We start from the raw sequence: 41,199 nt of genomic DNA on the forward strand, positions 1-41,199 counted from the left end.
ATTCAATAGCCATTTTTTTCTCCCAAAGAGAAGAGTCGTATTTTATTTGTTATCCGCCAGGCGCAAACCTTCACTCAGGCATAATATTGCCAACGCTTGCCCATAGCCGGTTGGTTGTAATGGAATGTCTTTATAAAATTGCAGGGTTCGCCCCATTCGCGTGCCATAAGAAACATTATGAACAGTTCCTTCAGCATCAATATTATCCTGAACAATCGCCAGCGCTTTCATTCCTGCCTCTAACCAGCGTTCGTCGCCAATTCCCAGGCGTGCGCCTTTTAATAAGCCGTAGCCAAAACCGGCGGTTGCGGAAATTTCGATGTAAGAATCGGGATGATCCAGCAGGGTATGCCAGGCGCCGTTATCCGCCTGCAGGTCAATCAACGTATTCACCTGTTTTTTCAGGCACTCGATCAGGTATTCGCGCACGCCTGCGCCCACGTCTGCCAGTTCCAGCAGCTCAAGGATACCAACGGTAATCCACGCGTTACCGCGCGCCCAGCGGGCTTTGGCAAAGTTGCTGTTCTCAACAAAGCTCCAGCCGTGGTACCACAAACCGGTTTGCGGATCGTTAAGATAGCGCGCATGCAGCAGGAACTGACGCACCGCCTCATCAACCAACTCCTGACGCCCGGAAACCGTACCGTAGTGCGCGAGGAATAGCACCACCATAAACAGCGTGTCGTCCCAGATCTCCATTTCGTTAATACCGTCGGAAACCACATGCTGGAAGCCTTGCTCCGGGGTGCGCGGAAGCTCAGTCATCACGCGGTTTGCCCAGTTATCCAGCACCTGCTGGTAGTGCGGCTGACGGTGATGGGACCAGAACAGCGAGAGGGGCAGCATCGGCGCGGTGGTATTTACGTTGAGGCTCGGCAGACCTTTTTCGATATTTCCCTGAAACCACTGGTCGATAATTTGATATAGATCATCAGACTTTGTGTTTTCCCATAAACGTACCAGTCCAAATAGCCCAACGCCCTGCGGCCATTCCCAACTGGAGAATGAAATATAATCTCCGGCGCTCCCGTCAAGATTGGGTTCATTAAAACGCCCATTATCTTTTAATTCAGTAAAGCCGCGCAGGAGTAAATCAATATTTTTATTCAGTGAACGCTTTTCCATTTTTATTCTCAGTCTACGTGTAAAGAAGATTTGGCAATAAGGATTAAATCACTACGCATTTCATATGCGCAATACGAAAAATTTTTGCGTTCATATTCTGTGAGCATTGCCGATATTTTATTGGTCTACGCAGAGGTTTTTTTGCGCGAAATAGAGGAGGGAATTGTTGATAAAACAAAGAGTTGTTGGAACAGTGTTTCATTCCTGCTAAGGAGACTGCACAAATTTTTTGCGCAGTCTTCAAAAAAGGCCTTATTGCGCGTCAATGAGCGGCACGCGGATCTGTTTACCGCTGGCGACAAAGGTGCCTGCGCCAAGATGATGTAGCGTATTGCGCTTATCATCGTCGAACTGCCAACGTCCGGCGACGAACGCCCGTTCATCAGCAGCAGCGGACACCACCTCGCCAAACAGAGTGTCATAGTGTGATGCCGCTGCGGTGGCGGGCAGCAGTCGGCACTCCATCCATGCCAGGCATTTTTCTTCTATCACCGGCAATCCAAGCACCGGTCCGTTGATTGTCGGAATACCGTAGGCATTGAATTTATCCTCTTCGCGCCCGCTGATGCTGCCAACCGCATAGGTCCAGTTGGCGGCGGCAACGCTCGGCACCACAATGCCAAAGGTGCCATTACGTTCAATAATTTCCCGTGACCAGGCATTTTTATCCACCACAATGGCGATACGCGGCGGTTCGAATTCAACCGGCATAGACCAGGCCGCGGCCATCACGTTGCGGCGCTTCGTTTCATCGTCATAGCTGGTTATCAGAATGGTGGGGCCATGGTTAAGCAAACGGCTGGCGTGGTGAAGCTCGACAGAACGAAAACGGCTCATCATTGTTCCTCTGAGAATGAAGGGATGCAGCTTTCACACTAATTGGTGTGAAAAGCGTAAGCAATATACAGAATAAAGCGGGGCGCTTGACGTTGTACACGCCGCCTCAACCGATCGCACAAAACAATCATTCTTAAGCGCAAAATAAGCTATAAAAGACGGAAACCTCATGCTGGAGCCATTGATGACCCCTTTTTTAAACGCCTATTTTGCTCGTCTGGGTTGGACGGGCACTCCTGAAGTCTCGGTGGAAACGTTGCGTAGTTTGCATATCCATCACAACAGCGCAATTCCCTTTGAGAATCTCGACGTACTCCTGCCACGCGAGATGCATCTTGACGACCAGGCGCTGGAAGACAAGCTGGTTAACGCCCGTCGTGGCGGCTACTGCTTTGAACAGAATGGCCTGTTTGAACGCGTGCTGCGGGAGATTGGCTTTCACGTGCGTAGCCTGCTGGGGCGGGTTGTGCTGGCGCATCCGCCGCAGATGCCGCCGCGTACCCATCGCCTGCTGCTGGTCGAGGTCGACGGCGAGCGCTGGATTGCCGACGTTGGTTTTGGCGGCCAGACGCTGACCGCGCCGATCAAGCTGCTGGCGGATATTGTGCAATCGACCCCGCACGGTGATTACCGTTTGCTGTATGAAAATCAGGAGTGGATCCTGCAATACAGCCATCACGATCACTGGCAGTCGATGTATCACTTTGATTTGGGCCGTCAGTACGCTTCTGACTATGTGATGGGCAACTTCTGGTCGGCGCACTGGCCGCAGTCGCATTTCCGTCATCACCTGCTGATGTGCCGCCATCTGCCGGACGGCGGCAAGATGACGTTGACCAACTTTCACTTTACCCATTGGGATAAAAACCACGTGGTCGAGAAGGTGGATTTTCCGGACGTGCCCACGCTGTATGAAGCGCTACAAACCCGCTTTGGACTTGGCGTCACCGATCCGAAATATGGTTTTAGCGTCAGCGAACTGGCGGCGGTGATGGCGGCATTCGACACCCATCCGGAAGCCGGTAAATAACAGGTAGCCCGGCCGAGGGATAGCCGACGCCGGGGTAAACCCTCAGGGATGAATGATCATGGCATTAACGCTTCGTGTTTTACTGGAAAATCATCTCGCCAGCGATGCCGACAGTCGGTTACGGAACCGAGCCGGATTAAGCCTGTTGCTGCAGGATGAAACCACCTCTGTTTTGTTCGACACTGGCCCGGATGACAGTTTCCTTCACAATGCTGCTCTGATGGGCGTTTCTCTTGATAACCTCACGGCGACGGTGCTTTCGCACGGTCACTACGATCATTGCGGCGGCGCTCCCTGCCTGCCGGACAATAGTCGCATCATCTGCCACCCGACAATTGGGCAGGAGCGCTTTGCCGCGGTGAACGTTGCGGGGCGCAGCCATAAAATCAAAAAACTCTCGCTGGATATTGATTACAACCGTCATCGCATGGAGTACACCCGCACACCGTTGCCGATAAGCGAACGTTTTATCTGGTCGGGTGAGATTGCTGTCGATCATCCCCGAGCCTATGGCGTGGCCGCGGGTAAAACGGATTATGTGATTGATGAAGGGGTACTGATCTATTTGTCGGAACGCGGGCTGGTGATTATTACCGGCTGCGGACATCGTGGAATCATTAACATTGTCCAGCACTGTCAGAAGATTACCGGGATAAACCGCGTTCATGCGCTGATTGGCGGCTTTCATTTGCGCTGCGCCTCTCCGCGTACGCTTTGGCAGAGCAGGCAGTTTCTCCAGCAGTTAAAGCCCGATAAAATCATGGGTTGCCACTGCACTGGCGCGTGGGGAAAACTGTGGTTACCGGAGGTTATCTCCCCGGCGACCGGAGATACGTTTGTGTTTGAATAGCTATGTTGGCGACATTGTTCTGGTCGAGTGATGGAGGGGAGCGTGCATCTTTTTATGATTGGCCCTGGCGGGGTGGGGAAAAGCACCGTCGGGGAAAGACTGGCCGAACGGCTGGGCTACGCGTTTGTCGATCTTGATACGCAATTTTGCGAACGTCTGGCAAACATTCGTGATTACCTCAAGACTGACGGCTATGAAGCTTATCTTGAACAAAACTCCGCGCTGTTTGAAGCGCTATCGGTTGAGCTGCGCCATCATAATGTGGTTTTTGCGCTGTCTTCCGGTTTTCTTGCAACCGATATTCGCCCGGATATCGTTCAACGCAACCGTCAGCGCGTGCGGGAGTCCGGGCGTTCTATTTTGCTTATGCCGTCAAAGGATGTCGATGTCGCGTGTTACAGCGTCGTTGAACGTCAGCTCAAACGCGGGTTTGGGTTGTTTCGGGAAAAAGAAGCGGTGAAATTTCGCCAGCGATTTGCCGACTACATGGCGCTGGGAGATATTCAGGTTTTTGCGATGGACTCGCCGGAAATCATCGTTAACAAAATCATCGCCGCCCTGTAGCCCGGCGTTGGCTATGCCTCGGCCGGGCGTTCGCTTAGTTTAAGCCTAAGAAGTGCTGGGCGATTTTGAAGTAGATAATCAGCCCGGTGCCGTCAATCAGCGTCGCGATAAACGGCGCGGAGACCACCGCCGGGTCAATGCCGACGCGTTTGATGACCAGCGGGATCACAGAGGAAACCACGGCGCTCCAGAGGGTGACGCACACCAGCGTCAGGCTGACGATAAAGGTAATTTCCGGGCCAATTCCCATTATCCACGCCCGCAGGCAGCCTGCCGCGCCGAGGGTGATGGCGACCAGCATTGCCGTCGACATCTCTTTACGCAGGATCCGTCCCAGATCCCGAAGGCCCACTTCGCCAAGCGCCATCGCGCGCACCAGGGTGGACGTTATCTGTGTGCCGCTGTTGCCTCCGGTGCCAATCAGCAGTGGGATAAAGAACGCCAGTGCGATGGCGGATTCCAGCGCCTCTTCAAAGTGTTGGATAACGGTGCTGGTGTAAGCCTCAGCGATAAACAGCAGCAGCAGCCAGACGGCGCGTTTTTTCCACAGCGTAACCGGGCTTATCTCCAGATACGGTTTTTCCAGCGGCAGCGTCGCCCCCTGAAGCTGCGCGTCTTCGGTGATTTCATCCGCTAGCAGCTGGTCGATCTCTTTTTCATTCAGGCAGCCTATAAGCTTGCCGTTTTTAATCACCGGCAGCAGGGTCAGACGGTGCTTTTCGATCAGTTCCGCTGCCACGTCGCGGGTATCGTCCGGGCCGACGTGGTATAGGGTGGTGGTCATCAACTGCGCGACCGGCTGATTATCATCGGACGCCTGGAGCAGCGTGCGTGTCGATAATATTCCGCGCAGGTTGTCGCCGGAAACCACGAATACGGAGCAGGGGAAATGGTCGTCATTTAATTGTCGCAGGAACATCTCGCGCGCTTCTTTTACGCTCAGTGGTTCCGGCAGCGAAATAAACGTTTTCGACATATAGCTTGCAATAATATCGCCCGTTACAGGGACGGTTGGGTAGTGCGGCGCAGTGGCATGAATGTAAAACATTAAAATGTTCCCTATAGAAATTCTATATAGGGCGAACAAAACAGGAAAAGCTGAGAAAAATCCCTACGTCCCGGTTTTAGCACTGAACAACGTATCTGTACGGCCTTGAGCCGTCAGAAGTTATCTTGGCAACACCTTGATTCGATGGATGCCTGTATTTCCCTGTGATGGTCTCTCTCGATACCACCAGGGCGATAACTTATGTTTATTCAGGAGCCTCGCCATAACAAGATTATTAATTACGATGCTGGGTGAATTTATATTTCCCGCGTGCTGTCAGACACTACGATAAATTCAACGAGCGTAATATAGCGCGTTATTACGCATTGTGGCGGTGAAAGATAAAGTGGTTGAGAATAGGTTTAATATTTTATTTGTGGCATAAAAAACCCGGCGTCGCGATGCTCGGCCGGGTTACAGGGTTCGAAAAGGCTATCGGCGTGAACGCACCACCTGATAACGACGGGTCAGATATTCCACCGGCGCGCTCCAGACGTGCACCAGGCGGGTGAACGGGAACAGCAGGAAGATGGTCATGCCGAGTACCAGATGCACGCGGTAGACCCAGGCTACGCCGTCCAGGTGCGCGGAGGCGCCGCCGTGGAAGGTGACCACCGCCTGCGCCCAGTCGACTAGTTTCAGCATTTCGCTGCCGTCCGGATGCTGCGCGGAGAACGGAATGGTGGTCAGGCCGAGGCAGCACTGGATTAGCAGAATGCTGAGGATCAGAATATCCGCGGTCGACGAGGTGGCGCGAATACGTGGGTTAAACAGACGGCGAATCAGCAAGCCAGCGCCGCCGACCAACGTCATCACCCCACAGGCACCGCCGAGAATCATCGCCATCAGCTGTTTTTGCGACAGCGGCAGCCAGGATTCATACACCCAGTGCGGGGTCAGCATGCCGAAGAAGTGGCCGAAGAAGATGCCGAGGATGCCGACATGGAACAGGTTTGACCAAATCACCATTCCGCGTTTGTCGAGCATCTGGCTGGAGGAGGCGCGCCAGGTGTACTGACCATAGTCGTAGCGCAGCCAACTGCCCAGCAGGAACACCGTGCCGCAGAGGTAAGGGTAGATGTCGTAAAAAAAGACGTTAAGGTACTGTATCATTTCGGGCCTCCCATACGGACGTCCACATACTGTGGCGCCACGTCCTGGCTAAAGCGTCGTTGATAGCTCTGCAGCGGAGAACTGTCGCAGGCGGTGGCGTTATCTTCGATAAACTTCACCTGTTCCTCTTCCCAGACCGCATCCAGCGCCTGGCGGGTATCGTCTCGCGCTTCGCCCGCCACCTGTTTTGTGACACTGTCACTTGATAGTGAGGTATTGGCCAGCGTCAGCAGGGTATCGAACAGCTGATACCACGGCGCCTGACGCTGTTTCAGCCGACCGCCAATCAGCGCCAGAATCGGCGCCACGTTTTGCAAGCCTTCCTGTGCCTGAGCCTGCGGCAGAATGCTGAGGTACTCCAGATAGAGCGGCAAATAGTCAGGCAGTTCGCGGCAGTTGAGCTGTAGACCCACCTGTTCATACTGCGCCATCAGCTCAACCATCGCCTGGCCGCGGTCGCGCGATTCGGCATGAACATGCTCGAACAGCAGTAACGACGTTGCTCGCCCACGCTCAAAAATCTCACACCACTCGGCCTGCTTATCGAGCAGCGAGACCGCCAGATGCTGCTCCAGGAACGGCCGCAGCGCCGGGGCATCGCTGTCAATCAGGGCAAAAAGCTCGTCCTTGTTGTCCCAACTGAGTTCATCGGGGTACTCCAGCAGCAGCCCGCTGATTTTCAGGATCCGCATTAGTCTTTCTCCCCGATGTTAATGGCGTCGATACGGTGGCTGTTAAACAGGTTGAACTTGGTGTCTGACCCGTGGCAGCCGTCGCCGAAGGTGAAGCCACAGCCGTTGCGTTCCGGGAAGGCGTCTTCCGCCATTTCACGGTGGCTGGTGGGGATCACGAAGCGATCTTCGTAGTTGGCGATCGCCAGGTAGCGATACATCTCTTCGACCTGTTCCACGCTGAGGCCCACTTCCTCAATGGCGCGGGTGTCGGTCACGCCTTCTACGGTCTGCGAACGCTTATAGTGGCGCATCGCCATCATACGTTTCAGGGCGCGCAGTACCGGGCCGGTATCGCCGGCGCTGAGCATATTCGCCAGGTATTGCACCGGAATGCGCAGGCTTTCCACCGCGGGCAGGATGCTATCGGTTTTCGGCAGGCCGCCCGCGTCGGCGACCGACTGAATCGGTGACAACGGCGGGACGTACCAGACCATCGGCAGCGTGCGATACTCCGGATGCAGCGGCAGCGCCAGCTTCCAGTCCATCGCCATTTTGTAGACCGGCGAACGCTGGGCGGCATCAATCGTGTTCTGAGTGATTCCCTGTTTCAGGGCTTCCTCAATGACGGCCGGGTCATTTGGGTCGAGGAACACGTCGCACTGGCGCTCGTAAAGATCGGTCTCTTTCTCGGTGCTGGCCGCTTCTTCAATGCGGTCTGCGTCGTACAACAGCACGCCGAGGTAGCGGATACGGCCGACACAGGTTTCCGAGCACACGGTCGGCTGGCCGGACTCAATACGCGGATAGCAGAAGATGCATTTTTCTGATTTACCGCTTTTCCAGTTGAAGTAGATTTTTTTGTACGGGCAACCGCTGATGCACATGCGCCAGCCGCGGCACTTGTCCTGGTCAATCAGGACAATGCCGTCTTCTTCACGCTTGTAGATAGCGCCGCTCGGGCAGGTGGCGACACAGCTTGGGTTGAGGCAGTGTTCGCACAGGCGCGGCAGGTACATCATGAAGGTATTTTCGAACTGGCCGTACATCTCCTTTTGCATTTCCTGGAAGTTGTGGTCGTGGGCGCGTTTTTCGAATTCGCCGCCGAGCAGTTCCTCCCAGTTCGGCCCCCATTCAATCTTGTTCATCCGCTGGCCGCTGATCAGCGATCGTGGGCGGGCGGTCGGCAGGTTTTTGCCTTCCGGCGCGTTATGCAGATGCTGATAATCGTAGGTGAACGGCTCATAGTAGTCGTCGATGCCCGGGATCAGCGGGTTAGCGAAGATTTTTGCCAGCACGCCGACGCGTCCGCCCATGCGCGGCGTCAGTTTACCGCTGATGCCGCGTACCCAGCCGCCTTGCCATTTTTCCTGGTTTTCCCAGTCCTTAGGGAAACCGATGCCAGGCTTAGTTTCGACGTTGTTGAACCACGCGTATTCCATGCCTTCGCGACTGCTCCAGACGTTTTTACAGGTTACCGAGCAGGTGTGGCAGCCAATGCATTTATCGAGGTTTAATACCATCCCAACCTGTGAGCGAATCTTCATTTTGCCGCCTCCTGTACCTGATCATTGCCTTCATCATCCAGCCAATTAATGTTTTTCATTTTGCGAATCATAATGAACTCATCACGGTTCGAACCGACCGTTCCGTAGTAGTTAAAGCCCCAGGCCAGTTGTGCATAGCCGCCGATCATATGGGTGGGTTTCGGGCAAATACGGGTTACCGAGTTGTGGATCCCGCCGCGCCGCCCGGTCACTTCCGAGCCAGGAATATTCATCAGGCGCTCCTGGGCGTGGTACATCATGGTCATGCCCGGCGGCACGCGCTGGCTGACCACCGCACGGGCGGTGAGCGCACCGTTGGCATTAAACGCCTCAATCCAGTCGTTATCGGCAATGCCCAGCTCTTTGGCGTCGGTTTCACTCAGCCAGACGATTGGCCCGCCGCGCGAGAGCGTCAGCATCAGCAGGTTTTCGCTGTAGGTGGAGTGGATGCCCCATTTCTGGTGTGGCGTCAGGAAGTTGAGTGCTTTTTCCGGGAACCCATTCGGCGGAATAGCGTTCATCTGGCTCACGCTGCGGGTGTCAATCGGCGGTCGATAGGCCACCAGACTTTCACCGAAGTCGCGCATCCACGGGTGATCCTGATACAGCGACTGACGCCCGGAGACGGTGCGCCACGGGATCAGTTCGTGAACGTTGGTATAGCCCGCATTGTAAGAGACGTGCTCGTCTTCCAGACCAGACCAGGTGGGGCTGGAGATAATCTTGCGCGGTTGCGCCTGAATATCGCGGAAGCGGATTTTTTCGTCCTCTTTGTTGGTTGCCAGGTGGGTGTGGTCGCGGCCGGTAAATTCACTCAGCGCCTGCCAGGCCTTCACCGCAACCTGCCCGTTGGTTTCCGGGGCGAGGGCGAGGATCACTTCTGAAGCGTCAATTGCCGTCTCGATACAGGGGCGACCTTTCGCCGGGCCCTGCTGCTTGACGTAGTTGAGCTTGCCGAGGAAATCGACCTCGGTTTGCGTTTTCCAGCCGATGCCTTTGCCGCCGTTACCTAGCTTGTCCATCAACGGGCCGAGCGAGGTAAAGCGTTCGTAGGTGGCCGGATAATCGCGCTCCACGGCGATAATATTTGGCGCGGTCTTACCCGGAATGAGATCGCATTCGCCTTTGCGCCAGTCCTGAATCGCGAACGGCTGCGCCAGTTCGGCGGGGGAGTCGTGTTGTAGGGGTTGCAGTACGACGTCGGTTTCCGTACCCAGATGTCCCTGGCAGATTTCGGAGAACGATTTGGCGATGCCTTTGTAGATTTCCCAGTCGCTTTTCGATTCCCATGCCGGATCGACGGCGGCAGACAGCGGGTGGATAAACGGGTGCATATCCGAGGTGTTCATATCGTCTTTTTCGTACCAGGTGGCGGTTGGCAGGACGATATCGGAGAACAAACAGGTGCTGGACATGCGGAAATCGAGGGTCACCAGCAGATCGAGCTTGCCTTCAATCGCGGCGGTCTGCCATTCCACTTCTTCCGGTTTCACGTCTTCTGCGGAGCCAAATTCCTCACTCTGAATACCGCTATCTGCCCCCAGCAGGTACTTCAGCATATATTCATGACCTTTACCGGAGGAGCCCAGCAGGTTTGAGCGCCAGATAAACATATTGCGCGGGTGGTTCTTCCCGCTGTCCGGCTGCTCGCAGGCCATGCGGATCTCTCCGGACTTCAGTCCTTGTACGGTATAGTCCTGCGGCGTCATCCCGGCCGCGTCGGCTTTCGCTTTCAGTGACAGCGGATTGAGATTGAGCTGCGGGGCGGAGGGCAGCCAGCCCATGCGCTCGGCGCGCACGTTAAAGTCGATCAGGTGACCGCTATATTTCGTCGGGTCGGCCAGCGGTGAGAGCAGCTCCTTCGCGGTCAGCTTCTCGTAGCGCCACTGGCTGGCGTGATTGTAGAAATAAGAGGTGCTGTTCATCTGGCGCGGTGGACGGTTCCAGTCCAGCGCGAAGGCCAGCGGCAGCCAGCCGGTTTGCGGCCGCAGTTTCTCCTGGCCGACGTAGTGCGCCCAGCCGCCGCCGCTTTTGCCAATACAGCCACAGAACACCAGCATGTTGATCATGCCGCGGTAGTTCATGTCCATGTGGTACCAATGGTTCACCCCGGCACCGAGAATAATCATCGAACGGCCATGCGTTTTATGCGCCGTATCGGCGAATTCGAGGGCGATTTTTTCGATGTTCTGCCGCGACACGCCGGTGATCTGTTCGGCCCAGGCAGGGGTATAGGCTTTCAGTTCGTCAAAGCTTTTGGCCGCCAGATTGTCGTCCAGGCCGCGATCGAGCCCGTAGTTGGCCAGCGTCAGGTCATAAACACTGACCACCAGGCGACGGCTGCCGTCGGCGAGGGTGAGCTCTTTTGCTGGCAGTTTGCGCACCAGGATGGGATCCTGTTTCACGCTGCGGAAGTGCGGGTTTTCGTTGCCGCCAAAGTAGGGGAAGGCCACGCCCGCCACCGTGTCGCGACTATCGAGCAGAGAAAGCGTCAGCTCGGTCTCTTTACCTGATGCCTGTGATTCGAGGTTCCATTTCCCTTTTTCACCCCAGCGGAAGCCGATGGACCCGTTTGGTACCACCAGTTCGCCATCGCTGTTGTAGGCAACGGTTTTCCACTCCGGGTTATTGCTTTCGCCAAGGCCATCGACCAGGTCGGCGGCGCGCAGCATTCGGCCCGCGACGTATGAACCATCTTCCCGGCTATCGAGCATCACCAGCATCGGCATGTCGGTATAGCGACGGCAGTAGTTGATAAAATAATCGCTCGGATTATCCAGGTGGAATGCTTTGAGGATCACGTGCCCCATCGCCATCGCCAGCGCGCTGTCGGTACCCTGTTTCGGCGCCAGCCACTGATCGCTGAGTTTGGCCACTTCCGAGAAGTCGGGGGTAATGGCGATGGTTTTGGTTCCCTTGTAGCGTACTTCGGTGAAGAAGTGGGCGTCCGGGGTGCGAGTTTGTGGGACGTTAGAGCCCCAGGCGATGATATAGCTGGAGTTGTACCAGTCGGCGGATTCCGGTACGTCGGTTTGCTCGCCCCAGGTCATCGGCGAAGCCGGAGGCAGGTCGCAGTACCAGTCGTAGAAGCTCAGGCAGGTTCCGCCGATCAGCGACAGGTAGCGAGTCCCCGCGGCGTAAGAGACCATCGACATCGCCGGAATGGGCGAGAAGCCCGCCACGCGGTCGGGGCCGTAGTTTTTGATAGTCCAGACGTTAGCGGCGGCGATCAGCTGGTTCAGCTCTTTCCATGATGAACGGACGAATCCGCCTTTTCCGCGCGCCTCTTTGTAGCGACGGGTTTTCTCCGGGCTTTGCATGATGCTGTCCCAGGCCAGCACCGGATCGGTTTGCTGCGCCAGCGCCTCGCGCCACAGTTCAATCAACTTCTTGCGCGCCAGCGGATATTTCAGGCGGTTAGCGCTGTAGAGATACCAGGAGTAGCTTGCGCCGCGTGGGCAGCCGCGGGGCTCATGGTTGGGCATGTCGGGGCGGGTTCGTGGGTAGTCGGTTTGCTGGGTTTCCCAGGTCACCAGGCCATTTTTGACATAAATCTTCCAACTGCATGAGCCTGTACAGTTCACACCGTGCGTCGAGCGGACGATTTTGTCGAACTGCCAGCGCTGACGGTAGCTATCCTCCCAATCACGGTTATTGTCATAGACCTGTCCGTGACCATTGGCAAAGGTCTCGCCTTTCTGCTTAAAGTAGCGAAAGCGATCCAGTAGTTTGCTCATGACATTTTCTCCTGACGGGGGATTGCGCCCCCGTGGTTACACTGCTCACATTTTTATGTTTATTTGGACGTCGGTTTGCGGCGGCCATAGACCAACCAGGTCACCAGTACGCAGACGACGTAAAAGACAAAGAACACTTTCATGGCGCCAACCGGCGAACCGGTCATGGCGAGCGAGGTGCCGAACGCTTTCGGAATGAAAAAGCCGCCGATCGCGCCAATGGCGGAGATAAACCCCAGGGCGGCGGCGGTGTCGGTCACCGCTTCATGTTGGGCCTGCTCGTCGGTGCCGCCGCGCTTTTTCACGCTGTCGATGGTGATTTGACGGAAGATGACGGCGATCATCTGGAAAGTTGAACCGCTGCCCAGACCGGCGGTGAGGAACAGCCCCATAAACACCACGTAGAAGGCCAGGAAGCTGCCGGAACCGCTGCCCGGTAAGGTCAGGAACAGCAGGCCGGAGAACAGCGCCATCAGAATGAAGTTCACTAGCGTGACCTTGACGCCGCCGAGTCGGTCGGAGATCACCCCGCCAAACGAACGCGCCAGCGCGCCGATAAACGGCCCGAAGAAGGCGAGTTTGAGGATGTTAACGTCGGGGAACTGGGTTTTTGCCAGCATGGCAAACCCTGCCGAGAAACCGATAAACGAGCCGAAGGTGGCGAGATAAAGCAGGCTCAGCAACCACATATGTGGACGTTTGAGTACCGGCAGCTGTTCGCGCACCGAGGCTTTGGAACTGGCAATATCGTTCATACCAAACCAGGCGGCGAGCGTGGCAATCACGAGGAGCGGCACCCAGATTAACGCGGCGTTGCTAAGCGCCAGCGTCGAACCGTCTTCCTGCGTGACGCCGTGAATGCCGATAAACGCGAACATGGGCAGAAAAATGACCGCCGGGGCAACCATCTGCATCACGCTAACGCCAAGGTTGCCAAGACCACCGTTGACCCCCAGCGCGCTGCCCTGTTTGGCTTTAGGGAAGAAGAAACTGATGTTACCCATGCTCGAGGCAAAGTTAGCGCCTGCAAAACCGCACAACAGAGCGATGATGATAAATACCCAGAATGGAGTAGCGGTGTCCTGAATGGCGATACCTAACCAAATACACGGAATAACAAGGATAACCGTGCTTAATACCGTCCAATAGCGCCCTCCAAATATAGGTACCATAAAGGAGTAGGGCACACGCAAAATAGCACCAGAGAGAGAAGGCAGTGCAGTTAATAAAAAGAGTTGGTCAGTTGTAAAATTAAAACCGACTTTATTGAGATTGACCGCCACTGCGCTAAATAACATCCAGACGCAGAACGCGAGTAATAAGCAGGCCACCGAAATCCACAGATTTCGCCTTGCGATTGATTTACCTTTATTTTCCCAGAAGGCAGGATTTTCCGGTTTCCATTCTTTTAAAAGGTAATGATTATCTTTCTCATTGCTTGGCATAATACCCTCGATAGACACGTCATAAAAAAGAAACAAAGGAAAAACAGCGAAGTAGGTAGGAAGAGGATTATTATCGTCTGGCCGTTTTATCTCTTTATCGTTGAAGAATAGATAAAAAAAGCGCGTTGTAAGAAAACGCGCTGTGAATAAAACGTTGTTAATTGTTACTAAATGTAAATTATACGGGGTGGAGTTCTAGTGTAATATAATGCTGTATATAACGAGCAAAGATTTCGTCGCTTATTTCCGTCATCCCTAGCGCATAAATTCCATCCAGTCCACACACCAGAGCAATTAATCGCCAGGCAATATTTTCCGCACTATCTATTGGTCTGAATTCATTTGCTTCTGTGCCCTGCACAATCAGTGAAACGGTTTCCTTATGCCACATATCCATCGTCAGTAGGTAGGCGCCTTTAATATCACTGTCGCTGTCCGCCAGCAGTTGCGCTTCCCGGCACAGACGCACATAGGGTTCAAGGCGGCCATCGTCGCTGCCGAGCATCGAAAACAGGCGGTCGTGCCAGTTGGCATCATCGGCCACCAGCGGCATATCGAGCATTTCACGAATCAGCCGGACAAAGGCGAGGGATTTCAGTTCGCCAATCGAGGTGAAGTGGTGGTGCACCTGGCCGCTGGAGACCCCGGCGACGCTGGCGATATGGCGAACGGTCATAGCGCTAAAGCCGCCGCTCAGCGCGACCTTCATGGCGGTTTTGAGGATCTCTTCCCGCCGTTCTTCTCGGGTTAAATAATTCATTTTTCTTCGTTTACGTAGGGTTTCGAACAGAATAACAAAAAATTGGACATGCGTTCAACAATCCGGCAGGATCTCGTTCCTGGACGCATGTCCAACAATAAATAATGATTTGAGGAACAAAAAAATGTCACGCCAATGGTTAACGCTCATGGCTATTTTGATGGTCTATATCCCGGTGGCGATTGATGCCACCGTGCTGCACGTGGCCGCGCCGACGCTGAGCGTCGCGCTGGGTACCAGCGGCAATGAGCTGCTATGGATCATTGATATCTATTCACTGGTCATGGCCGGGATGGTGCTGCCGATGGGCGCGCTCGGCGATAAGATTGGTTTTAAACGCCTGCTGCTGCTGGGTAGCGGGATCTTTGGTCTGGCATCGCTTGCGGCGGCGTTTTCGCCAACCGCGCTGACGCTGATTGCCTCCCGCGCGCTGCTGGCCATTGGCGCGGCGATGATTGTCCCCGCGACGCTTGCCGGGATCCGCACCACCTTTGCGCAGGCTCGTCACCGTAATATGGCGCTAGGGCTGTGGGCGGCCGTGGGCTCTGGTGGCGCGGCGTTTGGCCCACTGGTGGGCGGGATGCTGCTTGAACACTTTTATTGGGGCTCGGTATTCCTGATCAACGTGCCGATTGTGCTGGTGGTTATTGCCATTAATGCCAGAGTGGTTCCGCGTCAGCCGGCGCGACGGGAACAGCCGCTGAATCTGCTCCAGGCGCTGGTGCTGATTGCCGCCATTCTGATGCTGGTGTTTAGTGCCAAGTCGGCGCTGAAAGGGCAGCTTGCGCTGTGGCTGGTGTCGATGGTGGCGATCGCCGGTGCCGGTATGCTGTACTGGTTTGTGCGTAAACAGCTCTCGTCTGCGCGTCCAATGGTGGACATGCGTCTCTTTACCCATCGCGTTATTTTAAGCGGGGTGATGATGGCAATGACGGCGCTGATTACCCTGGTGGGCTTTGAGCTGCTGATGGCGCAGGAGCTGCAGTTTGTACACGGTAAAACGCCATTTGAAGCCGGGCTCTTTATGCTGCCGCTGATGGTGGCGAGCGGCTTTAGCGGGCCAATTGCCGGCATACTGGTGTCGAAACTTGGGCTGCGTGAGGTGGCGACCGGCGGAATGCTGTTAAGCGCGCTGAGCTTCCTTGGCCTGTCTATGACCGATTTCAGCGCCCACCCGTGGCTGGCATGGGGGATGATGACCCTGCTGGGCTTTAGCGTTGCCAGCGCGCTGCTCGCCTCCAGTGCGGCGATTATGGCGGCGGCGCCTAAAGAGAAAGCGTCAGCGGCAGGCGCCATCGAAACGATGGCCTACGAGCTGGGAGCGGGGCTGGGCATTGCGCTGTTTGGTCTGATCCTGACCCGCAGCTATACCTCGTCAATCGTGCTGCCTGCGGGGATCGACGGTATGGCCGCGGAGCAGGCAGCTTCCTCAATCAGCGAAGCGATCAAGCTGGCGCAGTCGATGCCCGCCATTCCGGCGCAAAGCCTGATGGAGGCGGCAAAAATAGCGTTTATCAATTCGCATAGCATCGTGCTGGCGACCGCAGGCGTACTGCTTCTGCTGCTGGCTGGCGGGATCTGGCGTAGCCTGGCTAAGATTCCGGACCCGGTTTAATTCCCGGGTAGACCCTTGTGGCTTTTTATCCGACAATGTACATTGTTGAACAGTTAGACTACAATTGTGATTAAATGTACAGGCCAGTTTTTTGGCGTGTCGCGAAATGAAGCATGGGAGGACATATGGCTACAGTACAAGAAAGCCATGTAAACGGTAATGTTGATACCAGCAAGGCACTGCCGGTTGTGTTCCGCATCCTGGAAAAATGGCAGTGCAACACAGATGAACAGCTTCGGCTTCTGGGTATTAGTTCACGTTCAACATTGAACAAATACAAAGAGTCGAAGGGCGGCATTCGTTTAAGTCTGGATATTCAGGAACGGATGAGCTACATCCTGAATATCCATAAATGCTTGCGTTTGCTGTTCACCGCTGATGACAGCATCTATGGCTGGGTGCGCAAACCAAATTCCCATCCTTTCTTTGCGGGACGTTCAGCGATGGATGTGATGAACGGTGGACGTGTTGCCGATCTCTACGAGGTCGCGACCCGACTTCAGTCCTGGCGAGGGGGCATGGCTTGAGCACTGAAACGCCACCACTCATTGATGTAACAGGGGCAGCGGCGTACCGGATCATTCCCAGCCGCTATCCCACCATTGATTTGTTCGAGGATGTCGCCAGCAGCGATGAGCTTGAAGCGGTGTGGGCCGTTGAAGCGCTCACCAATGAACGTTTGCTGGAGCAGGCCGGTGAGCTGATGCGGGTGCCGAAAGCAGACTGGCTGGTTGGGCTTAACGGCAGCAGTTACGTGATGGCAGCCTTCACCCATATTAATCCGGAAGGGGCGCGGTTTAGCACCGGCGATTTTGGCGGCTATTACTGCGCGCCTCAGCTCGACACCGCCATTAAAGAAACGGTCTACCATCAGGAACGTATCTTTGGTTATACCAACGAGCCGGCGCAAAAAGTACAAATGCGGGTGCTGTTTACCGAATTTAATGCGACCTTAGCGGATATCACCCACGAGCCGTTTATCTCATCGCCGCTTTATCACGCGACGGATTATAGTCAGTCGAAAGTCTTTGCGCAGGGCCAAAAAATGCAGGGCAGGGATGGTATTCATTATTGTTCGGTGCGCCATATTGGGCACACTTGCTACGTGCTGTATCGGCCCTGTCTGGTCACGAAGGTGACGCAGGCAGAGCACCTGGAGTACCACTGGAATGGCCGTTCAATTACCAATATCCTGAGTATTAAGCTCTACGGAGACTAGCCCGGTTATCGCCGGGTGGCCTGCCAGCAGAGCAGTGAGCCCACGCAGACCATCGCCGCGCCTTGCCAGAACGACCAGGAGAGCGCGGCGCTAAGCAACACCGCCGCCAGCGCAGAAGAGAGCACTGGCGTAAAGTAAGAGGCGACGGCCAGCAGGCTGACGTTACCGTGCAGTATCCCTACGTTCCAAGCGGCATAGGCTAATCCTAACGCCAGCGCGCACATCACAAGCTTAACGATCACCGGCCAGCTGAAGATCATCGGCGGTTGATCGCTTAGCAAGAATTTCACCCACAGGCTTAAGGCCGTCAGCAAAACAAACAGGGTAATACCATTTTTGCCTTTGGCATATTTGGCGGTGACGGTGCAGTAGGCTGCCCAGATAAACGCGCCGACGAAGGCCAGAATATAGCTGAGTGGACTTGAGATGACGTTGCGGGTTATTTCATTGATATCCAGCCCTTGTTCGCCGCCTAATACCCAGGTGACGCCGAACAGGGAGAGCAATAATCCCGGGATGACCAACCAGCTGCTTTTTTGACCGTTGAACAGAATAGCAAACAGAATCGTCAGGCTTGGCCAGAGATAATTGACCATGCCAACTTCAATTGCCTGTTGACGCGTGCCGGCGTAGCCAAGTGAGAGCGCCAGACAGATTTCATAACAGACAAACAGCACGCTGCCGGCAAGCAAATAACGCGGTGGGAACTGGCGTAACTGCGGGAAACCGACGGTGAAAATGAGTAGCAGGCCGCTAAGGGAATAGATCATCGCCGCACCGCCCACCGGGCCAAGCCCTTCGCTGACGCCGCGAATTAACCCCACCATAGTGCTCCATAATACAATGGCGGTGAGGCCGATGAGCGTCGCTCTTTTTTTATCCATCTCTGACCCGATGATTTTACAAACGAAGTCTGCGTTTATAGCATTTTTTTTCGGCTAACTGGGATATTTTTCCATAACGATTAACCCTAAAGGATTAATAAAATTGGTTGCCCTTGACTATTAAGGGGGGATCGGTTTTCGACATTGATTTGACGCAAATAAATCAAGAGTATTGCTGTTAGTTTTTCCGGCGAAGTACATCCATACAATGAGGAAAACAATGGACGTCAGCCGCAGAAAGTTTTTTAAAATCTGCGCGGGCGGTATGGCCGGGACGACGGCAGCGGCATTAGGATTTGCTCCTAAAATGGCGCTGGCTCAGGCGCGTAATTTCAAATTGCTGCGCGCCAAAGAAGTTCGTAATACCTGCACATACTGCTCCGTGGGTTGTGGGCTTTTAATGTATAGCCTGGGCGATGGGGCTAAAAATACCCGGGAATCAATTTATCACATTGAAGGTGACCCGGATCATCCGGTGAGCCGTGGCGCGCTGTGCCCGAAAGGCGCAGGGCTGCTGGACTATGTGCACAGTGAAAACCGCCTGCGCTATCCGCAATACCGTGCGCCTGGCTCGGATAAATGGCAGCGTATTTCGTGGAATGAAGCCTTCGATCGCATCGCAAAACTGATGAAGGCCGACCGCGACGCCAACTTTATTGAGAAGAACGAGCAGGGCGTGACGGTCAACCGCTGGCTGTCCACGGGGATGCTGTGCGCTTCGGCGGCCAGTAATGAAACCGGTATGCTGACGCAAAAATTTGTGCGCTCGCTCGGCATGCTGGCGGTAGATAACCAGGCGCGCGTCTGACACGGACCAACGGTAGCAAGTCTTGCTCCAACATTTGGTCGCGGTGCGATGACCAACCACTGGGTTGATATCAAAAACGCTAACGTCGTGGTGGTGATGGGCGGTAACGCCGCAGAGGCCCATCCGGTGGGATTCCGCTGGGCGATGGAAGCCAAAAACAATAACGATGCGACGCTAATCGTCGTCGACCCGCGCTTTACGCGTACCGCGTCGGTGGCCGATATCTACGCGCCGATTCGTTCCGGCACCGACATTACCTTCCTGTCGGGGGTGCTGCTGTACCTGATCGAAAATAACAAGATCAACGCCGAATATGTGAAGCACTATACCAACGCCAGCCTGCTGATGCGGGAAGACTTTACTTTCGAAGACGGTCTGTTCAGCGGTTACGATGCCGAAAAACGCCAGTACGATAAATCCTCGTGGAACTACCAGTTTGATGAGAACGGCTACGCCAAACGCGATGAAACGCTGACCCACCCGCGCTGCGTGTGGAACCTGCTGAAAACGCACGTTTCCCGCTATACGCCGGATGTAGTGGAAAATATCTGCGGTACGCCGAAAGCGGACTTCCTGAAAGTGTGTGAAGTACTGGCCTCGACCAGCGCGGCAGACCGTACCACCACCTTCCTGTATGCGCTGGGCTGGACTCAGCACACCGTTGGCGCCCAGAACATCCGCACCATGGCGATGATCCAGCTGCTGCTTGGCAATATGGGGATGGCGGGCGGCGGCGTGAACGCGCTGCGCGGTCACTCCAACATTCAGGGCTTAACCGATTTGGGTCTGCTGTCGACCAGCCTGCCAGGCTATCTGACGCTGCCGTCGGAAAAACAGACCGATCTGCAAAGCTATCTGTCCGCCAATACGCCGAAAGCGACACTGGCGGATCAGGTTAACTACTGGGGCAACTATCCGAAGTTCTACGTCAGCCTGATGAAAGCCTTCTACGGCGACGCGGCGACAAAAGAGAACGATTGGGGATTCGACTGGCTACCAAAATGGGACCAGGCCTACGACGTTATCAAATATTTCAACATGATGGATAACGGCAAGGTCACCGGTTACATCTGTCAGGGCTTTAACCCGGTGGCGTCATTCCCGGATAAAAACAAAGTGGTGCGCAGCTTAAGCAAGCTGAAGTACATGGTGGTTATCGATCCGTTAGTGACTGAAACCTCCACCTTCTGGCAGAACCACGGTGAATCGAACGATGTTGACCCATCGACGATCCAGACGGAAGTGTTCCGCCTGCCGTCCACCTGTTTCGCTGAAGAAGACGGTTCTATCGCCAACTCCGGCCGCTGGCTGCAGTGGCACTGGAAAGGCCAGGAAGCACCGGGTGAAGCCCGTAACGATGGCGAGATTCTGGCCGGTATTTACCATCGTCTGCGCGAGATGTATCGCAACGAAGGCGGTAAAGGCGTTGAGCCGCTGCTGAAGATGGGCTGGCACTACAAACAGCCGGACCATCCGGAATCAGAAGAAGTGGCGAAAGAGAACAACGGCTATGCGCTGGCGGATCTCTATGATGCCAACGGCACGCTGGTGGCGAAAAAAGGCCAACTGCTCAATAGCTTTGCGCTGCTGCGCGATGACGGTACGACGTCGTCCTCCTGCTGGATTTATACCGGTAGCTGGACCGAGCAGGGCAACCAGATGGCCAACCGCGATAACGCCGATCCGTCAGGTCTTGGCAATACGCTGGGCTGGGCGTGGGCGTGGCCGCTGAACCGTCGCGTACTGTATAACCGTGCCTCGGCGGATGTTAACGGCAAACCGTGGGATCCGAAACGCATGCTGATCCAGTGGAATGGCACGAAATGGGCCGGTAACGATATTCCGGACTTCAATACCGCGCCGCCGGGAAGCAAAACCAATCCGTTTATCATGCAGCCTGAAGGTCTGGGCCGTTTGTTTGCGCTCGATAAGCTGGCAGAAGGGCCGTTCCCGGAGCACTACGAGCCGATGGAAACGCCGCTGGGTACCAACCCGCTGCATCCGAACGTGATCTCAAGCCCGGTGGTTCGTTTGTACGAAGAAGATGCCGTGCGTCTCGGCAAGAAGGACAAGTTCCCGTTCGTGGGGACCACCTATCGTCTGACCGAGCATTTCCATACCTGGACCAAGCATGCGCGCCTGAACGCTATTGCCCAACCGGAGCAGTTTGTGGAAATCAGCGAAGGGCTGGCGAAAGCCAAGGGGATTGCCAACGGCGATCGTGTGACCGTCAGCAGCCAGCGTGGTTTTATTCGCGCCGTCGCGGTGGTCACTCGCCGTCTGCAAACGCTGAACGTGAACGGCCAGCAGGTGGAAACCATTGGTATCCCGTTGCACTGGGGTTATGAAGGCGTGGCGCGTAAAGGCTACATCGCCAACACCCTGACGCCGAACGTGGGCGATTCCAACTCGCAGACGCCGGAGTATAAGGCGTTTCTGGTTAACATCGAGAAAGCGTAAGGAGCGTTTAAATGGCGATGGAAACACAAGACATTATTAAACGCTCTGCGACCAACCCGATCACTCCTGCGCCTCGTGCGCGGGATTATAAGGCAGAAGTTGCCAAGCTGATTGATGTCTCTTCCTGTGTGGGCTGCAAAGCCTGCCAGGTGGCCTGCTCCGAGTGGAACGATATTCGCGACGAGGTAGGGCATTGCGTGGGGGTTTACGATAATCCGGCGGATCTGAGCGCCAAGTCCTGGACGGTGATGCGTTTTAGCGAAACCGAGCAGAACGGCAAGCTGGAATGGCTGATTCGTAAAGATGGCTGTATGCACTGCGAGGATCCGGGCTGCCTGAAGGCGTGTCCGTCCGCCGGGGCGATTATTCAGTACGCCAACGGCATCGTCGACTTCCAGCAGGACAACTGTATCGGTTGCGGTTACTGCATTGCCGGGTGTCCGTTCAATATTCCGCGCCTCAATAAAGAGGATAACCGCGTGTATAAATGCACCCTGTGTGTGGATCGCGTCAGCGTCGGCATGGAGCCTGCCTGCGTGAAAACCTGTCCCACCGGCGCTATTCATTTCGGTACCAAGAAAGAGATGCTGGATGTGGCGCAGGAACGCGTGGATAAGCTGAAGAAACGTGGCTATGCGAATGCCGGCATCTATAACCCGGAGGGTGTGGGTGGAACGCACGTGATGTATGTACTGCATCATGCGGATCAGCCCGAGCTCTATCATAAGCTGCCGAAGGAACCTGCCATTGATACCAGCATTAATCTGTGGAAAGGGGCGCTTAAACCGTTATCCGCCGCAGGTTTTATTGCCACTTTTGCCGGGCTTATCTATCACTACATTGGTATTGGCCCGAATAAGGAAGTGGACGATGACGAAGAGGAGGATGGCCATGAGTAAGTCGAAAATGATTGTGCGCACGAAGTTTGTCGATCGCGCCTGTCACTGGACGGTGGTTATCTGTTTCTTCCTAGTGGCGGTCTCGGGGATTTCCTTCTTCTTCCCGACGCTGCAATGGCTGACCGAAACCTTCGGTACTCCGCAGATGGGGCGCATTCTGCATCCGTTCTTCGGCGTGCTGATTTTCGTGGTGCTGATGTTTATGTTCGTGCGCTTTGTGCACCATAACATCCCGGATAAGCAGGATATTCCGTGGGTGTTAGGCATTGTCGAAGTGCTGAAAGGCAATGAACATAAGGTCGCGAAGGTTGGCAAATATAACGCCGGGCAGAAGATGATGTTCTGGAGCATCATGAGCATGATTTTTGTGCTGCTGGTGACCGGGGTCATTATCTGGCGTCCGTACTTCGCGCCGTATTTCCCGATTCAGGTTGTGCGCTACGCGCTGCTGATTCACGCGACGTCGGCCATCATTCTGATCCACGCGATCCTTATCCATATGTATATGGCCTTCTGGGTCAAAGGATCCATTAAGGGGATGATTGAAGGTAAAGTGAGCCGTCGCTGGGCGCAGAAGCACCATCCACGCTGGTATCGCGAAGTCGAACGCGAAGAGGCGAAAAGAGAGAGTCAGGAAGGGCTGAAGTAACAACGCGTCATCGAAGCGATAACGAGCGGTCTGATGTTTCCGAATGGGCGTGTCAGGCCGCTTTTTATATATACGTTTTCAGGTATTAGTGACTAAGGCATCCAGAGCGGCGATCACACCCGGGCGGGCGCTGCGTAAATTACAGACAAATAATCGGTTGTTGAGCTTTGCTTTATCGATGCTGGTCATTGCAGGGGCGTTAATGGCGAGGGTCTGGAAATCGATATTAACCAGCGGCGTTACCTGATGATAGTAGGTTTTTAATAATGGGTGTCCGCTTAATGGGAGAACCAGACGTGTTGCAAGATCCGCGTAGTAATCGTGTTGAATCACCATAATATAGGGATGCTGCAAACGGCTCCGTTCCGATGCATTTCGATAAACATCAAATTGCATTGTCATTAGAGCACCTCATAAAATGGGTCATCGGATAACAGGCCCGCTTCTTGCGTGAACTCATTCATTTTGCGAATAAATTCTCGATCTTCCGCGCGTATTCTACAACCCGTTGCCTGTTGTGCTATGGTATCAGTTGAAACCCTCTTGCTCTGGTCTGCAATACACTCTTTTACGATGTTCTTAGATTTCATCATACACTCCCTCCCTGTAATGAATGTCCGTGATTATCTCGCTAAGTGGTTAAAACGCAATTCCTCATAATTTATCTTTGCGAGGCGGTATCCAGAAAAACACAGGTGTTGCATCATTCGACATTCCCACTGTTATGAATATGCGTGATTCGCGCTGTTTTTATGGATAAACCTGCCGTCACGCGTTTTTGTCTGGTTTGCATTCTACGAATGGTCGATAATGCCGACCCGCAAACTCAACATAAACAAGTGATTAGAGGGATGAAAAAAACAATCTTCGCGCTGGCGCTGGGCACGTTTGGCCTGGGAATGGCCGAATTTGGCATTATGGGCGTACTGCCCGAGCTGGCGCACGACGTGGGGATCTCAATCCCGGTCGCGGGGAATATGATCTCGTGGTACGCCTTTGGGGTGGTCATTGGCGCGCCGATCATCGCGTTGTTCTCTACGCGCTTTTCCCTCAAGTCCATCATGTTGCTGCTGGCCGCGCTCTGTATTGCTGGCAATGTCATTTTTACCTTCTCCTCCAGCTATGTGATGCTGGCATTCGGGCGACTGGTGTCAGGTTTTCCGCACGGGGCTTTCTTTGGCGTAGGGGCCATTATTCTGTCGAAAATTGCGCCACCCGGAAGGGTGACCGCGGCGGTGGCGGGGATGATTGCCGGGATGACGGTGGCGAATCTGGTTGGCGTGCCGGCAGGGACATGGCTGGGACATCAATTCAGCTGGCGCTATACCTTTCTGGCCATTGCTCTGTTTGACGTGGCGGTGCTGCTGGCGATCATCGCCTGGGTGCCCACGCTATTTGATAAGTCAGATGCGCGTTTACGCGAGCAGTTTCATTTTCTCAAAAGCCCTGCGCCGTGGCTTATTTTCGCGGCCACAATGTTTGGCAACGCCGGGGTATTTGCGTGGTTCAGCTATATCAAGCCGTTTATGATGAACGTCTCCGGGTTTTCCGAGGGGGCGATGATGTTCATCATGATGCTGGTGGGCCTCGGTATGGTGCTGGGCAACATTCTGAGCGGCAAGCTTTCCGGGCGCTACAGCCCGCTGCGCATTGCCGCCACCACCGATTTCGTTATCGTGGTGGCGCTGCTGATGATCTTCGCGCTGGGCGGCATTAAGGTTGCGTCACTGACGCTGGCTTTTATCTGCTGTGCCGGGCTGTTTGCGCTTTCCGCACCGCTGCAAATATTGCTGCTGCAAAATGCGAAGGGCGGAGAAATGTTGGGAGCGGCTGGTGGGCAAATTGCTTTTAATCTGGGGAGCGCGATTGGCGCGTTTTTCGGTGGGCTGATGATTACCGTGAATTTCGGCTGGAACAGCGTCGCATTACCGGCGGCGGCACTGTCATTTCTCGCGATGTCGTCTTTGTTGCTTTACGCGCGTTATCAGCAGCGCAGGGCACTTGTCTGAAATAAGCCTCTCCCATCAGGGAGAGGCTGAGAACATTAATGGCGTAAATCAATCACCATACGGCCACGGATCTGGCCTTGTTCCATCTCTTTAAAGATCGCGTTAATGTCGGTTAATGGACGCAGCGCAACTTTCGGTACCACTTTTCCTTCGGCGGCGAACTGGAAGGCTTCGGTCAGATCCTGACGGGTGCCAACCAGCGAGCCAACGACTTCAATGCCGTCCAGCACCAGACGCGGGATATCGAGACTCATCGACTCCGGCGGCAGGCCGACTGCGACCACTCGGCCACCAGCGCGAACCGCGTCAACCGCTGAGTTAAATGCGGCTTTCGCCACCGCGGTGACCACGGCGGCATGCGCGCCACCGGTTTTTTCCTGTACGATTTTCGCCGCGTCTTCGCTGCGGGAGTTGATGGTCAGATCCGCACCCATTTCCGCGGCCAGCTTCAGCTGTTCATCGTTAACGTCCAGCGCGATCACTTTGGCATTAAAGACGTTCTTCGCATATTGCAGCGCCAGGTTACCCAGGCCGCCAAGACCGTAAATGGCAATCCACTGCCCAGGTTTGATGTGCGACACTTTCACCGCTTTATAGGTGGTGACTCCCGCGCAGGTGATGCTGCTCGCCGCGGCGGAGTCGAGGCCGTCCGGTACTTTTACCGAATAATCGGCGGTAACAATGCACTCTTCAGCCATGCCGCCATCGACGCTGTAACCGGCATTTTTTACCGAGCGGCAAAGGGTTTCGTTACCGCTGTTACAGTATTCACAGTGCCCGCAGCCTTCGAAGAACCATGCCACGCTCGCGCGGTCGCCCACTTTCAGCGAGGTCACACCAGGGCCAATCTCTTTAACAATACCAATCCCTTCATGGCCGAGGATCACCCCGGTCTTGTCACCGAAATCGCCGTTTTTTACGTGCAGATCGGTGTGACAGACCCCACAGCACTCCATGGAAAGCAGCGCTTCACCGTGCTGCAACGGACGCAGCTTTTTATCGGTGACGTTTACCTGATGGTCATGAGTGACAACTGCAGCCTTCATATCCTACTCCTGGTTATGTTGTATTCGAAAATAATACTCATTAATGATTAGTCATAGGGGCGTAAAACGCAAGGCATGAAGAGAGAAGAATCTGGTGGGTTTTCATATTGATAGCATTAAGGGTTAACCGTATTGTCATCAAACGGTCATCCTTTGTTCACTCGCAAACTCTACGGTGTGCTTTTTACTTTCCCTATAACAATAGAGTGAACACACAATGCATCTGGTCAAAACTATCCTTGCCGCAAGCCTGTTTCTATCCGCTGCCGCTCAGGCGCATAATATCCTCGAGTTTCCGCAGCCCGAGAATAACCCGGAAGAGTTTTATGCGGTGACCGAGATTCCGGCGGGGGGAATTATCAAATATGAAACCGACGCTAAAACCGGTTTTCTGATCGCCGATCGTTTCCAGTCGATGCCGGTGGCTTATCCGGCTAACTACGGTTCGCTGACCCAGTCGCTGGCGGGAGATGGCGACCCGCTGGATGTGGTGTTTTATACCCGCGCGCCAATGGCTCCGGGTACGCTAATTAAGTTACGCGCGATTGGCGTGCTGAAGATGATCGACGGCGGTGAGAAAGATGACAAAATCATTGCCGTTCCCGCCAGCAAAATTGACCCGACTTATGACGATATTAAGAACGTCAGCGATCTGCCAAAAGTCGAGCAGGAGCGGTTGCAGGCGTTTTTCCGCGTCTACAAACAGCTGCCGGAAGGGCGCAAAAAGGTGGAACTGGACGGTTTTAACGATGCCGCCGCCGCCAAGCAGGAGATTAAGCAAGCGTGGAATGCGTGGCTGCAGAAAAACCCGCAATAAATTGTCGCGCTAAAGCGGCTTAAAAAGGAAACCCCGGCGTCGCAATGTTCAGCCGGGGTACCGTTTAGCTTAACTGCTTATTGATTAAGGCAATCTCCTCTCGCCAACGTTGCTGCATCAGCGGCTTCTGATGTTTCGGCTTGCGCGCCAGATCCTCTGCTAACCGCTGTTCAAGCGTAATTAAGCGCTCAAGCAGGTCATCGCCTTCCGGCGTGGTTACAGGGGATGAAACCGTTGCCGCCTCCGAAGTTTCTGCGCGGGTACGCTGGCGTAACTGCTCATATACCGCGTCGGCGTCTGGCCATTCGCTCAACCCGAACTCGTCAATCAGCCAGAAGCGGTTACAGCTTTGGTTGATGAGCTGGCGGTCGTGGCTGACCAGCAGCAGGCCTCCGGGGTAGTGACAGAGCGTTTCCGCCAGCGCTTCTTTACCGTCGATGTCCAGATGGTTGGTGGGTTCATCCAGCAACAGCAGGCTATAGCGGGCAAGGGACAGGCCGACAAACAGCAGGCGCGAACGTTCGCCGCCGCTCAACGTACTGACTTTTTGCCCATGACGCGTCCAGCCGAAACCGGCTGAAATCAGCGCGCGCTTGCGGGTTTCACCCGACGGCTCGAACATTTCCAGCGCCTCCAGCAGCGTGGCGTTATCCGCTAACTGGTGTAACGTCTGGTCGTAATAGCCCGGATGCAGACGCGGATGCAACTTAAGCCCGATGTCTGGCGCTTCCTGCTGCATTTGTCGCCAAAGCAGACGCAGAAGCGAAGATTTGCCGCCGCCGTTGCGTCCCATAATGGCCACGCGGTCACCGCTTTGCAGCCGGGCGATGCCGGTGGTAAACAGTGGCGCGAGACCCGGCGCAGGGGGGACGGCAAGGTGCTCCATTTCCAGTAACCGGTCGGCCCGTACGGCATCGCCATTGAGTTCCAGTTGCCATGGCGTGCCGGCGGTCAGGTCGGTTTGCGCTGCTTTCAACCGGGCAACCTGCCTCTCCATCTGTTTGGCCTTGCGGGAGAGATCTTCGTTGTCATAGACCTGTCCCCAGGTGGCCAACCGTTTGGCGCTGGCGGTGACCCGGTCGATCTCCTTTTGTTCCGCTTTATGCCTTAACGCATCGCTCTCATCCTGTTCAGCCAGCGCTTGACGAGCGGCGGTGCAGGGGAGTGAGAACGCGTGCAGGGTATTATCACGTAATATCCAACTGGTGTTGGTCACGGCATCCAGTAGCGGATTATCATGTGAAACCAGCACAAAGCTGCCGTTCCAGTTATTCAGGAACGTTTCAAGCCAAAGCAGCGTTGGCAGATCGAGATGGTTACCCGGCTCATCCAACAGCAACAGATCGGGATTAAGAATCAACGCGCGCGCCAGCAGTAGCCGCGTATGTTGTCCGCCGCTTAAGGTGGCGGCAGCCTGTTCAAGCTCATCAGCGTGAAACCCCATTTCCATCAGCAGCCGCTCAGCCTGCCAGCGCTGGCTTTCACGCGCGGTGAAAGGCAACTGCGCCAGTACCGCCTGTATGAGCGATTGTGCCAGCAGCTCATCAGGAAGATGCTGTTCGACACGCGCCATCAGGCAATGGTTTGCGATGGACACGCTACCGGACGAAGGGGTAATGGTTCCGTCAAGTACCTGTAATAAGGTACTTTTCCCGCAACCGTTATAGCCAATCAGACCGATACGATCGCCTTTCTTCAGGGTGAAGGAGAGTGCGTTGAAAAGAGGGCCGAACGCCGTCTCAACGTGAAGAGATTGTGCAGTTAGTAATGTGCTCATTTGCTTACTCAAGTGTTACAGGCATGGGAATGCCTCGTCATACAACGCTGACGATAACTTGATAAGCCCGAGGGAAGGGTTTAAAGGTTGGTGTCTTCGCTCAAGCAGAAGTTATCGCAGCACGATACCGATAACGCTTGAGCTGGTGCGATCACCAAATGTATGTGAAACATTGAAAATTTCACAGTACAGCATAATTAGCCTCCTTTTCATGATGTCAGATGATTCGGTGAATGCAGTGTAGCGGGTGTGTAATATCTTTACCACCAAAGATATTAGTTACAACATACATATAAAGTATTTAAGATAAGACACATTTGGCATCGTGCATAACATCATTTTCAGCCAGAAGATTGAGTGAAGAACCCGGCGTCACGCTTGCTCAGCCGGGCTAATGGGACAGGTTAAATCGAGGTACGACGATAGCTGCGATATTCCGGCAGCCAGAAGTTCTCATCAATCGCTTCTTGCAGCGCGTCAGCAGAGGTATTCGTCGCGACCCCCTGTTGCTGCGCCATCTTACCCACCGCAAAGGCGATGGCACGCGAGACGATGTGAATATCCTTCAGCTCAGGAAGCACCAGTCCTTCGCCGTGATTGGCAAGTGGAGAGTGTTTCGCCAGGGTTTCGCTCGCCGACATCAGCATTTCGTCGGTGATACGCGAAGCGCCGGAAGCGATTACGCCCAGACCAATCCCCGGGAAGATATAAGAGTTATTACACTGGGCGATCGGGTACACCTTATCTTTCCAGGTCACCGGCGCGAACGGGCTGCCGGTAGCAACCAGCGCCTGACCATCAGTCCAACTGATGATATCCTGCGGCGTGGCTTCTACGCGTGACGTCGGGTTCGACAATGGCATCACAATCGGACGCGGGCAGTGTTTGTGCATTTCACGAATAATCTCTTCCGTGAACAGGCCCGTCTGACCAGATACGCCAATCAGGATATTCGGCTTCACGTTACGCACCACATCGAGCAGTGAAATCTGCTCATTGTCATGCTGCCAGTCGTGAATTTTTTCCTGTTTTTGCACCAGTTTACTCTGGAACGGCAGCAGGTTAGGCATCTGGTCGGTCAGCAGACCGAAACGGTCGACCATAAACACGCGGCTGCGAGCCTGTTCTTCGCTCAGACCTTCACGCTGCATCTGCGAAATGATCTGCTCGGCGATGCCGCAGCCCGCAGAACCGGCCCCGAGGAAGACAATTTTCTGCTCATTCAACTGGCTACCCGCCGCGCGGCTTGCCGCAATCAGCGTACCGACGGTGACCGCCGCAGTGCCCTGAATATCGTCGTTAAAGCAGCAGATTTCATCACGATAGCGGTTTAACAGCGGCATCGCGTTTTTCTGCGCAAAATCTTCGAACTGCAGCAGCACGTTTGGCCAGCGCTGTTTCACGGCCTGGATAAAGTCATCAACAAACTGGTAGTACTCTTCGTCGCTGATACGCGGGTTACGACAGCCCATATACAGCGGGTCGTTCAACAACTGTTGATTGTTGGTGCCGACGTCCAGTACCACCGGAAGGGTGTAGGCAGGGCTGATGCCGCCGCAGGCGGTGTACAGCGAAAGCTTACCGATAGGGATTCCCATACCGCCGATACCCTGGTCGCCCAGGCCGAGAATACGTTCTCCGTCGGTAACCACAATGACTTTGATGTTGTGGTTTGGCACATTTTGCAGGATATCGTCCATGTTGTGACGATTCTGATAAGAGATGAAGACGCCACGCGCACGACGATAAATCTCAGAGAAACGTTCGCAGGCCGCACCGACAGTCGGCGTGTAGATAACCGGCATCATCTCATCGAGATGGTTTTCAACCAGGCGGTAGAACAGCGTTTCGTTGGTATCCTGAATGTTGCGTAGGTAGATATGCTTATCGATTTCAGTTTTGAAACCCTGATATTGAATCCAGGCGCGCTCGGCCTGTTCTTCAATACTCTCGACAACCTCGGGCAGTAGCCCCAGCAGGTTGAAGTTGCTGCGTTCTTCCATACTGAACGCGCTGCCTTTATTCAGCAGCGGAAATTCCAACAGAACCGGCCCCGCATAAGGGATATACAGGGAACGATTTTTCTTGCCTGGTAACATCTGACTTAACTCCGTTATCTTCACTCCAGACCCAGCGGCGGGTGCAGCGCGCAAGATTATAGAGCAACGCTTAACATGATGGTGACAAATCGATAGAAAGGGCACAAAAAAGCGGGTGACTGCCTAAAAGCTCGGCAATTTCAGGTTTGTTTGATGGTCTTTCATGGTGACAGTGTCACTTTTAAACTGAAGTAAGAAAAGAGGTTGCCGCCAATTCTGGCGACAACCTGCACTTTTAGCGTGCCTGGAACATAATGGTGTCGGAAGTGAAGCTGCCATCCGCGGCAATAGCGAAATGCTCGCGTACCTCATGAGAGACTTTTTCTTGCAGGTAACGAATGGCCTCAATGATATTGTCCGGCGTTTTCATCCGCGCAACCCAGGAGGAGAATTCTAGGTGCAGCGTATCGCCAACCAGTTTATCGACGACCATTCCCCGGTTATTGACCATCGCCAACCATTCGCCTTGCGAATAATTGCGAATGTGCGATGGATCGCGCAGTATTTCAATGGTTTGCAGCCACACATCCAGAATCGCTTTTCCCGGTGATGCAATGTCCATCATGATAAAGCGGCCACCTGGTTTCAGGACGCGGCGAATCTCCATCAGCGCCGCCTGCATATCGTGCCAGTGGTGGGCGGAATAGCGGCTGATAACGATATCAAAGCTGTTATCGCCAAATGGCAATATTTCTGCCGGGCCTTGTGCACAGGTAATGTTGTTGAGCCCACGTTTTTGCGCTTCCTCGGCAACCACCGCCAGCATCCCTTCAGACAGGTCGTATGCCGTCACCTGTGCAACCTGTGTCGCGGCGGTAAAACTGGCGTGCCCGGCGCCACAGCCAACATCCAGTACCGTGGCCTCGCTATCTTCGGATAACCATTCGCTCAGGCGCCGCAAATCGGCTCCCTGGGCGTGGACATTGCTCTGTAAATAGGCCGCCGCCTGACCGCCAAACTGTGACTTCACCAATGCTTCATGATGGTTGTTCATACCCGTCTTCCTCTGTTGTTATGTTCTTGTTACAACGGACTATACGCCGGGATTAATACGGGTACAATATTGGCACTTATACTGGTATATCGAGTTACTACCATGGACAAAACCGGGCTGACAGGGCCAGAAGCGTTGGGGGCATTTTTACGCGTGAAGCGCGAAAGCACCTCGCCGGAAATGCTGGGCATTCCCGTTCTTTCACGCCGGAGAACGAAGGGGCTACGGCGTGAAGAGGTCGCACAAATGAGCGGTATCAGTACCACCTGGTATACCTGGCTGGAGCAGGGGCGTGATATCACCGTTTCCGCACAAACGCTCTCTGGTATTGCCATTGCGCTGCAGCTCAAACCCGCAGAGCGTGAATATCTCTTTTTGTTGGCGCATAAGAGCGACCCACTCAGCGAACAGGTACCTGCGGTAGAACAGACGATTCTGTCTACCGTGCATCACGTCTCGGAACCTTGCTATCTGCTGGATCTCACCTGGCAGGTGCTGGCGTGGAATAAAGGCGCTGAGACGCTGTTTAGCGGCTGGCTGGGCACCGAACCTGCACCCAATATGATGACCTTTATGTTCCAGCATCCACTGGCGCGCACGCTGGTCGATAACTGGGAAGCGCGGGCGCGGCGTATCGTCGCTGAACTCCGTTCAGATGCGATTCATTATCCGAAGGACAGCACGCTTAACGCGTTTGTGCAGCAAATGAACGATAACAGCCGCGATTTTCGTGAGTTCTGGTCTCAACAGCAGGTCATTGTACGGGAAGGGGGCGAACGCGTTTTTCATCATGCGGTAAAAGGTGACGTCACCTATCGGCAACTGAGTTGGCAACTGGCAAGCAACCGGGCGTTAAAAATGATCATGCTGGTCCCGGAGAGTGATTCGCAGCATTCTGTTACTCGGTAAATAACCGCATAAAACAACGACGTAGCCAGGTGTTGGCGGCGTCCTGATGGACGTGACTGTGCCAGAACAGGTTAATCTGAATACGGGGTAACTCATAGGGCAACGGACGAATAATCAGCCCGAAGCGCTGCGCGGTTTGCAGCGCCAGCTTCTCCGTCACGGTGACGATAAAGTCGGTCTCACTGAGAATATAGGGGATTGCCATAAAATGCGGCACGCAGAGCGGGCTGAGATCGGTCACGCCCGCTTTGGCAAATAGCTCAAAAATCCGTTTATGCCCGGAATCCTGGGCCATCACTTTGATGTGCTGAGCTGCCCGGAAGGCCTCTTCATCAAAGGGAACGGTACTCAAAGGATGGTCTTTGCGCATCAGGCACACATAGCGCTGGTCGAACAGGCGGCGCTGATAAAATCCCGCCTCCAGCTGCGGCAGCAGCCCAATGGCCAAATCGACACCGCCATTCTCCATCTCGATTTTTAACGGTACCGCCGTGTCGCGCACGGTGGTAATTCGTACCCCAGGCGCTTCTTTGCTGAGCAAATTCATCAGCCGCGGCAGCAGATAAATTTCACCAAGGTCGGTCATCGCCACGCGAAATTCTCGCTGACTGTCACAGGGATTAAACGTATTACGGTAGTTCAGCGTTTTTTCTAGTGTGCTCAATACCTCATCGACATCTGCCGCTATCGCCTCGGCATAGGGCGTCGGGCGCATCCCGCGCGACGCTTTTTCAAATAATTCATCGCCCAGCATAATACGCAGGCGCTTTAGCGCATGGCTTACCGAAGGCTGCGTGAGCCCCATAATTTCCGCAACACGCCCGGTATGACGCTCGCTGTACATATGGCGAAAGACCACCAGAAGATTGAGATCCACTTCGTTTAAACGTGACATAGATATCGTTATCAATCCGATTAATAACCGCTATAAACCGTACGGCATATCTCACCGCTCCGTTTTTTTATACGCTTTGTTAACAAAATAACAACATTAAAGGTAAGGAACTGTGATGCAAGTGGATTTCACTCCGGTTAACCGCCAGGTCACCGTTACCCCCGGCAGCAATCTGCTGGACGTCTTACGCGAGCAACAAATTCCTATCTCATACAGCTGCATGGCGGGGCGCTGTCAGACCTGTCGCTGTAAGGTGGTTAGCGGTAACGTCGAACAAATTCTGCCGGATGATGTGCCAGAAATGGCGGCGGGTGAGGTGCTGGCCTGTTGTACCACGCTGCACTCGGCGTGCACCATTGAGCTGCCGCCCGCCGATGAGATCGTGGTGCATCCGGCGCGAACGTTAAAAACCACGGTGACGGCATTTTCACCGCTGTGCCACGACGTATGGCAGCTTCGCCTGAAGCCCGCCAAACCCTTTACCTGGTCAGCCGGACAGTTTGTCAGACTGACGTTTCCCGGCGGCGGTCAGCGCAGCTACTCAATGGCAGGGCTCCCGCAGGACGATGAGCTGGAGTTTCATATTCGCATTGTTTCTGATGGCCGTGTCACACCGGGCCTGATCGAGAGCCTGACACCGGGGACGATGATCAAACTCAACGGTCCGATGGGCGGCAGCTGGCTGCGACAAAAACATGACGGCCCAATGCTGTGCGTCGCCGGCGGCACTGGCCTGGCGCCGCAACTCTCTATTATTCGTGCGGCGCTGGCAGCCGGGATGGCTAACCCCATTCATCTTTACTACGGCTGCCGATGGGCTAGCGATCTCTACGGTGTGGATCAGTTGGAGTCGCTCGCCCAAACCTATCGCAATTTCCGTTACCACCTCGTTCTGAGTCAGGAAACCCCATCCGCAGCGTACCGCACAGGCCGACTGCCCGCAGCTGTCGCCCTGGATCTGCCCGCCTTAACCGGCTGGAAAGTTTACCCCGCCGGACCACCGGCAATGGTCGAAGCCATGAGCCTTCAGGCTCGCGCCCTGGGCGCGCGGGCTGACGATATTCATGCCGACGCGTTTTATTACCAACCGTAATGTCGTTTCCCGGATAGATAACGAAAAGGAGTCATGATGAGCTTCACCTCTGCACCCAATAGCAATTTACTCTGGCCTGACGACGGCACCAGCCGCATTCCTTACTGGGCCTATACCCGCGACGATATCTACCAGCGCGAACTGGAGAAAATTTTCTACGGCAAACACTGGTGCTACGTGGCGCTGGAAGCGGAGATCCCGGAACCGGGCGATTTTGTCCGCAGCGTGGTGGGCGAACGCTCGGTGATTGCCGTACGCAACCCGCAGGGCGAGATCAACGTGGTGGAAAATGTCTGCGCTCACCGTGGAATGCGCTTCTGTCGGGAAAAATCCGGTAACCGCACGGATTTTGTCTGTCCCTATCATCAATGGAATTACGACCTCGACGGTAACCTGCAGGGCGTGCCATTCCGCCGCGGCGTCAAGCAGGATGGTAAAGTGAACGGCGGGATGCCTAAAGATTTTAACCCCGCGGAACACGGGCTGAAAAAACTCAACGTCGCCTGCCATAACGGCGTGGTATTCGCCTCATTTTCGTACGATGTCGAGCCGCTTGAGCAGTATCTGGGCCCGGAAATTCTGGCCTATTTTGAACGTGTCTTCAGTGGTCGTCAGTTGAAGTTACTGGGTTATAACCGTCAGCGTATTCCTGGTAACTGGAAGCTGATGCAGGAGAACATTAAAGATCCGTACCACGCAGGCCTGCTACACACCTGGTTTGTTACTTTTGGACTATGGCGCGCCGATAATCGCTCCCAGTTGATTATGGATGATCAATACCGCCACGCGGCGATGATCAGCCGTAAAGGCAACGGCGGTAAAAGTGCGGTCACTCAAGGCGTGAGCAGCTTTAAAGAGCAGATGCAACTTAACGACGCCAGTTTCCTCGACGTAGTAGAGGAGCCCTGGTGGAATGGCCCGACGGTGGTGATGATGACGCTGTTTCCGAGTCTGGTGGTCCAGCAGAACGTCAACTCCATGTCGGTGCGCCATATCCAACCGCGAGGGCCAAACGAATTCGATTTCGTCTGGACCCATTTTGGCTTTGCTGATGACGACGACGAAATGACGCAACGTCGCCTTAAACAAGCCAATCTGTTCGGCCCAGCGGGTTTTGTGTCTGCGGATGATGGCGAAGTGGTGGAGTTCTCGCAGCAAGGCTTCCATCACAATGACCATCGTCGCACGCTCGCAGAAATGAACGGCACCGGCTACGAAAATACCGATCATATGGTTTCGGAAAGTTTAATTCGTGGGATGTATCACTACTGGCGCGGCGTACTGGAGATTTAACATGATGATTAACCCTGAAATCTGGCAGCAGTTGGTCGCGCTGCAAACGGCGTACAGCGACATTGTCGACCGCGCAGAATGGGCGAGATGGACAGAACTGTTTACCGACGACTGTTGCTACAAGGTGATTCCACGCGAGAATTACGATCGCCAACTGCCGCTATCGACCATCAACCTGGAAAGCAAAGGGATGCTGAAGGATCGCATCTATGGTATCGCCGAGACGCTGTTCCACGATCCGTACTACCAACGTCACGTCGTGGGGCTGCCGCATATTCTGGCGATGGACGAGAAGGGCATTACCGCGCGTACTCACTATGCGGTTTTTCGCACCAAATCAGATGGGCATAGCGAAGTGTTTAATGTCGGCTACTACCTCGACACGGTGGTCCAAACCGCGGAAGGGCTACGATTTGCCAGCCGTCTGTGTATTTTTGATAGCGAACTGGTGCCCAACTCGCTGATCTATCCAATTTAAGGGGATAACGATGTCTGATAGCTGGATCTTAGCCGCCTCGCTGGCCGAACTGCCAGAAGATGATGTGATTGGCGTGGAGGTTAATGGCCGCGATATTGCGCTGTATCGCACCGATGAAGGCATTTTCGCCAGCGATAACCGTTGCTCACACGGCAATGCTCGCCTGAGCGATGGTTTTCTGGAAGACGGTGAAATTGAGTGCCCGTTGCATCAGGGACGTTTTTGCATCAAAACCGGAAAAGCGATGTGTAGCCCATTGACCGAGGGGGTGACGATTTACCCGGTGCAGGTTGAGGAAGAAAAGGTGTATCTCAAGTTTTCCTGATACCCATTGGCCCGGTACTCGCCGGGCCAAAAATGTTGCCAAAAAGTAAATTCCGAAATAGTCTCCTCGCTTTCGGAGAACGAAAATGTCTGTTGCAGACTCTCTTCTTGCTTTTTCTCTTGCCGCACAGGTACTCACGCTAATCAATTAACTCATGGCTGAATAATCGTTAAATGATATCTTTTTCAAAGAAGGGGAACTTAAGATATTCCTTTTCCCGGAAAAGGATGTTTGACCATGCCAGCAACACAACGCAGAACTATAATCGAGACTCATCAGATTGAGATAGGCTCTAAGTTAATTACAGCATTGGAAAACGCTAGCACACCTCTTAATCAGAGCATTAGCTCAACGCGTGAAAAATGGTAATAACATGATTAAAATGAATCCCCCCATACTTTACATTAAAGCTCATCTATTCAAGAGCACTGTGGCCGCAGTTAGTTTGGCTGAAAAGAATAAGACCCCTAACAACATTTGCTTTGCCAAAAGATTACTTGAGGTGAAAAATAGCCCTGAAAACTTGGGGAAAGATAAACCAGTTATTTATAATGGTATGAAAATGCTGCGCTCAGAGAAGTATGCACATCTTCTTTCCCGTACGAATGCTTTATTTCCAGCGCTGCCCGCCAAAGATTATGCTCAAAATAATAATGTGGAGGCCGAGTATAATAAAATAAATGAGCTTACGCAGTCTTTTCAGTATATCACCGTTCCGAATCTTCAGCGTTACAACGATATAGGTACAGCTGTATGTTCACAGATTCGAACATCAAACGGCACGGCTATGCCAGCAAATAAGATTTCGATTAACGGTCAAGAAATTGCAATGCGCTGCCAGTATCCCAAAGCTGATCATATGGCCGAGCATTGCCGGATGTTGCTGGAGCAAAAGCCAGCAGTGGTCGTTGTGTTATCCTCATCAAATGATATTGCCGATAAAGGACTTCCTATGTATTTTTGTGAAAGTGGGAATTATGATGGCATACAGGTTGCCATCGCGCCAAAAATTAACAAAAATACAAGAGTGAAAGTAAACACGCAAATTGGAAGTTTAATATTAAATCATTATAAAATGAAGATTAATGATGGGCAGAAGGAAAGTACGCATTCAGTTACCCATGTTACAAATTGGCCCGACAAAACCTCAATTAACGTGATGGAATTAAATGAATTGACTCGTTATGTCAAGAATAAAATAAGCGATAAATGCGCGGAAAATAATAATCTTAGTGAAATGCCACTGATTCATTGCAATGCCGGGGTTGGCCGCACCGGTACGTTAATCGGGGCAATGGCATTAGCTGATAAAGCCAATCAACATAGCGTTGAAAATATTGTTCTGAATATGCGGAAAACGGGCTCTGGAAAGATGGTGCAAACTTTGGAACAATACCAAACGCTATGCGAATTTAATGAGATGTTAAGGACAGGGCAGCCGTAAGCGCTTCATAGGATTAGCGTTAAGCAGCCGCTAGCGCCTGGACAATCAGTTGCTCCAGTAGCAAATGTGCCGGGTGTTGTGTCGATAAACTGGCGGGATTATGTTTTAACGTGATTCCCATAACGCCCGGCGAAGGCAGTCGGGCGTTTACCGTTCTTAGATTCGCTGGCATGCCGACCCGCGTACGGACGGTAAGCCCCAAGCCCGCCTGAACCGCGGCCCAAATACCGCCCAGACTATGGCTAACGAATACCACACGCCAGGGAATTCCCGCGTTATCCAGGGCTGCCGTGGCACGAGCGCGCATCAGGCAGGGGTGTTCAAACATCACCAGGGGAATGGGCTCTCCGTCGGCAAGTAATTGATCAAGAACCCCATTTTCTGAGCCAATCCACTCCAGCGGCCGTACGTCTAACAGTTTGCCATCGCTTGCGCTGAGGTCCGGCTGCCAGAACAGGGCCATATCCAGAGCCTGTTCAGCAAGAGCCTGCTGTAAGGGGTCATTACGGTCAACTTTCGCCATGATCCTGACGTCAGGATGTTGATAATGAAATTGTCCCAGAATGCCAGGCATCAACGACTCGCCAAAGTCCTCCTGCATGCCAATACGTATTTCGCCTTGTAACTGGGCACCTTTGATGGCTTGTTGTGCTTCATCGCTCAAGGCCAACAGGCGACGTCCGTAAGCCAGCAATATTTCTCCCTGAGAAGTGAGCTGGAGGTGACGACCTTTTTTCATCACCAGCGCGGTACCGCACTGGTGCTCGAGCTTTTTGAGCTGAGCGCTGACTGCAGATGTTGACCGGCAAAGCTGCGTGGCCGCCTGGGCGAAACTACCGCACTCAATACCGGTTATAAAACTACGTAACGCGTCCAGATCCAGTGCAGGAAGCCTCTTTTGCATATTCATCCTTTTTATCAGGACGGTTGGTCCTGAACTATTCGATATTCAGGACACTACTGTTGCGCCAGTATGAGGGGACTGTCAATACGGAGAACCATTATGTCGTCATCACTGGATCGTCATACCCTGGCAAAAATAGCCCCAAAACTTGCCGAAGTGAGCAGCCAACTCCTTTTCAATGATATCTGGCAGAGGGAAGACCTCTCTCCACGCGACCGCAGCCTGATAACCCTGTCCGCGCTAGCGGCTATGGGGCGCATACAACAGATACCCTGGCACCTGGACTTTGCACGTCAAAACGGTCTGCAGCAGGAAGAGATCATAGAGGCCTTTACGCATCTGGCTTTTTATATCGGCTGGCCCGCAGCCGTCACGGCGCTGGGCTGCATCAGTGAAAAGGAGGAACGATCATGCCCTTAACGCGCATAACGCTGGGTGATATCTATAGCGATACACAGATAGCAATGGTGTCGACGATTCTTCATCAAAGCCTGGTCGATAGCTTTGCTGTTCCCGTTGAAGACTGTTTTCAGTTGATCGATAAATTGACGGCCAATCAGCGCATATTCAATACTCACTACCTTAGCGGTGGCCGTAGTGAAGGATTTGTCCTGATACAGATCACCGCAGGCCGACCGCGAACGCGGGAACAAAAGCAAAGTTTTTATCGCATGCTGAACGAACGTCTTGAACGTGAACTGGCTATCTCACCGGATGATGTGATGATAATTATCCAGTTCAACCAGGCTGAGGACTGGAGTTTTAGCCGCGGTGAAATGTTTTGTCCCTAACTCAAAGGGCAGCGCAGGCTGCCCTTGTTATGTTATGCCGATAATTGTTCGACCACTTCAGCGACGCTGAGAATCTGCTTGATACCGCCAATACCGGTACCCAGTGAGATATAGCCTTCATCGGTGTTGCCTTCCAGCATGCCAAGGCGTAACCCACGCAGGCCGCCCATCACGCTGGCTAACTCTTCTTTACTGGCGCCTGCTTTATCGAGTGCGACCAGTTTCTCTGCCAACTTCCCAGGCAGCGAGCGATAGTAGTCGGGCAGGGTGCGGAACAAACGTAAATCAAGGCCGTTCGCCGCGACAATTTTCTCTTTAACTGACTGCGGCACACGGTTTTCCACGGTGCTGATGAACACGGAACCCGCGAATATCCCTTCAGCGCCCAGCGCATAGGCGGCTTTGGCCGTACGCTTATCAACGATACCGCCGGCGGCAAGAACCGGAACGTTTTCCACGGCATCGACAATCAACGGGACAATAGAGAACGTCCCCAGTGCGGTACCTGGCAGAGTGCCACCTTCATCAAAACCGGTGGCGACAATCATATCGGCGCCGGCATGTTCCGCTGCACGGCTGTTGGCGGGCGTCGGGTTAATGTCGCGATAAATAATGACGATACCGGCCGCTTTCAGCTCATCAAACAATTCAGGAATAATCGCACCGTCGCTGTAGCCAGTATAAACCACGGCTTTTACCGCTTCGTCTTTGATCACCTGTAGGATTCCCGGTGTCCAGATATCATTCTCCGCTGAGGGGATCAGGTTTACGGCGAACGGTTTTTCGGTCAGTTTTTTGGTTTTGCGAATCTCTTCGCGCATTTTCTCTGCGGTTTCTTCCGGCGTTGAGACGGCGGTCTCAGCGGTCAACCCGGCATTTGGCCCCAGCACACCAAGGCCCCCGGCATTACTAACAGCAGCGACCAGTCGCGCATCGGTCAACCAGGAAAGAGGCCCCTGAATGACCGGCTTTTCGATACCTAAAATCTGACATATACGGTTATTTTTCATGATGTTATTTCCTTGTTACAGCTCGAATTCGCTGGAATAAGGGCAGTGTAGAGT

Annotated in this window: 38 protein-coding genes and 1 riboswitch; of the genes, 19 read left to right on the forward strand and 19 right to left on the reverse strand. The window is 53.9% G+C overall.

Annotated features, from left to right (window positions below; all coding sequences use genetic code 11):
* Positions 1–42: 42 nt before the first annotated feature.
* On the reverse strand, positions 43–1,125 hold the full coding sequence (gene bglB, locus NNN71_RS08725) for a beta-galactosidase BglB (protein WP_223802603.1): 1,083 nt from the start codon (positions 1,123–1,125) through the stop codon (positions 43–45).
* A gap of 252 nt (positions 1,126–1,377) precedes the next feature.
* Positions 1,378–1,962, reverse strand: a complete 585-nt coding sequence (locus tag NNN71_RS08730; protein WP_167577297.1) for a flavin reductase family protein — start codon at positions 1,960–1,962, stop codon at positions 1,378–1,380.
* A 184-nt stretch (positions 1,963–2,146) separates the two neighbouring features.
* Between NNN71_RS08730 and nhoA the strand changes: the two genes are divergently transcribed.
* From nhoA to NNN71_RS08745, 3 genes are read left to right on the forward strand one after another with little or no spacing between them, the layout of a single operon-like run.
* Complete coding sequence (gene nhoA, locus NNN71_RS08735; RefSeq protein WP_271458328.1) at positions 2,147–2,992, forward strand: N-hydroxyarylamine O-acetyltransferase; 846 nt, start codon at positions 2,147–2,149, stop codon at positions 2,990–2,992.
* A gap of 58 nt (positions 2,993–3,050) precedes the next feature.
* On the forward strand, positions 3,051–3,842 hold the full coding sequence (locus NNN71_RS08740; RefSeq protein WP_271458329.1) for an MBL fold metallo-hydrolase: 792 nt from the start codon (positions 3,051–3,053) through the stop codon (positions 3,840–3,842).
* A gap of 42 nt (positions 3,843–3,884) precedes the next feature.
* Positions 3,885–4,406, forward strand: a complete 522-nt coding sequence (locus NNN71_RS08745; RefSeq protein ID WP_271458330.1) for a shikimate kinase — start codon at positions 3,885–3,887, stop codon at positions 4,404–4,406.
* 34 nt (positions 4,407–4,440) lie between these two features.
* Here the strand turns inward: NNN71_RS08745 and NNN71_RS08750 are convergent, their stop codons facing one another.
* From NNN71_RS08750 to NNN71_RS08780, 7 genes are all read right to left on the reverse strand, one after another.
* Positions 4,441–5,454: a magnesium transporter gene (locus NNN71_RS08750; protein WP_271458331.1), complete on the reverse strand. Its 1,014-nt coding sequence runs from the start codon at positions 5,452–5,454 to the stop codon at positions 4,441–4,443.
* Between the two features lie 54 nt (positions 5,455–5,508).
* Positions 5,509–5,692, reverse strand: a riboswitch (M-box (ykoK) riboswitch).
* 194 nt (positions 5,693–5,886) lie between these two features.
* The gene (narI, locus tag NNN71_RS08755; RefSeq protein WP_064545526.1) at positions 5,887–6,567 is read right to left on the reverse strand and encodes a respiratory nitrate reductase subunit gamma; all 681 of its coding nucleotides are present in this window, start codon (positions 6,565–6,567) and stop codon (positions 5,887–5,889) included.
* The gene (gene narW / locus NNN71_RS08760; protein ID WP_271458332.1) at positions 6,564–7,259 is read right to left on the reverse strand and encodes a nitrate reductase molybdenum cofactor assembly chaperone; all 696 of its coding nucleotides are present in this window, start codon (positions 7,257–7,259) and stop codon (positions 6,564–6,566) included. Before narW ends, narI begins: the two co-directional genes overlap by 4 nt.
* Positions 7,259–8,785 carry a nitrate reductase subunit beta gene (gene narH, locus NNN71_RS08765; RefSeq protein WP_065357006.1) on the reverse strand — a complete coding sequence of 509 codons (1,527 nt, stop codon included), beginning with the start codon at positions 8,783–8,785 and terminating at the stop codon, positions 7,259–7,261. Before narH ends, narW begins: the two co-directional genes overlap by 1 nt.
* Complete coding sequence (locus NNN71_RS08770; RefSeq protein ID WP_271458333.1) at positions 8,782–12,522, reverse strand: nitrate reductase subunit alpha; 3,741 nt, start codon at positions 12,520–12,522, stop codon at positions 8,782–8,784. Before NNN71_RS08770 ends, narH begins: the two co-directional genes overlap by 4 nt.
* A 59-nt stretch (positions 12,523–12,581) precedes the next feature.
* A complete protein-coding gene (locus NNN71_RS08775) occupies positions 12,582–13,967 on the reverse strand; it encodes a NarK family nitrate/nitrite MFS transporter (RefSeq protein ID WP_442910506.1) in 1,386 nt (461 codons plus the stop codon).
* Between the two features lie 178 nt (positions 13,968–14,145).
* Complete coding sequence (locus tag NNN71_RS08780; RefSeq protein ID WP_271458334.1) at positions 14,146–14,727, reverse strand: TetR family transcriptional regulator; 582 nt, start codon at positions 14,725–14,727, stop codon at positions 14,146–14,148.
* Between the two features lie 124 nt (positions 14,728–14,851).
* Between NNN71_RS08780 and NNN71_RS08785 the strand changes: the two genes are divergently transcribed.
* The 3 genes from NNN71_RS08785 to NNN71_RS08795 all read left to right on the forward strand — a co-directional run bounded on the left by NNN71_RS08785 (position 14,852) and on the right by NNN71_RS08795 (position 17,561).
* The gene (locus NNN71_RS08785; RefSeq protein WP_271458335.1) at positions 14,852–16,342 is read left to right on the forward strand and encodes an MFS transporter; all 1,491 of its coding nucleotides are present in this window, start codon (positions 14,852–14,854) and stop codon (positions 16,340–16,342) included.
* A gap of 125 nt (positions 16,343–16,467) precedes the next feature.
* Positions 16,468–16,869 carry an antitoxin Xre-like helix-turn-helix domain-containing protein gene (locus NNN71_RS08790; RefSeq protein WP_064545512.1) on the forward strand — a complete coding sequence of 134 codons (402 nt, stop codon included), beginning with the start codon at positions 16,468–16,470 and terminating at the stop codon, positions 16,867–16,869.
* The gene (locus NNN71_RS08795; protein ID WP_223802611.1) at positions 16,866–17,561 is read left to right on the forward strand and encodes an RES family NAD+ phosphorylase; all 696 of its coding nucleotides are present in this window, start codon (positions 16,866–16,868) and stop codon (positions 17,559–17,561) included. The genes NNN71_RS08790 and NNN71_RS08795 overlap by 4 nt, the downstream gene beginning before the upstream one ends.
* 5 nt (positions 17,562–17,566) lie before the next feature.
* Here NNN71_RS08795 and yddG read toward each other — a convergent pair whose 3' ends face one another.
* Positions 17,567–18,445, reverse strand: coding sequence for an aromatic amino acid DMT transporter YddG (gene yddG, locus NNN71_RS08800; RefSeq protein ID WP_163445572.1), 879 nt, complete (start codon positions 18,443–18,445; stop codon positions 17,567–17,569).
* Positions 18,446–18,665: 220 nt separating this feature from the next.
* On the opposite strand from yddG, the gene fdnG reads away from it, so the two are divergent.
* From fdnG to fdnI, 3 genes are read left to right on the forward strand one after another with little or no spacing between them, the layout of a single operon-like run.
* On the forward strand, positions 18,666–21,713 hold the full coding sequence (fdnG, locus tag NNN71_RS08805) for a formate dehydrogenase-N subunit alpha (RefSeq protein ID WP_271458336.1): 3,048 nt from the start codon (positions 18,666–18,668) through the stop codon (positions 21,711–21,713).
* 11 nt (positions 21,714–21,724) lie between these two features.
* A complete protein-coding gene (fdxH, locus tag NNN71_RS08810; RefSeq protein WP_163445576.1) occupies positions 21,725–22,612 on the forward strand; it encodes a formate dehydrogenase subunit beta in 888 nt (295 codons plus the stop codon).
* A complete protein-coding gene (fdnI, locus tag NNN71_RS08815) occupies positions 22,605–23,261 on the forward strand; it encodes a formate dehydrogenase-N subunit gamma (RefSeq protein ID WP_064545498.1) in 657 nt (218 codons plus the stop codon). The genes fdxH and fdnI overlap by 8 nt, the downstream gene beginning before the upstream one ends.
* 78 nt (positions 23,262–23,339) lie before the next feature.
* Here the strand turns inward: fdnI and NNN71_RS08820 are convergent, their stop codons facing one another.
* Complete coding sequence (locus NNN71_RS08820) at positions 23,340–23,663, reverse strand: CcdB family protein (protein ID WP_167575846.1); 324 nt, start codon at positions 23,661–23,663, stop codon at positions 23,340–23,342.
* A complete protein-coding gene (locus NNN71_RS08825; RefSeq protein ID WP_249021813.1) occupies positions 23,663–23,854 on the reverse strand; it encodes a hypothetical protein in 192 nt (63 codons plus the stop codon). Before NNN71_RS08825 ends, NNN71_RS08820 begins: the two co-directional genes overlap by 1 nt.
* A 258-nt stretch (positions 23,855–24,112) precedes the next feature.
* Between NNN71_RS08825 and araJ the strand changes: the two genes are divergently transcribed.
* Entirely contained in the window at positions 24,113–25,270 is a 1,158-nt protein-coding gene (araJ, locus tag NNN71_RS08830) for an MFS transporter AraJ (RefSeq protein WP_271458337.1), read from the forward strand.
* 35 nt (positions 25,271–25,305) lie between these two features.
* Here the strand turns inward: araJ and adhP are convergent, their stop codons facing one another.
* A complete protein-coding gene (gene adhP, locus NNN71_RS08835) occupies positions 25,306–26,316 on the reverse strand; it encodes an alcohol dehydrogenase AdhP (protein ID WP_163445580.1) in 1,011 nt (336 codons plus the stop codon).
* 217 nt (positions 26,317–26,533) lie between these two features.
* Between adhP and NNN71_RS08840 the strand changes: the two genes are divergently transcribed.
* Positions 26,534–27,133 carry an inorganic diphosphatase gene (locus NNN71_RS08840; protein WP_271458338.1) on the forward strand — a complete coding sequence of 200 codons (600 nt, stop codon included), beginning with the start codon at positions 26,534–26,536 and terminating at the stop codon, positions 27,131–27,133.
* Between the two features lie 64 nt (positions 27,134–27,197).
* Here NNN71_RS08840 and NNN71_RS08845 read toward each other — a convergent pair whose 3' ends face one another.
* The 3 genes from NNN71_RS08845 to NNN71_RS08855 all read right to left on the reverse strand — a co-directional run bounded on the left by NNN71_RS08845 (position 27,198) and on the right by NNN71_RS08855 (position 32,003).
* Positions 27,198–28,910 carry an ABC-F family ATP-binding cassette domain-containing protein gene (locus NNN71_RS08845; protein WP_271458339.1) on the reverse strand — a complete coding sequence of 571 codons (1,713 nt, stop codon included), beginning with the start codon at positions 28,908–28,910 and terminating at the stop codon, positions 27,198–27,200.
* 404 nt (positions 28,911–29,314) lie between these two features.
* Positions 29,315–31,009, reverse strand: coding sequence for an NAD-dependent malic enzyme (locus NNN71_RS08850; RefSeq protein ID WP_163445586.1), 1,695 nt, complete (start codon positions 31,007–31,009; stop codon positions 29,315–29,317).
* Between the two features lie 235 nt (positions 31,010–31,244).
* The gene (locus NNN71_RS08855; protein ID WP_271458340.1) at positions 31,245–32,003 is read right to left on the reverse strand and encodes a class I SAM-dependent methyltransferase; all 759 of its coding nucleotides are present in this window, start codon (positions 32,001–32,003) and stop codon (positions 31,245–31,247) included.
* Between the two features lie 102 nt (positions 32,004–32,105).
* Between NNN71_RS08855 and NNN71_RS08860 the strand changes: the two genes are divergently transcribed.
* The gene (locus NNN71_RS08860; protein ID WP_271458341.1) at positions 32,106–32,912 is read left to right on the forward strand and encodes a helix-turn-helix transcriptional regulator; all 807 of its coding nucleotides are present in this window, start codon (positions 32,106–32,108) and stop codon (positions 32,910–32,912) included.
* Here the strand turns inward: NNN71_RS08860 and NNN71_RS08865 are convergent.
* Positions 32,902–33,807 carry a LysR family transcriptional regulator gene (locus tag NNN71_RS08865; protein ID WP_163445592.1) on the reverse strand — a complete coding sequence of 302 codons (906 nt, stop codon included), beginning with the start codon at positions 33,805–33,807 and terminating at the stop codon, positions 32,902–32,904. The genes NNN71_RS08860 and NNN71_RS08865 overlap by 11 nt on opposite strands.
* A 115-nt stretch (positions 33,808–33,922) precedes the next feature.
* Here NNN71_RS08865 and NNN71_RS08870 point away from each other — a divergent pair, with 115 nt between their 5' ends.
* From NNN71_RS08870 to NNN71_RS08890, 5 genes are all read left to right on the forward strand, one after another.
* Positions 33,923–34,900, forward strand: a complete 978-nt coding sequence (locus NNN71_RS08870) for a 2Fe-2S iron-sulfur cluster-binding protein (protein WP_163445594.1) — start codon at positions 33,923–33,925, stop codon at positions 34,898–34,900.
* A 36-nt stretch (positions 34,901–34,936) separates the two neighbouring features.
* Positions 34,937–36,193 carry an aromatic ring-hydroxylating dioxygenase subunit alpha gene (locus tag NNN71_RS08875; protein ID WP_271458342.1) on the forward strand — a complete coding sequence of 419 codons (1,257 nt, stop codon included), beginning with the start codon at positions 34,937–34,939 and terminating at the stop codon, positions 36,191–36,193.
* Position 36,194: 1 nt separating this feature from the next.
* On the forward strand, positions 36,195–36,671 hold the full coding sequence (locus NNN71_RS08880) for an aromatic-ring-hydroxylating dioxygenase subunit beta (protein ID WP_271458343.1): 477 nt from the start codon (positions 36,195–36,197) through the stop codon (positions 36,669–36,671).
* 10 nt (positions 36,672–36,681) lie between these two features.
* The gene (locus NNN71_RS08885) at positions 36,682–36,996 is read left to right on the forward strand and encodes a non-heme iron oxygenase ferredoxin subunit (RefSeq protein WP_163445599.1); all 315 of its coding nucleotides are present in this window, start codon (positions 36,682–36,684) and stop codon (positions 36,994–36,996) included.
* Positions 36,997–37,369: 373 nt separating this feature from the next.
* Positions 37,370–38,440 carry a protein-tyrosine phosphatase family protein gene (locus NNN71_RS08890; protein ID WP_163445600.1) on the forward strand — a complete coding sequence of 357 codons (1,071 nt, stop codon included), beginning with the start codon at positions 37,370–37,372 and terminating at the stop codon, positions 38,438–38,440.
* A gap of 19 nt (positions 38,441–38,459) precedes the next feature.
* On the opposite strand, the gene NNN71_RS08895 is transcribed toward NNN71_RS08890, so the two are convergent.
* Entirely contained in the window at positions 38,460–39,344 is an 885-nt protein-coding gene (locus tag NNN71_RS08895) for a LysR substrate-binding domain-containing protein (RefSeq protein WP_163445602.1), read from the reverse strand.
* Positions 39,345–39,440: 96 nt separating this feature from the next.
* On the opposite strand from NNN71_RS08895, the gene NNN71_RS08900 reads away from it, so the two are divergent.
* Together NNN71_RS08900 and NNN71_RS08905 are read left to right on the forward strand one after the other, a co-directional pair.
* Positions 39,441–39,764 (forward strand): carboxymuconolactone decarboxylase family protein, encoded by a 324-nt coding sequence (locus NNN71_RS08900; RefSeq protein ID WP_271458346.1) that lies wholly within the window; start codon positions 39,441–39,443, stop codon positions 39,762–39,764.
* Entirely contained in the window at positions 39,755–40,135 is a 381-nt protein-coding gene (locus tag NNN71_RS08905; RefSeq protein WP_271458344.1) for a tautomerase family protein, read from the forward strand. The genes NNN71_RS08900 and NNN71_RS08905 overlap by 10 nt, the downstream gene beginning before the upstream one ends.
* A 32-nt stretch (positions 40,136–40,167) precedes the next feature.
* On the opposite strand, the gene NNN71_RS08910 is transcribed toward NNN71_RS08905, so the two are convergent.
* Positions 40,168–41,145 carry an NAD(P)H-dependent flavin oxidoreductase gene (locus NNN71_RS08910; protein WP_271458345.1) on the reverse strand — a complete coding sequence of 326 codons (978 nt, stop codon included), beginning with the start codon at positions 41,143–41,145 and terminating at the stop codon, positions 40,168–40,170.
* Positions 41,146–41,199: the final 54 nt, after the last annotated feature.

The sequence above is a fragment of the Kluyvera sp. Awk 3 genome, from assembly GCF_028069715.1.
Classification (GTDB): domain Bacteria; phylum Pseudomonadota; class Gammaproteobacteria; order Enterobacterales; family Enterobacteriaceae; genus Kluyvera; species Kluyvera georgiana_A.

Excerpts from the sequence above, each read along its gene's own strand:
- NNN71_RS08850 (WP_163445586.1), bottom strand. The coding sequence starts at position 31,009 with ATGTTACCAGGCAAGAAAAATCGTTCCCTGTATATCCCTTATGCGGGG.
- narW (WP_271458332.1), bottom strand. The coding sequence starts at position 7,259 with ATGCGGATCCTGAAAATCAGCGGGCTGCTGCTGGAGTACCCCGATGAA.
- NNN71_RS08820 (WP_167575846.1), bottom strand. The coding sequence starts at position 23,663 with ATGACAATGCAATTTGATGTTTATCGAAATGCATCGGAACGGAGCCGT.
- NNN71_RS08750 (WP_271458331.1), bottom strand. The coding sequence starts at position 5,454 with ATGTTTTACATTCATGCCACTGCGCCGCACTACCCAACCGTCCCTGTA.
- NNN71_RS08790 (WP_064545512.1), top strand. The coding sequence starts at position 16,468 with ATGGCTACAGTACAAGAAAGCCATGTAAACGGTAATGTTGATACCAGC.
- NNN71_RS08740 (WP_271458329.1), top strand. The coding sequence starts at position 3,051 with ATGGCATTAACGCTTCGTGTTTTACTGGAAAATCATCTCGCCAGCGAT.
- NNN71_RS08785 (WP_271458335.1), top strand. The coding sequence starts at position 14,852 with ATGTCACGCCAATGGTTAACGCTCATGGCTATTTTGATGGTCTATATC.
- NNN71_RS08775 (WP_442910506.1), bottom strand. The coding sequence starts at position 13,967 with ATGCCAAGCAATGAGAAAGATAATCATTACCTTTTAAAAGAATGGAAA.
- NNN71_RS08855 (WP_271458340.1), bottom strand. The coding sequence starts at position 32,003 with ATGAACAACCATCATGAAGCATTGGTGAAGTCACAGTTTGGCGGTCAG.
- NNN71_RS08880 (WP_271458343.1), top strand. The coding sequence starts at position 36,195 with ATGATGATTAACCCTGAAATCTGGCAGCAGTTGGTCGCGCTGCAAACG.
- fdxH (WP_163445576.1), top strand. The coding sequence starts at position 21,725 with ATGGCGATGGAAACACAAGACATTATTAAACGCTCTGCGACCAACCCG.
- NNN71_RS08825 (WP_249021813.1), bottom strand. The coding sequence starts at position 23,854 with ATGATGAAATCTAAGAACATCGTAAAAGAGTGTATTGCAGACCAGAGC.
- bglB (WP_223802603.1), bottom strand. The coding sequence starts at position 1,125 with ATGGAAAAGCGTTCACTGAATAAAAATATTGATTTACTCCTGCGCGGC.
- NNN71_RS08905 (WP_271458344.1), top strand. The coding sequence starts at position 39,755 with ATGCCCTTAACGCGCATAACGCTGGGTGATATCTATAGCGATACACAG.
- NNN71_RS08840 (WP_271458338.1), top strand. The coding sequence starts at position 26,534 with ATGCATCTGGTCAAAACTATCCTTGCCGCAAGCCTGTTTCTATCCGCT.
- yddG (WP_163445572.1), bottom strand. The coding sequence starts at position 18,445 with ATGGATAAAAAAAGAGCGACGCTCATCGGCCTCACCGCCATTGTATTA.
- NNN71_RS08730 (WP_167577297.1), bottom strand. The coding sequence starts at position 1,962 with ATGAGCCGTTTTCGTTCTGTCGAGCTTCACCACGCCAGCCGTTTGCTT.
- NNN71_RS08895 (WP_163445602.1), bottom strand. The coding sequence starts at position 39,344 with ATGCAAAAGAGGCTTCCTGCACTGGATCTGGACGCGTTACGTAGTTTT.
- narI (WP_064545526.1), bottom strand. The coding sequence starts at position 6,567 with ATGATACAGTACCTTAACGTCTTTTTTTACGACATCTACCCTTACCTC.
- NNN71_RS08845 (WP_271458339.1), bottom strand. The coding sequence starts at position 28,910 with ATGAGCACATTACTAACTGCACAATCTCTTCACGTTGAGACGGCGTTC.
- NNN71_RS08870 (WP_163445594.1), top strand. The coding sequence starts at position 33,923 with ATGCAAGTGGATTTCACTCCGGTTAACCGCCAGGTCACCGTTACCCCC.
- NNN71_RS08875 (WP_271458342.1), top strand. The coding sequence starts at position 34,937 with ATGAGCTTCACCTCTGCACCCAATAGCAATTTACTCTGGCCTGACGAC.
- NNN71_RS08780 (WP_271458334.1), bottom strand. The coding sequence starts at position 14,727 with ATGAATTATTTAACCCGAGAAGAACGGCGGGAAGAGATCCTCAAAACC.
- narH (WP_065357006.1), bottom strand. The coding sequence starts at position 8,785 with ATGAAGATTCGCTCACAGGTTGGGATGGTATTAAACCTCGATAAATGC.
- NNN71_RS08885 (WP_163445599.1), top strand. The coding sequence starts at position 36,682 with ATGTCTGATAGCTGGATCTTAGCCGCCTCGCTGGCCGAACTGCCAGAA.
- NNN71_RS08865 (WP_163445592.1), bottom strand. The coding sequence starts at position 33,807 with ATGTCACGTTTAAACGAAGTGGATCTCAATCTTCTGGTGGTCTTTCGC.
- NNN71_RS08770 (WP_271458333.1), bottom strand. The coding sequence starts at position 12,522 with ATGAGCAAACTACTGGATCGCTTTCGCTACTTTAAGCAGAAAGGCGAG.
- NNN71_RS08890 (WP_163445600.1), top strand. The coding sequence starts at position 37,370 with ATGATTAAAATGAATCCCCCCATACTTTACATTAAAGCTCATCTATTC.
- adhP (WP_163445580.1), bottom strand. The coding sequence starts at position 26,316 with ATGAAGGCTGCAGTTGTCACTCATGACCATCAGGTAAACGTCACCGAT.
- NNN71_RS08910 (WP_271458345.1), bottom strand. The coding sequence starts at position 41,145 with ATGAAAAATAACCGTATATGTCAGATTTTAGGTATCGAAAAGCCGGTC.
- nhoA (WP_271458328.1), top strand. The coding sequence starts at position 2,147 with ATGACCCCTTTTTTAAACGCCTATTTTGCTCGTCTGGGTTGGACGGGC.
- NNN71_RS08860 (WP_271458341.1), top strand. The coding sequence starts at position 32,106 with ATGGACAAAACCGGGCTGACAGGGCCAGAAGCGTTGGGGGCATTTTTA.
- fdnI (WP_064545498.1), top strand. The coding sequence starts at position 22,605 with ATGAGTAAGTCGAAAATGATTGTGCGCACGAAGTTTGTCGATCGCGCC.
- araJ (WP_271458337.1), top strand. The coding sequence starts at position 24,113 with ATGAAAAAAACAATCTTCGCGCTGGCGCTGGGCACGTTTGGCCTGGGA.